This window comes from Streptomyces sp. NPDC094448 (genome assembly GCF_044763775.1).
In the GTDB taxonomy this organism is placed as follows: domain Bacteria; phylum Actinomycetota; class Actinomycetes; order Streptomycetales; family Streptomycetaceae; genus Streptomyces.
The window spans coordinates 1-57,671 of the sequence record NZ_JBIWGU010000006.1 but is presented as its reverse complement, the minus strand read 5'-3'; the positions used below and the strand labels follow the sequence as shown (position 1 = coordinate 57,671).

The 57,671-nt window shown below is 73.7% G+C and carries 45 protein-coding genes (1 of these 45 running past the window's edge); 26 read left to right on the top strand and 19 right to left on the bottom strand.

All coding sequences use genetic code 11. The annotated features are described in order from the left end of the window. The 5 genes from ACIQ9E_RS13235 to ACIQ9E_RS13215 all read left to right on the top strand — a co-directional run. Positions 1-436, top strand: the final stretch of a protein-coding gene (locus ACIQ9E_RS13235) for a bifunctional 3,4-dihydroxy-2-butanone-4-phosphate synthase/GTP cyclohydrolase II (RefSeq protein WP_403706328.1). It extends 857 nt beyond the left edge of the window; the window shows 436 of its 1,293 coding nt (coding positions 858-1,293); its start codon lies beyond the left edge, outside the window; it ends in the stop codon at positions 434-436. 178 nt (positions 437-614) lie between these two features. After that, positions 615-1,100: a 6,7-dimethyl-8-ribityllumazine synthase gene (gene ribH / locus ACIQ9E_RS13230; RefSeq protein ID WP_403706326.1), complete on the top strand. Its 486-nt coding sequence runs from the start codon at positions 615-617 to the stop codon at positions 1,098-1,100. A gap of 33 nt (positions 1,101-1,133) precedes the next feature. After that, the gene (locus ACIQ9E_RS13225; RefSeq protein WP_006350385.1) at positions 1,134-1,415 is read left to right on the top strand and encodes a phosphoribosyl-ATP diphosphatase; all 282 of its coding nucleotides are present in this window, start codon (positions 1,134-1,136) and stop codon (positions 1,413-1,415) included. Between the two features lie 106 nt (positions 1,416-1,521). Beyond that, positions 1,522-2,370: an ATP phosphoribosyltransferase gene (hisG, locus tag ACIQ9E_RS13220; protein ID WP_403706324.1), complete on the top strand. Its 849-nt coding sequence runs from the start codon at positions 1,522-1,524 to the stop codon at positions 2,368-2,370. Between the two features lie 14 nt (positions 2,371-2,384). Beyond that, positions 2,385-2,843: a PH domain-containing protein gene (locus ACIQ9E_RS13215; protein WP_403706322.1), complete on the top strand. Its 459-nt coding sequence runs from the start codon at positions 2,385-2,387 to the stop codon at positions 2,841-2,843. Between the two features lie 80 nt (positions 2,844-2,923). Here ACIQ9E_RS13215 and ACIQ9E_RS13210 read toward each other — a convergent pair whose 3' ends face one another. Together ACIQ9E_RS13210 and ACIQ9E_RS13205 are read right to left on the bottom strand one after the other, a co-directional pair. Continuing rightward, a complete protein-coding gene (locus tag ACIQ9E_RS13210) occupies positions 2,924-4,837 on the bottom strand; it encodes an AAA family ATPase (RefSeq protein WP_403706321.1) in 1,914 nt (637 codons plus the stop codon). 370 nt (positions 4,838-5,207) lie between these two features. Beyond that, a complete protein-coding gene (locus ACIQ9E_RS13205; RefSeq protein ID WP_403706319.1) occupies positions 5,208-5,843 on the bottom strand; it encodes a uridine kinase in 636 nt (211 codons plus the stop codon). Between the two features lie 254 nt (positions 5,844-6,097). On the opposite strand from ACIQ9E_RS13205, the gene ACIQ9E_RS13200 reads away from it, so the two are divergent. After that, on the top strand, positions 6,098-7,471 hold the full coding sequence (locus ACIQ9E_RS13200) for a peptidase C39 family protein (RefSeq protein WP_403706317.1): 1,374 nt from the start codon (positions 6,098-6,100) through the stop codon (positions 7,469-7,471). 147 nt (positions 7,472-7,618) lie between these two features. Here the strand turns inward: ACIQ9E_RS13200 and ACIQ9E_RS13195 are convergent, their stop codons facing one another. Then, complete coding sequence (locus ACIQ9E_RS13195) at positions 7,619-8,314, bottom strand: type 1 glutamine amidotransferase domain-containing protein (RefSeq protein ID WP_403706315.1); 696 nt, start codon at positions 8,312-8,314, stop codon at positions 7,619-7,621. A 243-nt stretch (positions 8,315-8,557) separates the two neighbouring features. On the opposite strand from ACIQ9E_RS13195, the gene ACIQ9E_RS13190 reads away from it, so the two are divergent. Together ACIQ9E_RS13190 and ACIQ9E_RS13185 are read left to right on the top strand one after the other, a co-directional pair. After that, positions 8,558-8,962, top strand: a complete 405-nt coding sequence (locus tag ACIQ9E_RS13190) for a nuclear transport factor 2 family protein (RefSeq protein ID WP_403706313.1) — start codon at positions 8,558-8,560, stop codon at positions 8,960-8,962. Between the two features lie 385 nt (positions 8,963-9,347). Continuing rightward, positions 9,348-10,526: an acyl-CoA dehydrogenase family protein gene (locus tag ACIQ9E_RS13185; RefSeq protein ID WP_403706311.1), complete on the top strand. Its 1,179-nt coding sequence runs from the start codon at positions 9,348-9,350 to the stop codon at positions 10,524-10,526. A 148-nt stretch (positions 10,527-10,674) separates the two neighbouring features. Here ACIQ9E_RS13185 and ACIQ9E_RS13180 read toward each other — a convergent pair whose 3' ends face one another. Continuing rightward, positions 10,675-11,094 carry a hypothetical protein gene (locus ACIQ9E_RS13180; protein WP_403706309.1) on the bottom strand — a complete coding sequence of 140 codons (420 nt, stop codon included), beginning with the start codon at positions 11,092-11,094 and terminating at the stop codon, positions 10,675-10,677. A gap of 204 nt (positions 11,095-11,298) precedes the next feature. On the opposite strand from ACIQ9E_RS13180, the gene ACIQ9E_RS13175 reads away from it, so the two are divergent. The 4 genes from ACIQ9E_RS13175 (at position 11,299) to fxsA (ending at position 16,035) form a co-directional block, all read left to right on the top strand. Beyond that, positions 11,299-11,739: an Lrp/AsnC family transcriptional regulator gene (locus tag ACIQ9E_RS13175; protein WP_006350404.1), complete on the top strand. Its 441-nt coding sequence runs from the start codon at positions 11,299-11,301 to the stop codon at positions 11,737-11,739. Between the two features lie 212 nt (positions 11,740-11,951). Continuing rightward, positions 11,952-13,610 carry an amidohydrolase gene (locus ACIQ9E_RS13170; RefSeq protein WP_403706307.1) on the top strand — a complete coding sequence of 553 codons (1,659 nt, stop codon included), beginning with the start codon at positions 11,952-11,954 and terminating at the stop codon, positions 13,608-13,610. Positions 13,611-14,295: 685 nt separating this feature from the next. Then, complete coding sequence (locus ACIQ9E_RS13165; RefSeq protein ID WP_403706305.1) at positions 14,296-15,078, top strand: polyprenol monophosphomannose synthase; 783 nt, start codon at positions 14,296-14,298, stop codon at positions 15,076-15,078. 339 nt (positions 15,079-15,417) lie between these two features. After that, complete coding sequence (gene fxsA, locus ACIQ9E_RS13160) at positions 15,418-16,035, top strand: FxsA family membrane protein (protein ID WP_403706304.1); 618 nt, start codon at positions 15,418-15,420, stop codon at positions 16,033-16,035. A 350-nt stretch (positions 16,036-16,385) separates the two neighbouring features. On the opposite strand, the gene ACIQ9E_RS13155 is transcribed toward fxsA, so the two are convergent. The 4 genes from ACIQ9E_RS13155 to ACIQ9E_RS13140 form a co-directional block, all read right to left on the bottom strand. Further along, positions 16,386-16,760, bottom strand: coding sequence for an RNA polymerase-binding protein RbpA (locus ACIQ9E_RS13155; RefSeq protein WP_003959706.1), 375 nt, complete (start codon positions 16,758-16,760; stop codon positions 16,386-16,388). Positions 16,761-17,026: 266 nt separating this feature from the next. After that, positions 17,027-18,436, bottom strand: coding sequence for an MFS transporter (locus tag ACIQ9E_RS13150; protein WP_403706303.1), 1,410 nt, complete (start codon positions 18,434-18,436; stop codon positions 17,027-17,029). 47 nt (positions 18,437-18,483) lie between these two features. Then, on the bottom strand, positions 18,484-19,260 hold the full coding sequence (locus tag ACIQ9E_RS13145) for a glycerophosphodiester phosphodiesterase family protein (RefSeq protein ID WP_403706302.1): 777 nt from the start codon (positions 19,258-19,260) through the stop codon (positions 18,484-18,486). After that, the gene (locus ACIQ9E_RS13140; protein ID WP_403706301.1) at positions 19,257-19,976 is read right to left on the bottom strand and encodes a YitT family protein; all 720 of its coding nucleotides are present in this window, start codon (positions 19,974-19,976) and stop codon (positions 19,257-19,259) included. Before ACIQ9E_RS13140 ends, ACIQ9E_RS13145 begins: the two co-directional genes overlap by 4 nt. A gap of 101 nt (positions 19,977-20,077) precedes the next feature. Here ACIQ9E_RS13140 and ACIQ9E_RS13135 point away from each other — a divergent pair, with 101 nt between their 5' ends. Further along, positions 20,078-21,577, top strand: coding sequence for a PLP-dependent aminotransferase family protein (locus tag ACIQ9E_RS13135; protein ID WP_403706299.1), 1,500 nt, complete (start codon positions 20,078-20,080; stop codon positions 21,575-21,577). A gap of 127 nt (positions 21,578-21,704) precedes the next feature. On the opposite strand, the gene ACIQ9E_RS13130 is transcribed toward ACIQ9E_RS13135, so the two are convergent. Further along, positions 21,705-23,333 (bottom strand): hypothetical protein, encoded by a 1,629-nt coding sequence (locus tag ACIQ9E_RS13130; protein ID WP_403706297.1) that lies wholly within the window; start codon positions 23,331-23,333, stop codon positions 21,705-21,707. Positions 23,334-23,382: 49 nt separating this feature from the next. Then, positions 23,383-23,577 (bottom strand): hypothetical protein, encoded by a 195-nt coding sequence (locus tag ACIQ9E_RS13125; protein WP_006350415.1) that lies wholly within the window; start codon positions 23,575-23,577, stop codon positions 23,383-23,385. 387 nt (positions 23,578-23,964) lie between these two features. Between ACIQ9E_RS13125 and ACIQ9E_RS13120 the strand changes: the two genes are divergently transcribed. The 3 genes from ACIQ9E_RS13120 to ACIQ9E_RS13110 all read left to right on the top strand — a co-directional run bounded on the left by ACIQ9E_RS13120 (position 23,965) and on the right by ACIQ9E_RS13110 (position 30,314). Further along, positions 23,965-24,366, top strand: coding sequence for an ankyrin repeat domain-containing protein (locus ACIQ9E_RS13120; RefSeq protein ID WP_403706295.1), 402 nt, complete (start codon positions 23,965-23,967; stop codon positions 24,364-24,366). Between the two features lie 329 nt (positions 24,367-24,695). Then, the gene (locus ACIQ9E_RS13115) at positions 24,696-26,114 is read left to right on the top strand and encodes a HEAT repeat domain-containing protein (RefSeq protein ID WP_403706293.1); all 1,419 of its coding nucleotides are present in this window, start codon (positions 24,696-24,698) and stop codon (positions 26,112-26,114) included. 372 nt (positions 26,115-26,486) lie between these two features. Beyond that, the gene (locus ACIQ9E_RS13110) at positions 26,487-30,314 is read left to right on the top strand and encodes a hydantoinase B/oxoprolinase family protein (protein WP_403706291.1); all 3,828 of its coding nucleotides are present in this window, start codon (positions 26,487-26,489) and stop codon (positions 30,312-30,314) included. Here the strand turns inward: ACIQ9E_RS13110 and ACIQ9E_RS13105 are convergent. From ACIQ9E_RS13105 to ACIQ9E_RS13095, 3 genes are read right to left on the bottom strand one after another with little or no spacing between them, the layout of a single operon-like run. Then, positions 30,301-31,167, bottom strand: coding sequence for a biotin-dependent carboxyltransferase family protein (locus ACIQ9E_RS13105; protein ID WP_403706289.1), 867 nt, complete (start codon positions 31,165-31,167; stop codon positions 30,301-30,303). The two genes, ACIQ9E_RS13110 and ACIQ9E_RS13105, sit on opposite strands and share 14 nt — an antisense overlap. Beyond that, positions 31,164-31,781: a 5-oxoprolinase subunit PxpB gene (pxpB, locus tag ACIQ9E_RS13100; RefSeq protein WP_403706288.1), complete on the bottom strand. Its 618-nt coding sequence runs from the start codon at positions 31,779-31,781 to the stop codon at positions 31,164-31,166. Before pxpB ends, ACIQ9E_RS13105 begins: the two co-directional genes overlap by 4 nt. Further along, positions 31,778-32,542, bottom strand: coding sequence for a LamB/YcsF family protein (locus ACIQ9E_RS13095; RefSeq protein ID WP_403706286.1), 765 nt, complete (start codon positions 32,540-32,542; stop codon positions 31,778-31,780). Before ACIQ9E_RS13095 ends, pxpB begins: the two co-directional genes overlap by 4 nt. A gap of 414 nt (positions 32,543-32,956) precedes the next feature. Here ACIQ9E_RS13095 and ACIQ9E_RS13090 point away from each other — a divergent pair, with 414 nt between their 5' ends. From ACIQ9E_RS13090 to ACIQ9E_RS13080, 3 genes are all read left to right on the top strand, one after another. Beyond that, complete coding sequence (locus tag ACIQ9E_RS13090) at positions 32,957-34,483, top strand: hypothetical protein (protein WP_403706284.1); 1,527 nt, start codon at positions 32,957-32,959, stop codon at positions 34,481-34,483. Positions 34,484-34,808: 325 nt separating this feature from the next. Then, positions 34,809-35,723: a hypothetical protein gene (locus ACIQ9E_RS13085; RefSeq protein ID WP_403706283.1), complete on the top strand. Its 915-nt coding sequence runs from the start codon at positions 34,809-34,811 to the stop codon at positions 35,721-35,723. 87 nt (positions 35,724-35,810) lie between these two features. Further along, positions 35,811-40,610 carry a hypothetical protein gene (locus ACIQ9E_RS13080; RefSeq protein ID WP_403706281.1) on the top strand — a complete coding sequence of 1,600 codons (4,800 nt, stop codon included), beginning with the start codon at positions 35,811-35,813 and terminating at the stop codon, positions 40,608-40,610. A 117-nt stretch (positions 40,611-40,727) separates the two neighbouring features. Here ACIQ9E_RS13080 and ACIQ9E_RS13075 read toward each other — a convergent pair whose 3' ends face one another. Beyond that, a complete protein-coding gene (locus tag ACIQ9E_RS13075) occupies positions 40,728-41,189 on the bottom strand; it encodes a hypothetical protein (protein ID WP_403706811.1) in 462 nt (153 codons plus the stop codon). A 575-nt stretch (positions 41,190-41,764) separates the two neighbouring features. Here ACIQ9E_RS13075 and ACIQ9E_RS13070 point away from each other — a divergent pair. The 4 genes from ACIQ9E_RS13070 to ACIQ9E_RS13055 all read left to right on the top strand — a co-directional run bounded on the left by ACIQ9E_RS13070 (position 41,765) and on the right by ACIQ9E_RS13055 (position 46,527). Next, the gene (locus ACIQ9E_RS13070) at positions 41,765-44,707 is read left to right on the top strand and encodes a nitrate- and nitrite sensing domain-containing protein (protein ID WP_403706279.1); all 2,943 of its coding nucleotides are present in this window, start codon (positions 41,765-41,767) and stop codon (positions 44,705-44,707) included. Further along, entirely contained in the window at positions 44,704-45,162 is a 459-nt protein-coding gene (locus tag ACIQ9E_RS13065) for a roadblock/LC7 domain-containing protein (RefSeq protein ID WP_403706277.1), read from the top strand. Before ACIQ9E_RS13070 ends, ACIQ9E_RS13065 begins: the two co-directional genes overlap by 4 nt. 329 nt (positions 45,163-45,491) lie before the next feature. After that, a complete protein-coding gene (locus ACIQ9E_RS13060; RefSeq protein ID WP_403706809.1) occupies positions 45,492-45,944 on the top strand; it encodes a DUF742 domain-containing protein in 453 nt (150 codons plus the stop codon). Then, the gene (locus ACIQ9E_RS13055) at positions 45,925-46,527 is read left to right on the top strand and encodes a GTP-binding protein (RefSeq protein WP_403706275.1); all 603 of its coding nucleotides are present in this window, start codon (positions 45,925-45,927) and stop codon (positions 46,525-46,527) included. The genes ACIQ9E_RS13060 and ACIQ9E_RS13055 overlap by 20 nt, the downstream gene beginning before the upstream one ends. A 52-nt stretch (positions 46,528-46,579) precedes the next feature. On the opposite strand, the gene ACIQ9E_RS13050 is transcribed toward ACIQ9E_RS13055, so the two are convergent. Together ACIQ9E_RS13050 and ACIQ9E_RS13045 are read right to left on the bottom strand one after the other, a co-directional pair. Continuing rightward, positions 46,580-47,779, bottom strand: coding sequence for a lipid-transfer protein (locus ACIQ9E_RS13050; protein ID WP_403706273.1), 1,200 nt, complete (start codon positions 47,777-47,779; stop codon positions 46,580-46,582). After that, positions 47,776-48,207, bottom strand: a complete 432-nt coding sequence (locus ACIQ9E_RS13045; protein ID WP_403706271.1) for a Zn-ribbon domain-containing OB-fold protein — start codon at positions 48,205-48,207, stop codon at positions 47,776-47,778. Before ACIQ9E_RS13045 ends, ACIQ9E_RS13050 begins: the two co-directional genes overlap by 4 nt. A gap of 293 nt (positions 48,208-48,500) precedes the next feature. On the opposite strand from ACIQ9E_RS13045, the gene ACIQ9E_RS13040 reads away from it, so the two are divergent. After that, positions 48,501-49,007, top strand: coding sequence for an NUDIX domain-containing protein (locus tag ACIQ9E_RS13040; RefSeq protein ID WP_403706269.1), 507 nt, complete (start codon positions 48,501-48,503; stop codon positions 49,005-49,007). Here the strand turns inward: ACIQ9E_RS13040 and ACIQ9E_RS13035 are convergent. Then, positions 48,998-51,409, bottom strand: coding sequence for a glycoside hydrolase family 31 protein (locus ACIQ9E_RS13035; RefSeq protein WP_403706267.1), 2,412 nt, complete (start codon positions 51,407-51,409; stop codon positions 48,998-49,000). The genes ACIQ9E_RS13040 and ACIQ9E_RS13035 overlap by 10 nt on opposite strands. A gap of 260 nt (positions 51,410-51,669) precedes the next feature. Between ACIQ9E_RS13035 and ACIQ9E_RS13030 the strand changes: the two genes are divergently transcribed. Together ACIQ9E_RS13030 and ACIQ9E_RS13025 are read left to right on the top strand one after the other, a co-directional pair. After that, on the top strand, positions 51,670-53,733 hold the full coding sequence (locus ACIQ9E_RS13030) for an acetoacetate--CoA ligase (protein WP_403706265.1): 2,064 nt from the start codon (positions 51,670-51,672) through the stop codon (positions 53,731-53,733). A 148-nt stretch (positions 53,734-53,881) separates the two neighbouring features. Further along, a complete protein-coding gene (locus ACIQ9E_RS13025) occupies positions 53,882-54,853 on the top strand; it encodes a hypothetical protein (protein WP_403706263.1) in 972 nt (323 codons plus the stop codon). A gap of 74 nt (positions 54,854-54,927) precedes the next feature. Here ACIQ9E_RS13025 and ptsP read toward each other — a convergent pair whose 3' ends face one another. Together ptsP and ACIQ9E_RS13015 are read right to left on the bottom strand one after the other, a co-directional pair. Then, a complete protein-coding gene (gene ptsP, locus ACIQ9E_RS13020) occupies positions 54,928-56,598 on the bottom strand; it encodes a phosphoenolpyruvate--protein phosphotransferase (RefSeq protein ID WP_403706261.1) in 1,671 nt (556 codons plus the stop codon). A gap of 72 nt (positions 56,599-56,670) precedes the next feature. Then, the gene (locus ACIQ9E_RS13015; RefSeq protein WP_403706260.1) at positions 56,671-57,120 is read right to left on the bottom strand and encodes a PTS glucose transporter subunit IIA; all 450 of its coding nucleotides are present in this window, start codon (positions 57,118-57,120) and stop codon (positions 56,671-56,673) included. Positions 57,121-57,671: the final 551 nt, after the last annotated feature.

Genomic DNA, 57,671 nt, shown 5'->3' with positions numbered 1-57,671 from the left:
CGACTGCGGCCCCCAGCTCCAGGAGTCCCTGCGGCGGATCGCAGCCGAGGGCCGGGGCGTCGTGGTCTATCTGCGCGGGCACGAGGGCCGCGGTATCGGACTGCTGCCCAAGCTCCGCGCGTACGAACTCCAGGAACGCGGCGTGGACACCCTCGACGCCAATCTCGAACTCGGCCTGCCCGCCGACGCCCGGGACTACGCCGCCGGGGCCGAGATCCTGGCGGACCTCGGGGTCCGCGGAGTCCGGCTGATGACCAACAACCCCGACAAGATCAGCGCCCTCACCGATCTGGGGCTCACCGTCCACGGCCGTGAGCCGATGCCGGTCCAGGCGGGCGAGCACAATCTGCGCTATCTGCGGACCAAACGGGACCGGATGGGCCACGATCTGCCGTGGCTGGACCCCTCCGCCGTCTCGACCTGCGGCAACCAGTAGCGCCACGGCCACCGTCCGGGCGACGATCGTCCCGGCGCACCGGCCGTCCACGGGCCCGCCGCCCCGGCCCTGCCCCCCACCCCCGAATCCCCACCCCATCCCCCCGCCCCCATCCTGACCTCCATCCCACCCCACCCCATCCCCCCATCCCCATTCCGATTCCATTCCGAGGAGAAGCGTGAGCGGCAAGGGCGCACCCGAACTGTCCGTACGGAACTGCAGTGACCTGCGGGTCGCGGTGATCGCGGCCCAGTGGCACGAGAAGGTGATGGACGGGCTCGTCGACGGCGCCCTGCGCGCCCTGCGCGAACTCGGCATCGACGAGCCGACCCTGCTGCGGGTCCCCGGCAGCTTCGAACTCCCCGTCGTCGCCAAGGTCCTCGCGGGCCGCGGCTACGACGCGGTCGTCGCCCTGGGCGTCGTGATCCGCGGCGGCACCCCGCACTTCGAGTACGTGTGCCAGGGCGTCGCCCACGGTCTGACCCAGGTATCCGTGGACACCGGAGTGCCCATCGGCTTCGGCGTCCTGACCTGCGACACCGAGGAGCAGGCCCTCGACCGGGCCGGGCTGCCGGGCTCCCGCGAGGACAAGGGCCACGAGGCGGTCACCGCCGCCGTCGCCACCGCGGCGACGCTGCGCTCGGTGAGCGAACCCTGGCGCTGAGCGGCACCCCGGACCCTTTACCCTGAGAGCATCATGGCGAACACGACCCGCAAAAGTTTCGAAGAGCTCTTCGCCGAGCTCCGGCTCAAGGCGGAGACCGGCGACCCCGCCACCTCCCGCACCGCCGAACTGGTGGACAAGGGCGTCCATGCCATCGGCAAGAAGGTCGTCGAGGAGGCCGCCGAGGTGTGGATGGCCGCCGAGTACGAGAGCAAGGAAGCGGCCGCCGAGGAGATCTCCCAGCTCCTCTACCACGTCCAGGTGATGATGGTGGCCCGCGGAATCTCCCTCGACGACGTCTACGCCCATCTCTGACGGGCCCAGGCCCCCCGGCCGACCCTGTCGTCTCCGTCGTCTCTGTCTGCTCCGCCTGTTCCGCCCGTTCCGTTCCGCCGTACCGTCACGTTAGGAAGCCGATCCCATGCTGCGCATCGCCGTCCCCAACAAGGGCTCACTGTCCGGACCCGCGGCGGCGATGCTCCATGAGGCCGGTTACCAGCAGCGCAAGGAGTCCAAGGAGCTGGTGCTCGTGGACCCCGTCAACGAGGTCGAGTTCTTCTACCTCCGGCCCCGCGATATCGCCATCTACGTCAGCTCCGGCCGGCTGGACATCGGTATCACCGGCCGTGATCTGCTGCTGGACTCCGGAGCCGACGCCGAGGAGATCCTCGAACTCGGCTTCGCCCGCTCCACCTTCCGCTACGCCACCCGGCCCGGCACCGCCCGCGGTGTCGAGGACTTCGGCGGGATGACGGTCGCCACCTCCTACGAGGGGATCGTCGCCCAGCACCTTGCGGAGAACGGCATCGACGCCGCCGTGGTCCACCTCGACGGCGCCGTCGAGACCGCCATCGAACTCGGTGTCGCCCAGATCATCGCCGATGTCGTCGAGACCGGCACCTCCCTGCGGAACGCGGGACTGGAGGTCGTCGGCGAGCCCATCATGACCTCCGAGGCGGTCGTCGTCCGCCGCAAGGGCGCGGACCGCGACGAGCCCAAGGTGCAGCAGTTCCTCCGCCGTCTCCAGGGCGTCCTGGTCGCCAGGGCGTACGTGATGATGGACTACGACTGCCGGGTCGAGCACCTGGAGCAGGCCGTCGCCCTCACCCCCGGCCTGGAGTCCCCGACGGTCTCCCCCCTCCACCACGAGGGCTGGGTCGCCGTCCGCTCCATGGTCGCCGCCAAGGAGGCCCAGCGGATCATGGACGATCTGTACGAGCTGGGCGCCCGGGCCATTCTCACCACCGCCATCCACGCCTGCCGGCTCTGAGGAACCCCGTCACCATGTCTGCCGCCCCCGCCGCTTCGGCCCCCGCTCTTCCGGTCACCTTCCGCCCGCATCGCACCCGGATCGTCCTTCTCTCGGTCGGCGCGGTGATGTTCACCGTGATCGCGGGGACCGGGCTCGTCCTGGACCGGCTGAGCCTGGGGGAGCGGATCAGCTTCGTCACCACCGCGACCGGCTTCCTCTTCGTCCTGTGGCTGCTGGCCCGGCCCAAGGTGGTCGCGGACGAGGACGGCGTCACCGTCGTCAACTTCACCCGTAGCCGCAGGCTGGCCTGGGCCGAGATCCTCCGGGTCAATCTGCGGCGGGGCGACCCCTGGGTCTTCCTCGACCTCAGCGACGGCACCAGCCTGCCCGCGCTCGGCATCCAGCCCGGTATCGCCAAGGAGAAGGCCGTCGCGGACGCCCGCGCCCTGCGCGCCCTCGCCGAATCGCGCGCCGCCGCCGAGGCCCGCTGAGACGAACCCGCGAGCGGTCCGGCCCCGGGTACGGGACCGGACCGCGGCCTACGAGCCCGGCGGGATCCGAGAGGGACGGCCTAACCCAGGGGATCCCCCGGCCCGCGCTCCAGCGGCCCGCGGCCCGACAGCACCTCTCCGTACGCCTGCATCAGATCCGGCAGCCTCAGCGTCGACAGGTCCTCCCGGGTCGGGGTGCCCGGATAGCCGGAGAGCCGCAGATCCCGGTAGGCGCAGCTCTTCTCGTACAGCGTCCGCAGAAAGCGCCCGTTGCCCAGTTCGTCGATCCACCGCTGGTCGACCACATGGCCGCAGATGGACCGCAGCTCCTCCACCGCCTCCTGGTCCCAGCAGTCGCCGTTCTCGGCGGCGAGCACCTCTCCGATCCGTGTCAGCTCCAGCGGACGGTACGAGGGGAAGTCGACCCGGGTGGTGAAACGGGACGTGAGCCCGGGATTGGCGGCCAGCAGCCGGTCCATCCCCTCGGGATAGCCGGCCAGGATGACCACCAGATGGTCGCGGTTGTCCTCGGCCCGCTTCAGCAGTACCTGGAGCGCCTCGTCGCCGTAGGCGTCCCCCTTCGCGTAACCGGAGTTGGAGAGGCTGTACGCCTCGTCCACGAACAGCACCCCGCCGAGCGCCGAGTCGATGAGTTCGTTGGCCTTCACCGCCGTCTGGCCGAGGAACTCGCCCACCAGATCGGACCGCTGGGCCTCCACGAGATGGTCGCCGCCGAGCAGCCCCAGCGCGTAGAAGACCCGGCCGAGTATCCGGGCGACGGTGGTCTTGCCGGTGCCCGACGGGCCCGAGAAGACGAAATGCCGCTTCGGCGGCTGGACCGGCAGCCCCTGGCCCGCCCGGAGCCGGGCCATCTCCAACTGGGCCGAGAGCGCCTTCACCTGCCGTTTCACCGGCTCCATCCCGACCATGCGCTCCAGCTCGGCCAGCGCATCCGCCAGCAGCAGCGGATCCGTGGGGCCCGCGGGGAACGGCGCGCCGGGTCCTCTGCCGTCCGGCGCGTCCCTGCTGCGCCCGAAGTCGGCGGGGACCGGGGCGACCGTGCCCGGCGGCCGGTCGGCGGGCTCGCCGCCCGCGCGGGGCCCGTCCGGCGGCGGCATCCCGTCCTCCGCCTCCACGGTCTCCTGCCCCGGCCCGTAGCCGGCCAGGGAGACCGCGAGCCCGGCCCCGGCCGGATCGTCGTGGTACGAACCGGTCTCCACCGGATCCGTACCGTCGTACTCGGCGATGGCGGCCAGCCGGGCCGAGGTGTCCATGAACCCCGGGTCGACCCGGTGCACCGCCCGGTACAGCGGCAGGGCCGCGGCGGTCCTGCCGGTGCCCTCGTGGGCCCGCGCCAGCCAGTACCGCAGCTCCTTGCGCTGCGGCTGCTCGCTGCGGCAGCGCATCAGGGCCGCCGAGAGCAGCGGTTCCGCCTGCCCGTACATCTCCAGCCGCACCCGCGCCATCCCGGCGAACAGCCCCGCCTCGATACCCAGGAGCGCGTCACCGACCAGCGGCTCCGTGTGCCGGACGAGCTGCTCCCAGTCCTTGACCAGATAGGCGCGGCAGGAGTGCAGGAACCGTACCTGCGGATCGGTGTCGACCGGCGGCAGCCCGGCCAGCGCCCGGTCCAGCTCGGGGACATGGCGCCCGTCCAGCCAGTGGGACGCGTGCGCCAGCAGCAGATCGCGCGGGCTCTCCAGCACCGGCTGCACCCACCAGCCCAGCCAGTACCAGGAGTTGAGCGCCCGGCGGTGCCGGGCCCGCTGCTCGCCGAACCGGTCCCGGGCGCGGTACATCCGCAGCAGAGCGTTGGTGGTGTCGACCCGCAGGGCGTGCAGCCCGAGCCAGCCGTCGGCCATTCCGGGATCGAGGCGTACCGCGGTACGGAACTCCTCCTCGGCCTGCGGATAGGCCCCCATCGTGTAGGCGTCCACACCCCGCGCCCAGGCGAGATCGGCCGGGGCCGGAGCGCCCTGCGTGCCGAGGTCCATCAGGTCCCCCATAAGTACACCGACTGAACCGCCTTGATGCGGACGGGAAGTGCCCCCACGGGAGGGCATCGTACCTGCGCAGGGGGGTGCGGCTTAAGGGCGGCGAGGTGATACGGCTGTGGTGACCGAGGGTGAGGGGGCGAGGTCGGCGTGGCCCGGGACCGAGCCCGGGAGAGGACAGAACGAAGCCCCCGATCACGGGGGAACAACCGGGGGCTTCGCGTCTGCGGCGGCCTCAAAAGCCGCACATTGAGAACGTAAGACCTGTACACCCCCCGGGTCAAGCGGAGTTCGGGCACTCATGAGGCGGATTCCCGACACCTCTGTGCGACCGACAGGAGTAGTCACTCTATGTGATGATCTGATGCATTCATACGGTCGTGGGGTGTCCCGGGAGCAACTCGTATCCCTCATTGCGCTCCCTCACCAGAATGTCGGCGTACGGACGCGAAGGATCGGCCAGGAAATGACGGGTCTCGGCCACGGTCCAGCCGTCCCAGAAGGCCGAAAGCCCGATGCCGTCGCGCTGCCGGCCGCGCGGCCACGACTCGTCGGGTGTCCGCTCCAGCCAGAGCAGCCGGGTCAGATGGGGGCGGACCGCGGCCCGTCCGGCACCGACCCCTTCGATCAGGACCACGGGGGCGGCGGGCAGGGCGCGCGGCGCCGTGAAGCGGCGTGTGTTCCAGTCGTACGGCTCGTAGTGCGCCGTCACGCCCCGGGCCAGCGGATCGACCACCTGGTCGAGCAGGCGCCCGGTCCAGCCGAACAGGGCCTCGTGGCTCGCGAGGTCGTCGAGATGGAGTACCGGGACCTCGCCGCCCGGCACCCGGGGGGCGAGCGCGGCCGCGAGCCGGGCGGTGAAGGTCGTCTTGCCCGACCCGGCGTGACCGTCGACCGCGATCAGCCGCACCGGACCGCAGGACGGGTCCGCGGCGGACAGTTCACCGGCCAGCGGGTCCAGCCCGTGGCGCGCGGCTCCTGCCGGGCTCCCCGGCTCGTGCTCCATGGGCCCAGCCTATGCCGGTACGCGACGGCCGCCCGGCCTCCGCCCGGGCGGGAGGCGCCGGAGGCCCGGGACCACTGCCATTGGTCGGACCAATATTGATGGACGGCGCGGGCCGTGAACGCTGGCACCGGGGACGGGCCGCGGGTGATAGTGGCGTGCGCCGTCCGGTCCGGACCCGCGGCTCCGGCGCGGCGGCCGAGTCCGTTCCGTCCGCAGCGCTGCCCGCGGCAGCGCGACCGATCCTGGGGGTCGTCATGGCCAGAGCCACCACGCGCAGGACCCTGCTGGGCGCCGCGATCGCGGCTGCCGGTACGGGGGCGCTCACCACCACCACAGCCGCCCGCGCCGCGGCGCCGCCCGCCGCACCCGTACCGCCCACCGCCCCCGTGAGGACCGCCCGGCTCGTGGACAACCGTTTCTGGACCTCCTACACCGACTGGCGCTGCGGCAGCGCCGACGGCACCCGGGCCGTCGCGGGCCGCCGCCCCGGCGTGGTCATCGGCCGGTCCGCCGGGGTCACCGACTACACCGATCCGCACACCGGGCGCACCGAACCGTGGGAGTACGCCGTCTGGGTTTCGGCCGAGCACCGGCCCGCGGTCCCCGCGACGGAGGTGATCGCCTCCTGGAACGCCCACACCCCGGCCGGCACCTGGCTCCAGGCCGAGCTGAGCGGCACCTACTCGGACGGCACCGCCACCCCCTGGTTCGTCATGGGCCGCTGGGCCTCGGGCGACGGCGACATCCGGCGCACCTCGGTCGACGGCCAGACGGACGGCCGTGCGAGCATCTGGACCGACACCTTCTCCGTCGACGACGCGGCGAGCGGGCTGCGGCTCGCCGCGTACCGGCTCCGGCTCACCCTCTACCGCAGGCCCGGCAGCGGGCTCACCCCCACCGTATGGCGGCTCGGCGCCATGGCCTCGGACGTTCCGGACCGCTTCACCGTGCCCGCGACCACCCCCGCGCCCGCCCGTGAACTGGCCGTGCCGCGCTACTCGCAGAACATCCATATCGGGCGCTATCCCGAGTACGACAACGGCGGCGAGGCCTGGTGCAGCCCCACCTCCGCCCAGATGATCATCGAGTACTGGGGGCGCAAGCCCACCGCCGGCGAACTGTCCTGGGTGGATCCCGCGTACGACGACCCCCAGGTCTGCCACGCGGCCCGGTTCACCTACGACTACCAGTACCAGGGCTGCGGGAACTGGCCCTTCAGCACGGCCTACGCCGCGAGCTACCCGGGGATGAACGCCGTGGTGACCCGGCTGGGCTCGCTCACCGAACTGGAGCGTCTGGTCCGGGCCGGCATCCCCGCCATAACGTCGCAGTCCTTCCGCAAGGAGGAGCTGACGGGCGCGGGCTACGGGACGGCGGGCCATCTGATGACCGTCGTCGGCTTCACCCCGGACGGCGATGTGATCGCCAACGACCCGGCCTCCGAAAGCAATGCCGCCGTCCGCCGCGTCTATCTGCGCCGTGAGTGGGAGAACATCTGGCTCCGCACCAAGCGCTACGACGCGAACGGCAGGGTCAGAAGTGGTACGGGCGGGGTCTGCTACCTCATCTGGCCGGTCCACCCGGTTCCGAGCCAGTACCGGGTGCTGAAGTCACTCGGCCTGCTGTGAGCAGACGGGCCGCCCGCTCCCGGTCCGCCCGCCCGCGCCCGGATCGGCCGGACCGTCGTTGAAGGCGAGCACGTGCGAGTCATCGGACTGCGGCCCGGAACAGCATGGGACGGGCGGGTGACGGTCCCGGTACGCCCCGGGACGGGATCACTTGAGGATTTCCAGCATCCGCTCTCCCATGACCGGGGCCGAAGCCGGGTTCTGCCCGGTGACCAGGTTGCGGTCCTGGACGAGGTAGGGCTCCCACTTCGGGCCGCGGCTGAAGTTGACCCCGACCCTCTCCCGGACCTCGGTTTCCAGCAGCCACGTCACCCTGGAGGCCAGTCCGACGCCCTCTTCCTCCTCGTTGGTGAAACAGGTGATGTTGTAGCCCTTGAACGGCGACTCGCCGTGGATCCTGGTGGCCAGCAAGGAGGCGGGGCCGTGGCAGACGATGAACAGCGGGTTGCCCGAGGCCAGCTGCCGGGTCAGCAGCCGCCCCATGTCGGCGTCGAAGGCCAGGTCCGACATCGGACCGTGCCCGCCCGGTACGTACACCGCGTCGTAGTCCTCCAGGCGCACGTCCGAGAGCTGCAGCGGGCGGCGCAGCGCCTCCGCGGAACGGATGATCGCCTCCAGCTCCAGGGCGTTGTCGTTGCCGCCGACCATCTCGGGGCGCAGACTCATCATGTCGACGGTCGGGATGACGCCGTCCGGCGTCGCGACCGTGACCTCGTGACCGGCGTCCGTGAGGATCTTGTACGGGTGCGCGAACTCCTCGGCCCAGTATCCCGTCGCGTACCTCGTGCCGTCCTTCAGTACCCAGTAGGCGGCACCGCTGACGACGAACAGTACTTTCGCCATGGCAAGGAACTCCTCTCGGATACGCGCGAGGGTTCGGCGGGACAACCCGTGAAACCGGTCCGCTCCGCCGGTCTCCCCCTTCCGGGACCATATGCACGTCTGCCGGCGGGCGCACCCGGACGCCCTCTCCGCCACGGTCGCCCGCCTCGCGGGAACACCTTCGAGGGAACACCCTCGCGGGAACACCCGAGGAGACACCAACGGCGCGGAGCGGCGGACTCTCCGCCATGAAGGGAGAAGACAATGGATCCCGACAGCCGGACCAGGGCCGCGGTCGAGGAACACTGGCGGGCATCGGAACGCGGGGACACCGAAGCCGAGCACACCATTTACGCCGAGGACGCGATCCTCGACTACCCGCAGTCAGGTGAGAGGTTCCGAGGCCGCGGGACGATCGCGGCGCAACGTGCCGGACACCCTGCCGGCCGGCACTTCACCGTCCTCCGGATCGTCGGCGGCGGGGATCTCTGGGTGAGTCAGTGCGTCATCACCTACGACGGGCTGCCCAGCTACTCGGTGAGCATGATGGAGTTCGCGCACGGGCAGGTGGTACACGAGACGCAGTACTTCGCCGGCCCCTTCGGTGCACCCGAATGGCGGACCGCACTCGCGGAGCCGATGCCGGGCAGGGATATCGCCAGGGCTTGACCCCGGGCCGGGTCGCAGAGCGCACGTCTGCGCCTGCCGGTCTGCTCCGGGGCGGATCCGGGCCCGATGCCGGTGCCGCAGCGGAAGGGTCCGCCCGTCCGCGCCCGCACCGCCTGCCGCCCGCACCATCCCCGGGGCCCTCGGCGGCGATGGGCACGAGTTCCGCCCCATTCGGCCGGATCCGGTCCCCGGCAGCCCGTCCGGGTCCGGATTTCCCCTGGTGACGGCCGTGCGGTGATCGGGCATACTCAACGCGCCGACAGCCGCCGTGAGGCCCTTCCGCGATCCGGAGGGGCAGCATCGGCACGGCAGCAGAGCGGTGGTACGCGTCCCCACCCCGAGGGCGCGTGACACCCCAGCGCCCGACAGGGAGGAGAGCGCCGCAATGTCCGACCGCGCCACGCAATGGGTGGAACGCACCTTGCCTACCGAGGAGGCCGGGGAACTGATCGCCCTGGTGCGGGAGATCGCCCAGCGGGAGATCGCCCCCCGGACGGCCGAGGAGGAGGACGCGGGGCACTTCCCGCGCGACACCTTCACCCTGCTCTCCGAATCCGGGCTGCTCGGCCTCCCCTACGACACCGAGTACGGGGGAGGGGACCAGCCGTACGAGGTCTACCTCCAGGTGCTGGAGGAACTGGCCGCCGCCCGGCTCACCGTGGGTCTGGGCGTCAGCGTTCATTCGCTCGCCTGCCACGCGCTCGCCGGATACGGCACCAAGGAACAGCGGACCGAGTATCTGCCCGCCATGCTGGGCGGCGGTCTGCTGGGCGCGTACTGCCTCTCGGAACCGTCCTCCGGGTCCGACGCGGCCTCCCTGCGGACCCGGGCCGTGCGCGACGGCGACCACTGGGTGATCACCGGCACCAAGGCGTGGATCACCCATGGCGGTATCGCCGACTTCCACACCGTTTTCGCCCGTACCGGCGGTGAGGGGGCCCGGGGCATCACCGCCTTCCTGGTGCCCGGCGGCGCCGAGGGGCTGGTTCCGGCCGTGCCCGAGCGGAAGATGGGGATGAAAGGGTCACCGACCGCGCAGCTCAGCTTTGACGGCGTACGGGTCCCCGACGGCCGCCGGATCGGTGAGGAGGGGCAGGGGTTCGCGATCGCCCTGGCCGCGCTGGACGCGGGCCGCCTCGGCATCTCGGCCTGCGCGATCGGTGTGGCCCAGGCCGCCCTCGACGAGGCTCTGTCGTACGCCGCCGGACGCCGTCAGTTCGGCCGGCCGATCGCCGACTTCCAGGGGCTGCGGTTCATGCTCGCCGATATGGGGACCCGGGTCGAGGCGGGCCGGGCGCTCTATCTGGCCGCCGCCCGGCTCCGGGACGCGGGCCGGCCGTACTCCCGCGAGGCCGCCATGGCGAAGCTGTTCTGTACGGACGCGGCGATGAGCGTCACCACCGATGCCGTACAGGTACTCGGCGGATACGGCTACACGGCCGACTTCCCCGTCGAACGGCTGATGCGGGAGGCCAAGGTGCTGCAGATCGTCGAGGGCACCAACCAGATTCAGCGGATGGTGATCGCCCGCCATCTGCTCGGCCCGGAGACCGGCAGGGGCTGAGGGCTCCCGCCGCGGAGGGTGTCCGGGCGGCTTCCGGCCCGGCGGGCCGCTGTCCGCCCGGCCGGTGCGGGGATCTTCTCCGGGGCACCCCGTCCGCGGCGGGCCTTGGACGGGGTCGGTGAAGGCGATGCGGTGACGGAACCGCGGTTCAGGCCGCGCGCTCGCGCATCGCGGGCAGTCGGCGCAGCGGGCGCGAGCCCGGACCGCCGACGTGCGAGAAGGGCTGCATCCGCCAGTCCAGCCCCTGGGGCAGGGTCAGCAGCAGACCCATCTCCTGCTCCTGGGGCTCCGGGGTGTCGTCGGCCGGCCGCGCCTGCGAAGCCGGCCTGCCGGTGCCCGTGCACACCGTCAGCCCGAAGGGGTTCCACGGGGTGGGGCACAGGGCGTGCTCGGGGAGTACGTCCTCGTCGGCGAGCAGCGCGATGGGCTGCGCGCAGTCCGGGCAGACGACCCGGTACATCTCGAAGGTGTCGTATACGTTCAGCTCGTCCAACTCGGCAGACCTCGCAGACTCCGCCGGATCAACAGGCTCCGGTTCGGTACGGCGGATGTTCCTGACACTCTGCATGGAGATTCTCCCCCTCGGGTGGGCCAACCGGGCTCATGTGGCCTCGACCACACCAAGCACTTCCCATCCCGACCCCCGGATAACCATCCGGTCACGGTCAAGACCATTCCCATGCTGTGGCGTTCATCACATAGTGGTGGTGGCGCGCCGGTCGAACGGCCGAGCGGTGTGCCGGAACCCGTGCGGGCAATTAAGTTGATGCTCATGGAGGACCTGGATCGTCAGATCGTCGAGCTGCTCGTCAAAGACGGGCGGATGAGCTACACCGACCTCGGCAAGGCCACCGGCCTGTCGACCTCGGCGGTGCATCAGCGGGTCCGCCGCCTGGAGCAGCGGGGTGTTATCCGCGGGTACGCGGCCGTGGTCGACCCGGAGGCGGTGGGGCTGCCGATGACCGCGTTCATCTCGGTCAAGCCCTTCGACCCCAGCGCCCCGGACGATATCGCCGAACGCCTCGCGGGCGTCCGCGAGATCGAGGCCTGCCACAGCGTCGCGGGCGACGAGAACTACATCCTCAAGGTCCGCGTATCGACCCCGGTCGAGCTGGAGAACCTGCTCACCCGTATCCGTACCCTCGCCGGTGTCTCCACCCGGACGACCGTGGTGCTCTCCACCCCCTACGAGGCCCGTCCGCCGAGCATCTGACCTGCCCTCGGCCCCGCTGCCGCGGCGCCCGAGGCGCGCCGGTCCGGCCGCACGCCCCGCCCGGCCGGGGCTGCTTCCGGAGGCCCGGTCCGCAAGGGCGCGGGCTCCGCCGTACGGGTTTCCCCGGGTCCGTCCGGGACCGTTTCAGGGGGTACGGGCTCCGCCGTCCGGGCGGTCGCCCCGGGCCTTCGGGCACGGCCTACGCTGGTGCCATGAGTGATCGCACCGCCCCCGCCCCCGGCGCCTCCACCGGCGGCGACAGCCGCACGGTCCTGCTGCGCGGCGGAGAAGTCCACAGCCCCGCCGACCCCTTCGCCACCGCCATGGTCGTCGAGCGGGGGCATATCGCCTGGGTGGGCTCCGAAGGGGCGGCCGACGCGTTCACCGACGGGGTCGACGAGACCATCGACCTCGCCGGCGCCCTCGTCACCCCCGCGTTCACCGACGCACATGTGCACACCACCGCCACCGGACTCGCGCTCACCGGCCTCGACCTCTCCGGCGCCACCGGTCTCACGGACGCGCTCGCGCTCGTCCGGAAGTACGCCGCCGGCCGCCCCGGCGACGCCGTACTGCTCGGCGGCGGCTGGGATGCGGCCCGCTGGCCCGAGCGGCGGCCGCCGTCCCGGGCCGAACTCGACGAGGCGACCGGCGGCCGACCCCTCTACCTGCCCCGTATCGACGTCCACTCGGCCGTGGTCACCACCGCCCTGCTGGACCTGGTGCCGGGTGTCGCCGGGCTGCCGGGCTACCACCCCGAGGCGCCCCTCACGGCCGCGGCCCACCACGCCGTACGGGCGGCCGCTTACGGCGCCGTCACCCCTGCCCAGCGCACGGCGGCCCAGCGCGCCGCCCTGGACCGCGCCGTGTCGCTCGGGATCGGGACCGTCCACGAATGCGCCGGCCCCGAGATCTCCGACGAGGCGGACTTCACGGGGCTGCTCGGCCTCGCCGCCGAGGGGCCGGGCCCCCGTGTCGTCGGCTACTGGGCCGAACGCATCGCAGACGCGAAGGGTGCCGAACGGATCCGGCGGCTGGGCGCCCTCGGCGCCGCGGGCGATCTGTTCGCCGACGGCTCCCTCGGCTCCCACACCGCCTGTCTGCACACCCCCTATGCCGACGCGGACCACACCGGCACCCTCCACCTCGACGCGGACGCCGTCGCCGCCCATGTCGCCGCCTGCACCGAGGCCGGCCTGCAGGCCGGTTTCCACGCCATCGGCGATGCCGCGCTCAGCGCCGTCGTCGAGGGGGTGCGAGCCGCCGCCGAACGCGTGGGTACGGCCCGGATCCGCGCCGCCCGCCACCGCGTCGAACACGCCGAACTGCTCACCCCCGAACACATCGCCGCCTTCGCCGAGTTCGGGCTGACCGCATCCGTACAGCCCGCTTTCGACGCCGCCTGGGGCGGCGCCGACGGCATGTACGCCGAACGGCTCGGCGCCGAACGGGCCCGCGCCCTCAACCCGTACGCCGCCCTGCTCCGCGCCGGGGTGCCCCTCGCCCTGGGCTCGGACAGCCCCGTGACCCCGCTCGACCCCTGGGGCACCGTCCGGGCCGCCGCCTTCCACCGCACCCCCGGACACCGGATCTCCGTCCGGGCCGCCTTCACCGCCCACACCCGCGGCGGCTGGCGGGCGATCGGCCGGGACGACGCGGGGATCCTGGTCCCCGGCGCCCCCGCGGACTATGCGCTCTGGCAGACGGGGGCGCTCGTCGTCCAGGCCCCCGACGACCGGGTGGCGCGCTGGTCCACCGACCCGCGCTCCGGCACCCCCGGCCTGCCGGATCTGACCCCCGGCGCCGAACTGCCGCTCTGTCTGCGCACGGTGGTCGCCGGACGCACCGTCTTCGATCGTCTGAACGGGTGACGTCCGGATATTTCGCTCCATAGGCCAGGGTGTTCGGGGTATCCGCCGCTACCTGCGGATCTTTGGTGCTGGTCGGGCGAATTGGGCAAACCGCGCAGATCGCACCACTGTTGACATGGAGCGCCCACGGGCCGGTAGGTTCGGCCCCGTCCACCACGGGACGTCCGACCGGCAGGGCTTTTCCTCGCATCCCGACCGCCGCTGGGTCATGGGGCAGTGCACCGCACCGGGGCACTGCCACTGGGAGCCAGGTCCAGCGCCCGCGCTTCGGGAGCGAGGGAAGGTTTCGGCCGGTCGGCAGGTGTGACCCGGATAGGGGTCCGGCGTTCAGTAGACAACGGCTCTCGGTCGACCCGCAGCCGGCGGGTCCCAGGTCGGCCCGAAGGACGCCGGTCCCCGATCCGTACCTCCGCACCTCCCTCTTTTACCTCCGCACCTCCCTCTCCGCCCGTGCGCCGAGCCCGCGCCGGCACCGCGCCCGCCGGGCCGGACCGCCCGCCGGGACCGCCCGGAACCCGCCCCCGCCCCTTCCGGAGCGCAGCACTCCGCCGCCTCCGCGCGCCGCCGGAACCTGCCCTTCACCCGGTCCGGCGGCCGGTTCCCGACACCCCCGGACCGAGCCGCCGCGGTCCGCCGTCCGGCGATCGCTAAGGTGGGTCCCTGTGCACGACATGAAGGGGCAGCAGTGAACGAGGGCGCTAAGGGCCGCGAAGCCCAGAGGCGGTACGGCCCGCTCGGCCGGGCCTTGGTGATCATTCCGACCTTTAACGAGGCGGAGAACATCAAGAAGATCGTCTCCCGGGTCCGTACCGCGGTGCCGGACGCGGACGTGCTGGTCGCCGACGACAACAGCCCCGACGGCACGGGAAAGCTCGCCGACGAGCTGGTCGCGGAGGACGAGCAGGTCCATGTGCTGCACCGCAAGGGCAAGGAGGGCCTCGGCGCGGCCTATCTCGCGGGCTTCGCCTGGGGTCTGGAGCGCGAGTACGGCGTACTGATCGAAATGGACGCCGACGGCTCCCACCAGCCCGAGGAACTGCCCCGGCTGCTCACCGCGCTCAAGGGCGCCGATCTCGTCCTGGGCTCGCGCTGGGTCCCCGGCGGCCGGGTGGTGAACTGGCCGAAGTACCGGGAGTTCCTCTCCCGCGGCGGCAGCACCTACTCCCGTCTGCTCCTCGGCATCGGAATCCGGGACGTCACCGGCGGCTACCGGGCCTTCCGGGCGGAGACCCTGCGCGGGCTCGGGCTCTCCGAGGTCGCCTCCCAGGGCTACTGCTTCCAGGTCGACCTGGCGCGCCGGGCGGTGGCCGTGGGCTATCACGTGGTGGAGGTGCCGATCACCTTCGTCGAGCGGGAGCTGGGCGACTCCAAGATGAACCGCGATATCGCCGTCGAGGCGCTGTGGCGGGTCGCGGGCTGGGGCCTGTCGGACCGGGCGAACCGTTTCCGGGGCCGCTCGACCCCCTGAGGCCCCCGCCCCCGCCGTGCCGTGTCGCCGCAGGGGCGGGCCCCCGCGGGCCTGCCGCGGCGCGGAGGCTCCTCCGGACCCCGGTATGCCGCCCGGTCCGTCCCGCGGGCCCGGGAAGCCGGTACCGGCGTTACGGCTGCACCCGGCGGCGGCCTCGCGGCGTGCGGCCCGCCGGGCCTCCCGGGGCGTCCCGCGGCCTCCCGGGCGCGGAGCACGGCCCCCGGGGCCGGGACCGAGTCCCCGGTCCTCCACGGCCCGACCGGGCCGTCCCCCGGGCCCTCCGATGGAAATGATCACCCGGCTGTCCCGTTGCGCCGCCCACCCAGGCACACTGGGGTCATGACGACCGGCCCTGTGCCCCCGAGGGCACCCCAGCGCTCCCGCGCCCGCCTGTTCATCCTGCTCGGCTCCGCCGCCTGGTTCGCTCTGGAGATCTGGCTGCTGGTCCTGGTCGGCGGCGCGATCGGCACGCTCCCCGTACTGGCGCTGCTGATCGCGCAGGCGGTCGGCGGGGCGGCGATCGTGAAGCAGGCCGGCCGCAACGCCTTCCGGAACCTCACGGAGACCCTCCAGCGCCAGCAGCAGCCGGAGGCGCCGGGCGCCGCCCCCGACTCCTCGGGCAACGGCTTCCTGATGCTGGGCGGAGTTCTGATCATGGTCCCGGGCTTCGCCTCGGACGTCCTGGGGCTGGCACTGCTCGTGCCCCCGGTCCGCAAGTGGCTCAGCCGCTTCACCCAGCGGTCCCTGGAGCGCCGGGTACGCGCCGCGGCTCCCGGTACCCTCGGGGACGCTTTCAATCAGGCCAGGATGCACCGCCCCGACGGCAAGGTCGTCCCCGGCGAGGTCATCCACCCGGACCCGGCGGCTGCCCCGTCCCCCGGCCCGGACCGCACGGACCAGCCGCCGAGGGTCATCGAGGGCCGGGTCATCCGCCCCGACGCCGACGACAGGCCGTAGCCGTTCCGCCCAGGACGTGTCCGCAAGGTAGCGCCGTCCGCCCGGAGGGCGGGGCTTGCGCCTCCTCCGGAGACCCTCGTACACCCTCGCCCATGCCCCGCCGTCCGAGGCCGGGCGCCGGAGCCCGGCCGGCTCCAGCGCCTCCACCTCTCCCTGCACCGGGCGGGCGGGGACGACCCGGCTCCCGGGGGTGCGGCCGCACCGGGGACGTCCGCACCCCCGGGCCGTACCGGTAGAAACGCCCGTGGGCCGGGACACATGATCTGTGTCCCGGCCCACGGGCGTTCTTCGCTTGCAGGGTTCGGCCGACCTGCTCCGTCCGTACCGTCAGGCGGTCCGGACGGACGGCATCACGCGGACTTGCGGCTGTCCCGCGGATGAACCGCGATGTTCATCGCGCCGGAGCGCAGCACCGCCAGACGCTCGGCCAGTACCTCTTCCAGCTCTTCGCGAGTACGCCGCTCCATGAGCATGTCCCAGTGCGTCCTCGCGGGCTTGCCCTTCTTCTCCTCGGGGCCGTCGCCGTCCACCAGGAGTGCCTGGGCGCCGCACGCCTTGCACTCCCACTCCGGCGGAATCTCCGCCTCCACCGAGAACGGCATCTCAAACCGATGTCCGTTCTGGCATGCGTACTCCACCGCCTGGCGCGGGGCCAGGTCGATGCCACGGTCCGTCTCGTAGCTGGTCACCACGAGCCGCGTGCCGCGGAGAGCTCGCTCACTCATGAATCGTGCCTCCCGGGCTTGTCGCCCACAGGACAGGTGTCGCTGTCGTCGTCATCCGGTCAACGTCCGGTCGGCCGTAAAGATTCCCGTTCCGGGTCATGCGTCGCCCGTCGTGCCGCTGCTTTCCCCTGTGTTGGGGTACCCACCGGCGCCCGGTTTGTCACATCTGGCAGAAAGTGTCACCCAGTGATGTCGCTTCCACAGTGCGCAGTAACGGTCCGCCTGGCAGGCCAAACGCGTACACTACCGGCCTTTTACTTCAACGTCTAAATCCGGTCCGGTACAGGATTTCCCGCGGCGGCCACCGCCCGGCCCATCGGGACCCGCGCCAGCAGGACGAACCCGAGCGCGAAGAAGATCACCAGCGAGAGGATCGCGTCCCGGTAACTGCCGGTGATCTGGTACGCCAGTCCGAAGACCAGCGGCCCGAGCCAGCTCAGCCCCCGGTCGCTCAGTTCGTACGCGGCGAAGTACTCGGCCTCCTTGCCGCGCGGCACCAGATGGGAGAAGAGCGACCGGGACAGGGCCTGGCTGCCGCCGAGGACCAGCCCGATCGCCGCCGCCAGCGCGAAGAACCAGACCGGGGCCCGGGCGGGCAGGAGGTAGCCGGCCGTCAGGATCAGGGTCCAGACGGCGAGCGACGCGAGGACGGTGCGCCGGGCGCCGTACGTCCTGGCCAGCCGTCCCATGCTCAGTGCCCCGGCCACGGCCAGCACCTGGACCAGCAGGACCGCCACGATCAGCGTGGTCTGGCCGAGGCCCAGCTCCTCCTTGCCGTAGACGGAGGCCTGGGAGATCACCGTCTGGATCCCGTCGTTGTAGACGAGGTACGCCAGCAGGAACGACAGCGTCAGCGGATGGCGCCGCATGTCCTTCAGTACGGCCAGCAGCTGGCGCGGCCCCGACAGGGCGGCCGCGCGCTCCGCGGCCGGGATCCTGCGGTCCCGGAGCCTGCGCAGCGGGATCAGGGTGAACGCGCCCCACCACAGCCCGGCCGAGGCCAGGCAGATCCGTACCGCCTCCGACTCCGACAGGCCGAACCGCTCGTGGCCGCCGTACAGGATCAGATTGAGCACCAGGACCAGCGCCCCGGAGGTGTAGCCGAAGGCCCAGCCCCGGGAGGAGACGGCGTCCCGCTCGGCCGGCCCGGCGATCTCGGGCAGATAGGCGTTGTAGAGGACCATGGAGACCGCGAGGGACGCGTTCGCCACGATCAGCAGGAACGCGCCCAGCAGATAGCGGTCGCCGTCCAGCAGGAACAGGGCGGCGGTGGCCCCGGCGCCCGTGTAGGCGGAGGCCGCCAGCAGGGGTTTCTTCCGGCCGGTACGGTCCGCCCAGGCGCCCGCCAGCGGCATCAGCACCACCGCCACCACCAGGGAGGCGGAAACGGAGTACGCGTAGACCGACCCAGCCCGCAGGGGGATGCCCAGCGGGTGGACGTAGCCGTCGCCGTCCGCGGCCGCCTTCGCCACCTCGGTGAGGTAGGGGCCGAGGAAGACGGTGATCACCGTGGTCGAGTAGACCGAGCAGGCGAAATCGTAGAAGTACCAGCCGTGGCGCTGCCGCCGGAGCCCGGCCTCGTCCTGCCCGGCCTCGTTCCGCCCGGAGGCGTCACCGTCCTGCGCCGCCGGGCGCGGTCCTGGTCCGTCCGCCGGTTCCGTGGTCCCTGCGGCCATACCGCGCCCCCAGTCGTCTCTTGTGGCTCGCGGCGCGGACGCGCGGGTCAGACCCAGGCTCCCCGTTCGGTCAGTACCGTGCGCAGCGTCTCCGGATGATCGGTCATGATGCCATCCACCCCCAGGTCGAGGAGGGCCCGCATCCGGTCCGCCTCGTTGACCGTCCAGACGTGGACCTGGAGCCCCCTGCGATGGGCCGCCCGCACGAACCGCCGGTCCACCACCCGGACCCCGCCGTGGAACTCGGGCACCTGGGCGCAGACCGCGCCCGTGCGCAGCGGCGCCGGAATCCCGAGGGAGCGCATCCTCAGCGCCACCACGCCCCCCGTGCCGTACGAGGTCGCCAGCCGGGGCCCGGCCGTCCGGGCCGCACGGGCGACCCGGGCCTCCGAGAACGACCCCACGCACACCCGGTCCCACAGGTCCGCCCGGCGGATCAGCCCGAGCAGCGGCTCCAGCGCCGACTCCGCCTTGACGTCGACGTTCCAGCGGGCCTCGGGGAACTCCTCCACCAGCTCCTCGAAGAGCGGCAGCGGCTCCGTGCCGCCCACCCGGGCCCGCCGCACCTCGCTCCAGGGCCGCTCCGCGATCCGGCCCCGGGCGTCGGTGACCCGGTCCAGCGAAGCGTCGTGGAAGGCGACGAGGCGTCCGTCGGCCGTGGTGTGCACATCGGTCTCGAACCAGCGGTAGCCGAGGGCCGCGGCGCGCCGGAAGGCGGCCGCGGTGTTCTCCAGCCCGTCCGCCGCGCCGCCGCGATGGGCGAACGGCAGGACCGAGGGGTGGTCCAGATACGGATGGGGCGCGGGGCCGGAAACGCTGGTCACCGCCGCAGTATCACCCGGCCGGGGGTGCCGCGGGCCACCACCGTGCCGCCGCCCGGCTGCTCCGGGAGGGCGAAGAAGCGCAGAAAGAACTGGGCCAGCGGCCCGATCGCCAGGGTGTAGGCGATGGTCGCGGCACCCACCGAGCCGCCCAGCAGGAAGCCGCTGGTGACGACCGTCACCTCGACGACGGTCCGCACCAGCCGGATGGAGAGCCCGGTCGCCCGGTGCAGACCGGTCATGATGCCGTCCCGGGGCCCCGGTCCGAACCGGGCCGCGATGTAGAGGCCCGTCGCCACCCCGTTGAGCACGATCCCGGCGGCCGTCACCGGGATCCGTACGGCCAGTCCGTCCGGCTCCGGGAGGACGAGGAGGGCCGCGTCCATGGCGAACCCGATCACGACGACGTTGGAGACCGTGCCCAGACCGGGCCGCTGCTTGAACGGGATCCACAGGAGCAGCACCAGGGCGCCGACCGTGGTCATCACCACCCCCATCGACAGACCGGTCAGCTCGGACAGCCCCTGGTGGAGGACGTTCCACGGTTCCAGGCCGAGACCGCCGCGGAGGATCAGCGCACAGCTCAGTCCGTAGAGCAGCAGCCCCGCGTAGAGCTGGATCAGCCGCCGCGCGAGCTGCCGGTCCCGGCGGGCCTGCGGTGTTCCGGGCGCTACGGCAGCGGGCCGGCCGGGCCCTTCGGGAGCCTGCTCTGTGGACACGGTTTCCACCCCTCCTGGTGACACTGGACTGACTCATGACACCCTGTGGCCATGGCGCAGATGCCATCCATGGCCAATTCGCGGAAGGTGGACTGATTTCCTTGTCTCGGTGGACCTCTGCAGTGGGCGCGGCCCAGTTGGCCCGTCAGCTCGCCGCCCAGCAGCCCCGGCCGGCCGGGCCCGGCACCCGTAAGCCCCCCGCCTACCGTGCGCTCGCCGACGGCATCCGGGTGCTGGTGCTGGAGGGGCGGGTGCCGGTCGGGACCAGGCTGCCCGCCGAACGGGAACTGGCACTGGCGCTGGCCGTCAGCCGGACGACGGTGGCCGCCGCCTACGAGGCGCTGCGCACGGAGGGCTTCCTCGAATCCCGTCGCGGAGCGGGGAGCTGGACCGCTGTCCCGGCCGGGAACCCGCTGCCCGCGCGCGGCCTGGAACCGCTGCCGCCCGAATCCCTCGGCTCCATGATCGACCTGGGCTGTGCGGCTCTGCCCGCGCCCGAGCCGTGGCTGACCCGGGCGGTCCAGGGGGCCCTGGAGGAGCTGCCGCCGTACGCCCACACCCACGGCGACTATCCGGCGGGCATTCCGGTCCTGCGGCAGATGCTCGCCGACCGGTACACGGCCCGCGGTATTCCCACCATGCCCGAGCAGATCATGGTCACCACGGGTGCGATGGGCGCGATGGACGCCCTCTGCCATCTGTTCGCCGGGCGCGGTGAGCGGATCGCCGTGGAGTCGCCGTCGTACGCCAACATCCTCCAGCTGATGCGCGAGGCCGGGGCCCGCCTGGTGCCCGTCGCCATGCAGGAGGGGCTCGGCGGCTGGGATCTGGACCGCTGGCGGCAGGTGTTGCGGGAGGCGGCGCCCCGGCTGGCGTACGTCGTCGCGGACTTCCACAATCCGACCGGCGCGCTGGCGGACGATCACCGGCGCCGCGCCCTGGTGGAGGCGGCCCGCTCCGCGGGCACCGTGCTGGTCGTCGACGAGACGATGTCCGAACTCCATCTCGACGAGGGCCTCGACCTGCCCCGGCCGGTCTGCTCCTTCGATCCGGCGGGCAGCACGGTGGTGACGGTCGGCTCCGCGAGCAAGGCGTTCTGGGCCGGGATGCGGATCGGCTGGGTCCGGGCCGCCCCCGATGTGATCCGCTCCCTGGTCTCCGCCCGCGCCTACGCCGATCTGGGGACGCCCGTGCTGGAGCAGCTCGGCGTCAACTGGCTGATGGGCACCGGGGGCTGGGAGGAGGCGGTCGCCGTGCGGCGGTCGCAGGCGCGGGAGAACCGTGACGCGCTGGTCGCCGCCGTCCGCCGGGAGCTTCCGGAGTGGGAGTTCACCGTGCCCGGCGGCGGGCTGACCCTGTGGGTGCGGACCGGTGGTCTCTCGGGCTCCCGGATCGCCGAGGCCGGTGAGCGGGTCGGGGTCCGGGTGCCGTCGGGACCGCGGTTCGGGGTCGACGGGGCCTTCGAAGGGTTCGTACGGCTGCCGTTCACGGTCTCCGGCCCGGTCGCGGAGGAGGCGGCGGTACGGCTGGCGGCGGCGGCACGCCTGGTGGAGAAGGGCGGTACGACGGGCGCGGAGGGACCCCGTACCTTCGTCGCCTGACGGGCGCGGGCCGCCGGGACCCGCGTGGCGCGGAAGGCCCCGGCGTACCGAGTGAACCGGCGGGCGGTGCCCGGGGTACGCGCGGGGCGCTCCGTGGCCGTGGCGGGCCCGGTCCCCGCGCTGTTCCTCAGCCCTCCGCGGGGACCGGGCCCGGTGCCCCGGCCGGCGCCGTCCGCCCGGCCGTGAGCTCCACGGGTTCGGCGGCGGCCGGTACCTGCGGCAGCTCGTCGTGGCGCTCCGGAAGCAGTTCCAGTACGGCTTCGCGCAGGCCCTCCGAGGTCGCGTCGTCGTAGGGGTCCGGGACCGCCGGGACCTGGAGCCGGAGGACCGGTCCGGTGCCGAGCCGGGCATAGCCGCGGCCCGGTGGGGTGTGCGGCAGGGGTGTGGTCGGCGGCGGACCGCCGAGGACCGCTTCGACCTGCTCCGCGCGCAGCGGCCCCAGTACCACCCGGGCCCGGGTGTGGGTCCGTACGGCCTCGGTCAGATCGTCGAGGCAGTCCGTCTGCTCGGCCACCACCACGACCACCCCGGCCGCCCGGCCGTGCCGCAGCGGGATCCGGAGCAGCTCCTGCGGATCGGGCCGGCCGTCCGCCGCGGCCAGATGTCCGAGGGCGGACGGCCGGTCCACCAGGATCCACAGCGGCCGCCGGGTGTCCGGGGGCGCGGGCAGTCCGGCCTGGCGGGCCCGGTTCGCCGCGATCAGCCGCCGCTCGGTCTCCCGGGACGCCCACTCCAGCGCGGAGACCGCCCCGGCGAGGGAGGACTCGACGGCCGGTACCCCGACCCGGCCCGCCAGACAGGCGTGGTCGCCGGTGCCGCCGCCCTCCACGACCACGACATCGCCGTGGGGGAGGGCCTGGAGGGCGATCGACCGCAGCAGGGTCGAGGTGCCGCTGCCGGGCTCGCCCGCCACCAGCAGATGGGGTTCGGCCGAGCGGGGCCCGGTCCGCCAGATCACCGGGGTGGCGTCCCTCGGTGTTCCGCCGTCCGGGTGGCCGGCCGGTTCCGTGTCCAGGACCGGGAGGGTCCGGGGGACCGCGCCCTCGTCGGTGAAGCCGAGGACGGTCTCGCCGGGGGCGGTGACGAAGCGCTGGGCGGCGACCGTGGCGGGCAGCGCGGGCAGCACGGTCATGAAGAGTTCGTTCGCCTCCTCGTCCCAGACGAAGCGGTACTCCCGGCCGCGGCCCGATTTGGCGTGCAGCACCTGCTCGACCCGGGCCCGGGCCGCCGGTTCGCCGTCGGTGAAGTACGCCGGATACGTGATGCGCAGCGCGGTCGGGCGCCCCGCGCCGTCGAAGGCGGGGTCGTGCAGGGCGGACTGCCACTGTCCGCCGTGCGCGAAGAGCGGAGCCGGGTCCTCGGGAACCGAGAAGTACGGCACCAGGGCCTCGTAGACGGCCTGGAGCCGCGCGGTCGCGGCCTCGTCGGGCCCGGTGTCCACGGGCGGCCGCGCCCGCCCCTTCCAGGCGGCCGCGGCCATCACCGTGATCAGGGCCGTGAGGGGCCCGTACGGGATGAACGCGACCGCCAGGACTCCGGCCCCCGTGAAGAAGAGCGTGGGACCGCGCTTCTCCTTCGGGGTGTCGGCCCATTTCCGCCGGGCCAGTCCGGTCAGCTCCCGCAGCCCCCGGGAGAGGGTGATCAGCGGGTGGAGGACGTCCGCGGCACCGTCGGCGGCCGACCGCGCGAACTCCCGGCTCCGGGCGAGCTGCGCGGTTCCGCTGCTCAGAATGCGGGGGAGTGGTCGCCGGGCCACGTCGTACTCCTCGGGGGTTCGGGGCGGGATGAGCGGGACGGGGCGGCCGTCAGAACTTGATCCCGCCCAGGAGGCCGGCGAGGCTCTCGCTGCCGGCCGTGATGCTGGGGGCGATCGCGGTGCCCGCCAGGAAGAAGCCGAAGAGCGCGCAGACGAGGGCGTGGGACGCCTTGAGTCCGTCCTTCTTGAAGAAGAGGAAGACGATGATCGCGAGCAGGACCACGCCGGAGATGGAGAGGATCATGATGTTCTCCTGGGTGAGGGGACAGTCACCTTGAGTACTTCCAGCCTCACAGGAAGTGCATATGTGATTAAAGGTGCAAAAGGGTGAAAAGTTGTGCATTTCACTGCACTGGGGGATGGTGTCGTGCCGCCGGGGCCCCGATGGGGCCGCCCGGCACCCCCCGGAGCGGCCGCGCCGCCGGGGGAGTGCTGCGCGCCGGGCCGGACCGGACGGCGTGGCAAATGTCCCCGTCCGTGTCCCGCCGTGGGGTGGATCCCGGCGGGAACGGGCGGTGGCGGCACGCCGCGCGGGCAGTACGCTGTCCGTCGCTCGTACGGCCGTTCCCGCCGTACTCCCAGGTCGGATGGCCGGAAACGGAGCGAATCCCAGTGAAAGGCGGTCCCCGAGATGAGTGAGTCCCCCGACCGGGACGTGGTCGAACTGGCCACCAAGGTCTTCGACCTGGCGCGCCGGGGGGAGACCGAGGCGCTCGCCGCGTACATCGACGCCGGAGTGCCCGCGAACCTCACCAACGACCGCGGCGACACCCTGGTGATGCTGGCGGCCTACCACGGCCACGCGCCGGCGGTCGAAGCCCTCCTCGCCCGCGGCGCCGCCGCGGACCGGGCCAACGACCGAGGCCAGACGCCCCTCGCCGGCGCCGTCTTCAAGGGCGAGGACGAGGTCGTCCGGGTCCTGCTGGCGCACGGCGCCGATCCCGCGGCCGGAACCCCGTCCGCCGTGGATACCGCGCGAATGTTTGGGAAGACAGAGCTTCTGGAGCTGTTCGGGGAACCCGGCGACCGCTGACCCCCGACCCGGCCCGCGCCGTTCGTCACGGAGAGTTTCCGGCGCCCTCCCCGGGGGCCTCGCGCGCGCTGCGCGAGGCCCCCGGGGAGGGGCGTCGTAAATGTGGTCGCGGTGGCGATATGGGTGGGTCATCATGACGACGGGTCCTGCCCCGGACATCACCGGGATTTCCCCTGGGACCCACCGACGAGAGGCGAGGAAGATGGTCGATACCCAGCAGAGGGCGCGGACGACGCACCACCCGGTGAGGAACTGCTCCTCGGGCCGCTGCGCGGCCTGACCGTCTTCGTTCCCCGGTTGCGTCGAGAGCTTGATGTGAGGCTTTCCCCATGTTCGAACCAGTCATAGCGCCGAGCGGTACGCTGCTCGGCCTGCTGCAGAGGGGCCGCGGAGACGGCACCCTGCACGCGCTGGCCGCCCCCCGCGGCGAGGCGCTGGCCGCCCTCAACCACTGTGTGCTCAACGACCCCCGCCACGACTGGCAGGTCGAGAACCGCTCCCTGTACTACGCCCGGCTCTACCTCGACCTCCACGGGGGCCTGGACGAGATCCGGCGGCACCTGGGCGGTGCCGAGGACGCCGTGGACGACGACGAGAGCAGGACCGGCCTCGCGCTCGCCGTCCTCGGACACCTCGCCTCGTACGGCAGGCGGGACGCCCTCGCACTGCTCCGCGACTACGCGGCCCGCGGCGCCAACTGGCAGTGGGCCCTCGACGAGCTTGCGCTCCGTGACGACGACGCGGGACTGCGCGCCCTCGCCGAACCCGTCCTCGCCCGGTTCCCCGCCACGCCCGAGGGCGAAGCGGAACTGGCCGTCGCCGTCCGCGACGCCTACGAACCCCGGCCGTGGCGGCTCTGGGAGGAGGACCCCCGGGCCGCCGTCGGCGGCCGCGTCCGCGCGGCCAGGGAAGCCGGCTCCTTCGACCGCTGGCAGCGCCAGCTGCGCCCGACCGGCCCCCGGCCCGGCTGGAGCGTGCAGGCCGTCTTCGACTGGGCCGACCAGGGTCTGGAGCGCGGCACCCCGCTGCATGTGCCCGCCGCCCGCTGCCTGGCGGCCGTCGCCGTCGACGCCGACCGGCCCGCCATCGTCGTGGCCGCCCGCGACGGCGCCGACGGCGCACGCTGCGCCGCCCTGCACTACCTCGCCGAACGCCAGGACCCCGTACTCCTCGACCTCGTCGAGTACGCCGTCGCCACCGGCTCCCGTACGGTCGCCGAGGCCGCCGTCGCCGCCTTCGAGCGCATGTGCGGCGAAGCCGCGGTCGACCGGGCCCGGAGCTGGGTCCACCGGCCCGACGCCCTCGGGGCCTCGGCCGCCGGTGTGCTCGCCTGCCGGGGCGGGGCCGGTGACAGCATGCTCGTCCTCGGCGCCCTCCGGGAGACCGTCCGGGCCGACGGCCCCGATGCCCCCTTGTTGTGGACCCTCGTCGACGGCACCGGCCGGCTCGGCATCACCTGCGCCGCGCCCGTCCTGCGCCATGTCTACCGGGAGACGGCCTCCTCCGGGCTCCGCGGCCGCGCCGCCAGGGCCCTGGCCGCGACCGACCCCACCTTCGTCACCGGCTTCGCCGTCGAATGCCTGTGGGACTGCGAGGAGACCACCAGGGAAGTGGCCGCCCGGCACGCCGAGACCGGTGATCTGCGCGTCGCGGAGAGACTGCGCCGACTGGCCGCCGATCCGGCGGAGGAGGCCGAGGTCCAGACCGCGGTCCGCAGCAGAATGGTCCCGGAGGCCCCTTCGCACTGATCGCCCGCCGGTGTCCGGGGCGCCCGGCACCCCGGACACCACCGGCCCTCCGCACGATGCCGCCGGGCAGGCGCCCCGCTGCCCGGAACGGCCCGGGGGCCCGGCGGCCCGCAGGCCCCCCGGCCCACCCCGCGACGCCGCAGGACCCCGGGCCCGATGCCGCCGGGCGTGCCCGAGCCGTACCGCTCCCGGCAGCCGCGGTTGCCGCAGAGGCAGCGCTGCCCCGGGCGGCCCGCGCGATCCCGTGCCGCGCCCCGGGTGTCCCCGTACCGCGGCGGCAGGCATCCGCGCCCAGGGTGTTTCCGTACCCCGGCGGCAGCGTCCGCACCCCGTGCACGGGCCCGCCGCCCCGCCCCGCGCCACAATGAAGGCATGACGACCGGACGCTGGGAGTTCTGGATCGACCGGGGCGGCACCTTCACCGATATCGTCGGGCGGCGGCCCGACGGACGGCTCGTCACCCGCAAACTCCTCTCCCACGACCCCGGTCGCTACCGCGATGCCGCCGTCGCCGGAATCCGGCTGCTCCTCGGCATCGGACCCGGTGAGCCCGTACCCGCCGAACGGGTCTCCGCCGTCCGTATGGGCACCACCGTCGCCACCAACGCCCTGCTGGAACGGTGCGGCGAACCCACCGTCCTGCTGATCACCGAAGGCTTCGGCGACGCCCTCTCCATCGCCTACCAGAACCGGCCCCGGATCTTCGACCGCCGGATCGAACTGCCGCCACCGGTGTACGAACGCGTCGTCGAGGTCCCCGAACGCGTCGACGCGCACGGCGGTATCGTCCGCCCTCTCGACCTGGCCGCCGTCACCGAACGGCTCGCCGCCTGCCGCGACGACGGACTGCGGGCCGCGGCCGTCGTCCTGCTCCACGGCTACCGCCACCCCGGCCACGAGACCCTCGTCGCCCGCGCCGCCCGCGACCTCGGCTTCACCCAGATCAGCTGCTCGCACGAGGTCAGCCCCCTGATCAAACTGGTGCCCCGCGGCGATACGACCGTCGTTGACGCCTATCTCTCGCCGATCCTGCGGCGGTACGTCGACGAGGTCGCCGCCGAACTGCCCGGCATCCGGCTGATGTTCCTCCAGTCCAACGGGGGACTGAGGGAAGCCGCCCACTTCCGCGGCAAGGACGCCGTGCTGTCCGGCCCGGCGGGCGGCGTCGTCGGCATGGCCCGTACCGCCGCACAGGCCGGATTCGAGCGGGTCGTCGGCTTCGATATGGGAGGTACGTCGACGGACGTCTCGCACTATGCGGGCGAGTTCGAACGGGCGCAGGGCACCCTCGTCGCCGGGGTCCGGATGCGTGCCCCCATGATGAACATCCACACCGTCGCGGCAGGCGGCGGCTCCGTCCTCCACTTCGACGGCCGCCGCTACCGCGTCGGGCCCGACTCCGCGGGCGCCGACCCCGGCCCGGCCTGCTACCGGCGCGGCGGCCCGCTGACCGTCACCGACGCCAATGTGATGCTGGGCCGGATCCAGCCCGCCCACTTCCCGGCCGTCTTCGGCCGGAGCGGGGACCGGCCGCTCGACGCCGGCACCGTCCGGGAGCGGTTCACCGCACTGGCCGCCCGCGTCCGGCGCGACACCGGCACCGCCCGCACCCCGGAGCAGGTCGCCGCCGGCTTCCTGGAGATCGCCGTACTCAATATGGCGAATGCCGTGAAGAAGATCTCCGTACAGCGCGGCTACGACATCACCCGCTACGCACTCAACTCCTTCGGCGGCGCCGGGGGCCAGCACGCCTGCGCCGTGGCGGACGCCCTCGGCGTCGGCACCGTGATCGTTCCGCCGCTCGCCGGGGTGCTCTCCGCCTACGGCATCGGCCTCGCCGACGCCACGGCCCTGCGGGAGGAGTCCGTGGAGGCCGCCCTCGCCGACGCCACCATCGAACGGGTCCGCGAACGGTCCGGACGGCTCGCGGACCGGACCCGCGCCGAACTCCGCGCCGACGGGGTGCCCGACGCTTCGATCACCACCCGCGCCCGGGTGGTCGTCCGGTACGCGGGCACCGACGCGGGGCTGCCCGTGCCCCTGGACACCGCCTCCGCCGTACGGGAGGCCTTCGAAACCGTCCACCGCGCCCGCTACGGCTTCGTGATGGACAAGCCCCTGGTCGTCGAATCCGTATCGGTGGAGGCCACCGGCACGGCGGCAGGGGAGTACGGCTCCGGGCAGCCCGCGCCCCCGCCCGCCGACCGGCCCGCCGCTGACGGGCCCGCCGACCGGCGGACGGCGGACCGCGATGCCGCCGGCCCCCGGACGGCGGACCGCGATGCCGCCGGCCGGCCGATCGCCGGCGGCCGGGACCGGGACCAGCCGCCCGCCGACCGGCCCGCGCGCGGTACCGGAGCCCGTACCGCCGCCGGGACCGGCGCTCCGGACCACCCCGCGCCCCGGGACCACGTCCCCCTGTTCCTGTCCGGAGCCCACCGCTCCGTACCGCTGTACCGGCGTGACGACCTGCACCCCGGGGACACCGTCACCGGACCCGCGATCCTCGCCGAGGACGACGCCACCACCGTCGTCGACCCCGGCTGGCGGGCCGCGGCCGCCACCGGCGGACACCTGCTGCTCACCCGCGCGACCCCCCGCCCCGCCCGGACGGCCGCCGGAACCGCCGCCGACCCCGTCCTGCTGGAGGTCTTCAACAACCTCTTCATGTCCGTCGCCGAACAGATGGGCGTCCGGCTGGAGAACACCGCCCACTCCGTCAACATCAAGGAGCGGCTCGACTTCTCCTGCGCCCTCTTCGACGCCGAAGGCAACCTCATCGCCAACGCCCCGCACATCCCGGTCCACCTCGGGTCCATGGGCGACTCCATCAAGGAGGTGCTGCGGCGCAACCGGTCGGGAGAGGGGCCCGGAATGCGGCCCGGCGATGTGTACGCCATCAACGACCCGTACCACGGCGGCACCCATCTGCCCGATGTCACGGTGGTCACCCCGGTCTTCGGCGGACCGGACGGCGACCTGCTGTTCCTGGTGGCGTCCCGCGGCCACCACGCGGAGATCGGCGGGATCACCCCCGGCTCCATGCCCGCCTTCAGCACCACCGTCGACGAGGAGGGCGTCCTCTTCGACAACTGGCTTCTGGTACGGGACGGGCGGCTGCGCGAGAAGGAGACCCGGGCCCTGCTCACCGGCGCCCGATACCCCTCCCGGGCCCCCGACGCCAATATCGCCGATCTGCGCGCCCAGATCGCCGCCAACGAGAAGGGCGTCGCGGAACTCCGGCGGATGGCCGACCAGTTCGGCCTCGACGTCGTCCACGCCTATATGCGGCACGTCCGCGACAACGCCGAGGAGTCGGTCCGCCGGATCGTGGCCCGGCTCGGTGACGGATCGTACGCGTACGAGACCGACGCCGGGGCCGTGATCCGGGTCGCCGTACGCGTCGACCGGCAGCGCCGGAGCGCGGTGATCGACTTCACCGGCACCTCGGCCCAGCAGCCGGGCAACACCAATGCGCCGACGTCCGTGGTCACCGCCGCCGTGCTCTATGTCTTCCGTACCCTCGTCGCCGAGGACATCCCCCTCAACAGCGGTTGTCTGGAACCGCTGGAGATCCGGGTGCCGCCCGGTTCGATGCTCGCTCCCCGGCCGCCCGCGGCGACCGTCGCGGGCAATGTGGAGACCTCCCAGGCCGTGACCGGCGCCCTCTACGCGGCCCTCGGAGTCCAGGCGGAGGGCTCCGGCACCATGAACAACGTGACCTTCGGCAACGACCGGGTCCAGTACTACGAGACCGTGGCGAGCGGTTCGGGAGCGGGCGACGGCTTCGACGGCGCGGACGCCGTCCAGACCCATATGACCAACTCCCGGCTCACGGACCCCGAGATCCTCGAATGGCGCTATCCGGTACGGGTCGACTCCTTCTCCGTACGGCGCGGCAGCGGCGGCCGGGGCCGCAGGCACGGCGGGAACGGAGCCGTACGCCGTATCCGCTTCCTCGAACCGATGACCGTCGCCCTGCTCACCGGCCACCGCCGGATCGCCCCCTACGGCATGGCGGGCGGCGGCCCCGGCGCCCTCGGCGAGAACTCCGTCGAACGCGCCGACGGAACCGTGACCCCGCTCTCCGGCACCGACACCACGGAGGTCGCCCCGGACGACGTCCTGGTCGTGAAGACCCCCGGCGGCGGGGGCTACGGCCCCGAACCGGCGGGCGGCCGGGACCTCAGCGCGCGGTGACGAAGCGGACCGGGGTGCCCGGCACGGCCTGGGCCGCCCCGGGGAGATCACGGGCGTCGACGACCGCCACCACCGGATAGCCGCCGGTCGTCGGATGGTCGGCGAGGAACACCACCGGCCTTCCGTCCGGCGGGACCTGCACCGCGCCCAGCACCATCCCCTCACTCGGCAGCTCCTCCGGCCGGGTCCGCCGCAGCACCGGGCCCTCCGTACGCATCCCGATCCGGTTGCTCGCCGCCGCCACCCGGTGTCCGCCCGACAGCAGCACCCGCAGGGCGTCCGGGCCGAACCAGTCGTCACGGGGACCCGGCCGGACCCGCAGCACCAGTTCGGCGGGCGGACCGGCCCAGGGCATCACCCCGCCGGTCACGGCCGGCGGCCCGGCCGGAACCCCCAGCGGCAGCTCCATGCCCTCCGCCGCCACCGGAGGCCCCAGACCCGACAGGAGATCGGTGGAGCGGCTGCCGAGGACGGGCTCCACCGCGATACCGCCCGCGAACGCGGCGTACGTCCGCACCCCGCGGACCGCCCGCCCGATGTCCAGCACCGCCCCGGCGGGCACCCGCACGGGCGCCCCCCAGGCCACCGGACGGCCGTCCACCCGCACCGCGCAGGGCGCACCTCCGACGGCCACCGTGACCGTCCGGCGCGGCCGCACCGCGCAGCCGCCGACCGTGGTCTCCAGCACGGCGGCCCCTTCCGCATTGCCCACCAGCCGGTTCACCCAGCGGGCCGCGGGCGCGTCCAGGGCTCCCGAACGGGGCACCCCGAGATGGGCCCGGCCCGGCCGGCCGAGATCCTGCACCGTGGTCAGCGGGCCGGCCCGGACCACCACGACCACCCGGTCCTTCACGGCCCCTCCACGACGAACCGCACCCGCGCCCCCGGCGACAGCAGCGCCGCCGGATCCCGGCCCGGATCCCACAGCGTCAGCTCCGTCCGGCCGATCAGCTGCCAGCCGCCGGGCGAGGAACGGGGATAGACACCGGTGTACGGGCCGGCCAGCCCCAGCGCACCCGCGGGCACCGAGGTCCGCGGGGTGGCCCGGCGGGGCACCGCGTACCGCTCCGGCAGCCCGGTCAGATAGCCGAAGCCGGGGGCGAACCCGCAGAACGCCACCCGGAATCCGGCCGCCGAGTGGATCGCGGCGACCTCCTCCTCCGCCACCCCCCACAGCGCCGCCACCCGCGGCAGATCGGGCCCGTCGTAACGGACCGGCACCTCGACCACCGCCTCCGCCCGCGCCCCGGCCGGCCCGAAGGTCCATCCGGCCAGCTCCGCCGCGAGCCGCCGGGGATCCGCGACCCCGTCGAGCAGCACGGTCCGGGCCGCCGGAACGATCTCCGTCACCGGCGGCAGTCCGCCCGCGGCCCGCCGCCGCAGCACCTCGGCGTGGAACGCCCCGACCTCCTCCCCGTCCGCGAGTTCGACCAGCAGCGCCCGGTCGCCCGCCGGCAGTACCCTCATCCGAACGCCTCGACCCGTATCCCGGCCTCCTCCAGACCCGCCCGCACCCGGCGCGCCAGCGCCACGGCCCCGGGGGTGTCCCCGTGGACGCACAGGGACCGGGGCCGTACCGCGACGGTCCGCCCGCAGCGGGCCCCGACCACCCCGGACCGCGCCATGCTCACCGACCGCTCCACCACGGCCGCCGGGTCCGACAGCACCGCCCCCGCCTCGCCGCGCGGCACCAGCGTGCCCTCCGCGGTGTACGCCCGGTCCGCGAACCCCTCGGTGACCACCGGCAGTCCGGCCTTCTCCGCCAGGGAGTGCAGCGCGGAGCCCGGCAGCGAGAGCAGCGGCAGCCGTCCGCCCGCCAGCCCCACCCCCTCCACCACGGCCGCCGCCTGCTCCTCGTCGCGCACCACGCGGTTGTACAGGGCGCCGTGCGGTTTGACGTACGACACCCGGGACCCGGCCGCGCGGGCGAAGACCTCCAGAGCGCCGATCTGGTAGGCGACCTCGGCCGCCAGCTCGGCCGGCGGCACCTCCATCGCCCGCCGCCCGAAACCGGCGAGATCCCGGTATGCCACCTGGGCGCCGATCCGTACCGACCGCTCGGCCGCGATCCGGCACACTTCCCGCATGGTCGCCGCGTCTCCCGCATGGAAGCCGCAGGCGACATTGGCGCTGGTCACCACCGACAGCAGCTGCTCGTCGTCGGTGAGCCGCCAGCGGCCGAACCCCTCGCCCAGATCGGCGTTGAGGTCGATGGACGCCTCAGTCATCCGTCTCCTCCTGTCCCTGCAACGGTCACGGCGGTCACAGCCTTTACTGCGGTCACAGCTTTCACTGTGGTCACGGCCTTGACTGCGGTCACAGCTCTCACTGCGGTACGGCGCTCACCGCGGCCGCGACACCCGCGGCCCGCACCGCGCTCACAGCGGTCGTACCGGAGTGATATCGCGGCACCCGCCCGGTGCCGGCGGTGACGCCCGCACGCGTACGGAAGTCCTCGGCCGCGGATCTCCGGCCGTCCCGGGGCAGGCACCGCAGGCCGGGCCGACCGTACCGGCACGGCCCGGAAGAGCCGTGACAGCCGGACCGTAGCCCACGGTCTGCGGCACCGACACCCCGCATGGGACAAGCCGGACGATTCGCCGTTTCGACCGTTGTCACTGTGAGGACCTAATCTGTGCACCGTGACTTCGCCTGCCTCGACGGACTCCGTTCCGCCCCAGCTCAGCGCGGGGCCGCGGCCCGCGCAGGGCCCGGCCGCCGACGAGGGGCTGGCGCGGCGGCTGCGCGCCCTCGCCTGCACCGCCCCGCTGCACGATCTGGACACGCGCAAGGCGAACCTCGCGGGCGAGTACTCGGTCTACGCGATGGCGGAGGTCGCCCTCGCGGCCATCGACCTGGTCACCCTCCACATGGACTTCGACACCGGCGCCGACCACGACCAGATAGTCGCCAGACTGCTGCCCCGGATCGCCGCCCAGGCCCCCGGGCGCCCCGCCGCCGAGCACGAACGCGTCGCCCGCTGGGTGCTGGAGAACCTGATCAACGTCGGCAGTGTCGACCGCGGCTTCCGCGCGGTGTACGGGACCTTCGGCGCCGACGGCGTCTACACCCGCCGCGACTACGACTTCAAACTCGTCGAGGAGGTCCCCGGCTACGGCGGTGCGGTCTATCTGCGCACCACCGACGAGGCGGTCAACGTCCTCGTCGGCGCCCTCGACACCGATGTGACCAGCGCCCAGATCGCCGCCGAGGTCAAGCTGGAGGTCCTGATCAGCCGCGGCAGGCTGGCCGATGCCCAGCTCGCCGCCGAACAGGCCCGCTACCGCACCGTGCAGTACTCGGAGACCCTCCGCCGCACCCTGGAGGCCACCCGGCGCAACGTCCGCGCCGTCGACTGGCTGAACACGGTCCCCGACATGATCGCGGAAGCCCTCGACCACGTCGCCGACCGCTACCGCCACGAGAACGCCATCCTGACGAATATCCGCCGGGCGCGTGACGAGGCCGAGGAGCCCGAGAACAAGCGCCGCGCCGCCGAACTCGTCGATATCGTCAAGGACTGCATCCGCCGCCACACCCAGCTCCAGTCCCGGCTGCTGGAGGCCGGTCCCCTCTTCCGCGCGGAACAGGACCGGCAGGCCTTCGCCCGCCCCACCACCCGCACCGGCCTCGACCTCTACGGACAGCTCCTCGCCCCCGTCCTGCCGCTGCCCCTGGAAGGGGCCATCAAGGTCACGGACGCCTTCTTCGCCCACGGCACCGGACTACGCACCCCGTCCTCGGTCCGCGTCGGCGATCTCGTCGAACTGCTGCTGACGCCCCCCGTCGAACGGGAGCACCTCGGTGCCGAGATGCCCGAGCCGGATCTGATCGCCACCCCCGACGACAGCCGGTTCAGCGAAGAGCAGCTGGCTCGGGCGATGGAACTGCTCGACCTGGAACACGACGCGCCCCGCCGGCTCTCCGGACTGCTGGCCGACGCCCGCCGCCGCGACCCCGAACTGCCCTATCTGGTGGCCCTCCTCGCGGTCCACGCGGCCAGCCCCCCGGTCGGCACCGCCTACCGCCAGGGCGAGGAGAAGCTGCTGTTCGCCGTCGACGACGGCACCCGGCTGGACGACCCCGAATTCGGCGGCGCCGACCTCATCGTGGGTACGGCGCTGCTCGATGCCGCCGGAATGGCCGCCGACCGTACGGAGGCGGTATGACACCCGCCCGGTACCGCGGCCGCGCCCGGCGCCACCGCCCCGCCCGGCACCGCGGTGGCGCATCCGGACCGGGCCGGGCGACCGTCGGCCCCGCCGCCCGGGGCGCCCGAGCGGTGTCCCGTCCGCCCGGTGTCCGGCCATCCGCCGGTTCCGGTCCGCCGGTCCGCCGCCGGGTACCGGTCACCCGGCGCCCCGGCCCGCGGTGGCACGCCGAAGCACCGTACCCGCACCACCGGGGACCGGACCCCGGCCGCCGTACCGCAGCGGCGTCCCCCTGCCCACCCTGCCCGCCGTGTTCACCCTGTCCGCACGAGGAGCCCGCCCAGTGACCGCATCGCAGACCGAGCGCGAACCGGCCCAGGAGACCGAGGCACCCGCTCTCGCCGCGGACCGGCCGGCGGCGCCCGCCGCGGTATCCGCCGTCACCCCGGCCGACGCCGCCGACGCCGCCCGCCTGGTCGCCTTCGGACTCCAGCCCAAACTCCTCCCCGCCCGCGACGCGGAGTACGCCGAACTGCTCCGCCGCTACCGGGACGACAGCGCCTTCGCCCGCCTCGCCGACGCCGTCGCCACCGGCCTCGGACTCGTCGTCCTGGAGGTCTCCGCCCGCGCGGGCATGGCCGTCACCGCGGACGAGGACTCCGTCTTCGCGGTCCGCATGGGCGACTACGCCCGCCGGGCCGCCGCCGACTCCGCCGACCGCTTCCTCCACGGACTGGCGCACCTCTCCGTCGCCACCATGGCCTTCCCCCGGCCCGAAGACCTCGCCGACGACGGCTACATCGGCCGGGTCACCGTCAACGGCGTGGACGCCTTCGTCCGGCAGGCCTGCCGCCGCCTCGAAGAGCGCGCCGGCGAACAGGGCGAGAACAGCGATCCCGCCACCGGAGCCCCCGGGCTGGAGTCCGCCTGGCGGATCTGGGCCCGCCGCAGCGCCACCGGAGCCACCAAGGACGCCCGCCGCCTCGCCGGATCGACCACCGGCATCGTCGGCAAGGCCGTCGCCTTCCTCACCGACTCCGGATTCCTCCAGCGCACCGGTGACGATTCCGGCGGCACCTACCGCACCACCGCCCGCTACCAGCTCCAGGTCCGCGATCTCGCCGGCACCGCCGCCATGGCCGAACTGCTCGACCTGGGCGTCGTCCCGGTCAGCGACGGCGCCGCCACCCTGCTCCCCCCGCCCGAAGGCGACGATCTGGAACTGGCCGCCGACGCCGGCCTCCCCTTCCACGCCTGAGCCCCGCCCCGGCCGGGCGGCACCCGCCGCCCCGCCCCCCCCGGCAACCCGGTATTCCGACCAGTCGACCTCTGAGAGTCCGCCGCCATGTACGAGCTGTCCCGCGTTCGCCTCTACTCCATCGGGCCGGCCGGCGCGCGCTACGCCGACACCGTGCTGGACCTGCGCGGAGTCGGCGAGCCGGTGCCCGACCCCGCGCCCGCCCAGGCGGAGTTCTTCGAGGAGGAGCCGGTCGGCCCGCCGCGCCGCCCCGCCCCCGCGGGCGTGCTCTTCCTGGAGAACGGCGGCGGCAAGTCCGTCCTGCTCAAGCTGATCTTCTCGGTGATGCTGCCCGGCCACCGCAACACCCTCGGCGGCGCCAGCTCCGGCGTCCTGCGCAAATTCCTGCTCGCCGACGACTGCGGCCATGTCGCCCTGGAGTGGCAGCACACCCTCACCGGTGAACTCGTCGTCGTCGGCAAGGTCAGCGAATGGCGCGGCCGCCAGGTCTCCAACGACCCCCGGAAGTTCGCGGAGGCCTGGTACTCCTTCCGGCCGGGACCCGGACTCGGCCTCGACTCCCTCCCGGTCGCCGAGGCCACCTCCGTACGACCGCCGGCCGAAGGCGTCTCCGGAGCCCGCGGCCGCCGCCGCACCATGAAGGGCTTCCGGGACGCCCTCACCGACGCCGGCAAGGCCTACCCCCATCTCGACGTCCACTGGGAGGAGATCCACGACCGCTGGAACGAACACCTCGGCGATCTCGGCCTCGACCCCGAACTCTTCCGCTACCAGCGCGAGATGAACGCCGACGAGGGCGAGGCCGCCGGACTCTTCGCGGTCAAGAAGGACTCCGACTTCACCGATCTGCTGCTGCGGGCCGTCACCGACACCCGCGACACCGACGGCCTCGCCGATCTCGTCAGCGGCTTCGGCAACAAGATCGGCCGACGGGCCGAACTGACCGCCGAACGCGACTTCACCGCGGGCTCCGTCGACCTCCTGACCCGGATCGTCGAAGCCGCCGGAGCCCGCGCCAGCGCCCGGGAGATCCACACCGCCGCCGAACGCCGCACCCGCACCCTCAGCCGCCGGCTGCTGGCCCGCGCCGCCGCCGAACGCGCCCGCGCCGCCGAACTGGCCCAGCAGACCACCGCCGCCGCCCACACCGTCACCGAGGCCGAAGGCGCCCGCGGCCGCAGCTCCCTCGTCGCCGCCGAACTGGCCTACCGGCACGCCTCCCTCGCCCTGACCGCGGCCGAGAAGGGCGCCGCCGGCCGGCGGCGCGAACTGACCGACGCCCGCACCCTCCACTCCGCCTGGCAGGCCGCCGAAGCCGTACTGCGCCACCGGGCCGCGGCCGACCGGTCCGCCAGGGTCGCCGCCGCGATCCGCGAGGCCGAACGGGACGCGGCCCCTGCCCTGGCCGCCCGCGCCCACGCCGCCGCCGACCTGGTCCGTGCCCTGCACGCGGCCGCCGGGGAAGGCGAACGGCTCGCCAACGAACACGAGGAGCGGTCCAGCGCCCTCCAGGAGGCGGGGGAAGCGGCCCACCGGGACGCCACCGCCGCCGCGACCGAGGCCCAGCGCGCCCGCAGCGAGATCGGCCACCTCCGCCAGCGGCTCGCCGAGGTCGAACAGGAGACCGCCGAAGCGGTACGGGCCGGCTGGCTGGACGACACCGCGCCCGACGCCGACCCGGCCAGGGCCGCCCTCGCCGCCAGCGACGCCGAGAAGACCGCCGTCGCCGCCTGGGACACCGCCCGCGAGACCGGCCGGACCACCGCCGACCGGGCCAAGGAGGCCGCCGCCGCGGAGTCCCGCGCCGAACTGGCCGCCGCCCGCGCCGCCGACGCCGCCGCGGCCGCCGAACACTCCTACACCGCGGAACACCGGGCAGCCGCCGCCATCGCCGAGGACACCCGGCTCGCCGAACTCCTCAGCCTCCCCTCCGCCGGTACGGCCGCGGGCGGCAGCGCCCCCGCCCGCGCCACGGACACCCCGCTCTCCGCCGAGGAGCTGGACCGCTGGGCCGACGATCTGCGCGAACTCCTCGACCAGTACGTCACCGAAGCCGAACGCCGCCTCTTCGACCTGCGGACCGCCGCCGCCGACGACGCCCGCATCCTCGGCGCCCTCGGCGACGGCGGACTGCTGCCCCCGGGCCCCGACGTCCTCGCCACCGTCGAGTACCTCGCGGAACACGGCATCCCCGCCCTGCCCGGCTGGCGCTACCTCGCCCAGGCCGTCGACCCAGCCGACCACGCCGCCGTACTCGCCGCCCGCCCCGAACTCGTCGACGGCGTCGTCATCACCGACCCCGCTTCCCACCTCCGCGCCCGGGAGGTCCTGGGCGCCGCGGCCCTGCTGCCCCGCTCCGCCGTCGCGGTCGGCACCGCCGCGGCCCTCCTCGCCCCCGTACCACCGCCCGGTACGGACCCGGCGGGCAACGGCGATTCCGGTGTCTTCCTCGTACCGCCCAACCCCGCCATGCACGACGAGGGCGCCGCCGACGAGGAGCGGCAGGCCCTGCGCGCCCGGGCCGCCGCCCGGGACGAGGAGATCCGCGCCCTCGCCGCCCGCCTGGCCGGGGACCGGGCCCTCGCCGCCCGTATCGCCTCCTGGCGCGCCGACTGCCCGCCCGGCATGCTCACCGAACTCGCCCACGGCACCGCCGCCGCCCGCGAGACGGCCGAAGCGGCCCGGGACGAGCTGGTCCGGGCCCGCGCCGTACGGAACGAAGCCGACGAAGCCGCCGCCGAGGCCGCCCGGATCCGCGAGGACCGCCAGGAAACCGCCCAGCGGGCCCGCCGCGCCGCCGACGCCCTCGCCGGACTCGCCTACCGCCTGCGGGAACGGGCCGGCTGGCAGGTCAAACTGCGGGAGCTGGCCGACGACGCCGTCGAGGCGGAGGCCCGCGCCACCACCTCCTGGGAGCGGGCCAAGGCCGCCGACGAGGACCGCCGCGCCGCCCAGCGCGCCGGCGACGACGCCCGCCGCACCGCCCGCGCCCTGCGCGCCGAACGCGCCGAGATCGCCGGAGCCCCGGAGAACGCTCCCGGCGACGGCATGGACGGCGTGGACGGCATGGACGGCGTGGACGGCGTGGACCGTGAGGACCCGACCGGTACCCGAGCCGACGCGCCGCGCCCCGCACTGCCCGCGCTGCGCGAGGCCTACCGCGCCGCGTCACAGCTCTACGAGAAGGTCGGCGTCGGCGCCGATCTCCGGGCCGAACAGGCCCGCGCCGAGAGCGACGAAAGCGCCGCCCTCGCCGAACTGGACCGCCTCACCAACAAGGTCCGCACCCGCGCCGCCCAGTTGCTGGAGAGCACCGACGGCGCCGACGGGCCCTCCCGCCAGGCCGCGGCCGCCCGCGCCGAGTCCCTGGTCCAGATGCTGGAGTCACGGGCGTCCGAGGCCAGCGAGAAGCTCGGCCGGCTGCGCGGCGAGGCCGAGCGGCTCGCCCCCGCCGACGGCACCGCCCATACCGAACTCCCCGCCGAACTGGCCCCCGGCGACGCGGACCACGCCCAGCTCCTGCTCCGTACCGCCACCACCGAGCTGGCCGCCCGCACCGACGCCCTGGACACCGCCCGCGCGGCCCACAGCACCCTGCTCGACGCCCACCGCACCGCCGAGGACGGCGCCACCGGATTCGACGAGACCGCCGTCCAACTGCGCGATCTGCTCCGCGACCACCCGGACCAGCAGACCCCCGAAACCGGACAGCGGGAGCAGCCCGAGGCCTATCCCGACGGGCTCGCCGAGGCCCGCCGGTCCGCCGCCGAGGCCCGCCGCTCCCTGCGCGGCTGCGCCGGTGAGCTGTCCGCGGCGGAAGCAGCCGTACGGGAAGCCTCCGACATCCTCGTACGGCACGCCAACTCCACCCGCTACGAACAGGTCCGCACCCCGGCCCGCCAGCAGATCCGGGAACTGCCCGCCGGTGCGCTGCCCGAGCACGCGGCCGCCTGGGCCGAGGCCTTCGCCCCCCGGCTGCGGGTACTCACCGACGAGCTGGAACAGCTGGAACGCAACCGCGACACCATCGTCGACCGGCTCCGCGGACTGGTCGAATCGGCGCTGGCGACACTCCGCTCGGCCCAGCGGCTGTCCCGGCTGCCCGAGGGTCTGGGGGAGTGGTCGGGTCAGGAGTTCCTGCGGATCCGCTTCGAGGAGCCGGACCAGGCGGCCCTGGCGGAGCGGCTGGGCGAGGTCATCGACGAGGCGACCCGCTCCGCGCTGCGCAAGAACGCCTCCGTGGCGTACGGAGAGGGCCGCAGGGACGGTATGTCGCTGCTGCTCCGGGGCGTGCAGGCGGCGCTCCAGCCCAAGGGCATCGCCGTGGAGATCCTCAAGCCGGATGCGGTACTGCGGGCCGAACGGGTCCCCGTCGGACAGATGGGCGACGTCTTCTCCGGCGGCCAGCTGCTGACCGCCGCCATCGCGCTCTACTGCACGATGGCCGCGCTCCGCAGCAATGACCGGGGCCGCGACCGGCACCGCCACGCGGGAACCCTCTTCCTCGACAACCCCATCGGCCGGGCCAACGCCACCTATCTGCTGGAACTCCAGCGGGCGGTCTCCGACGCCCTCGGCGTCCAGCTCCTCTACACCACGGGACTCTTCGACACCACCGCCCTCGCGGAGTTCCCGCTGGTCATCCGGCTGCGGAACGATGCGGATCTGCGGGCGGGGCTGAAGTACATCAGCGTGGAGGAGCATCTGCGGCCGGGACTGCCCCAGCCGGAGAGCACGGGCGAGCAGATCCACGGCGAGATCACCGCCACCCGGATGTTCCGCAGGTCCCACGGCGATATCCCCCCGCTCCCGGCCCAGGCAAGCCCGCCCGCGCCCGAACAGCGAACCCGGCCCGTCCCGTCCCCCGGCGGCGCATCCCCGGCCTGACCCACCCGCCCCGGGCACGGCACACCCCCGCATGCACACCGCCCCCGCTCCGAACTCCGGGCTACCGGCTACGGAACGGGGGCGGGCGCACAACGGTCTGCCCTGAACCGGGTCGGATCAGACCTCGGCCTCCGCCACCCGGCGGCCACCGCTCTCCTGCCGCTCCCGGCGCCCTGTCCGTGTCTCCGCACGAGCCGCGGACCGGGCCGCCCGCCGCGCCCTGCGCCGCTCCCGGCGCAACTGCCGCGCGCTGCTGCTGGGCCCGGAGACCACTCCGTACCGCTGCTTCCACACCTGGCGCGTCACCCAGACGTCCAGCACGGACCATGTCGCCACGATGGTGCTGGCGACACTGCTGAGCACCATCGGGAACGCCAGCCAGGATCCGGCGAGCGTGCACAGGAACGCCACCATCGCCTGAATCAGCGTCAACGACACAATGAGAACCGCCCGCACGGCCGATGTGCGCACCGGGTCCGCCATCCGCACCCGGGCCTCGGGCTCCTCGACCCAGAGCTGACGCGGCACCGGCGCACCCTCGCCGCGCACCGACCCTTCACGACGCCCGCCCGTCTCCATGGTCCTGCTCACTCCCCACATCCCCCATGTCCGTCCCTACACTTTCGGCTGCCCGGAAATCCCGGCCGCTACTCCCGTCCGGCGAGGACCCGCCGCCCCTGTCCGGATGCGTCGCGCTCCCCTTGCCGGAGCCGTCGGAGCTGCCGGAGCTGCCGGAGTCCCGCACCGGGAAGCCGTGGCGGAACCCGGAAAGCAAATGGCACCCCGGCCCTTCCGATACCGACAGTGCGGGCGAAACTCGCACTACCGGTCGCTAACGGCAGGTTCCCAGCAGCCCCGTACATATAGACGCCCGAGAACCCCGTTCTGTTCCGCCCTGCGCCCAACGGATCGTAGGAATCCGGCCATCTCCTCGCCGCCCCCTGCCGAGGCCCGGCCCGCCCCCCCTGCAACACGCCCGGGAATCCCAACACGTTGAATACCGGAAGCAACTCCGCCGCGCCGCCGTCCGGACGGCCGAAAATCGCCCGGGTGACCCGTCGAGCCGATGGTGTGACAGTAGTAGGCTCGCGCCGTTTGCTGACCGGAGAGCACGGAGGAGCGCCGCCCGCCGGGCGGACCGTCAGGGGGAGGCCATGCGCTTTCGCGGGAAGTCCATCCGCCGGAAGATCGTGGCGCTGCTGCTGGTACCCCTGCTGTCGCTCACCGCGCTCTGGGGCTTCACGACCTTCCTCACCGGCCGTGAGGCGGCCCGGCTGCTGGAGGTCGGTTCGGTCGTCGACGACCTCGGCGGACCGGTCGCCGCCGCCGTCCGGGCCCTCCAGCAGGAGCGCCACCACACCCTGGTCCACCTCGCCGACCGCCGCGCGGCGGGACCGTTCGCCGCGTTACGCGGGCAGCGCACCGCCGTGGACCGGGCCCTGGTGGCCGTCCGGTCCGAGGCCGACGACGAAGCCGTCCGCGACACCCTGCGGTCCGACGGGGAACGGAAACTGTCCGAATTCGCCGAAGGCTTCGACGGACTCGCCTCCCTCCGTGCCTCCGTCGACAGCGGCACCGTCCCCCGGACCCGGGCCATGGACTACTACAACGGCCTGATCGACCCCGCCTTCAGCTTCCTCAGCGACCTCCACACCCTGAGCGACGTCGGCATGGACCGCCAGGGCCGGGCCATCGTCGGCCTCGGCCGCGCCGCCGAGGCGCTCTCCCGCGAGGACGCCCTGATCGCCTCCGCCCTGACGGCGGGTCAGCTCACCGCGGCCGAGCAGCGCGACATCACCGGACTGGTCGCCCGGCGCGAACTCCTCTACGAGATCAACCTGGAACTGCTCCCGGCCCGCGACCGCGAGATCTACCGGACCCTCTGGACCGGCCCCGGCACCGAACCGCTGCGTGCCGGCGAACACCGCCTGGTCATGGACGGACCTGTCACCCGCGCCACGCCCGCGGACGTGGCCCAGTGGCGGCAGGCGGTCACCCCCGTGCTCGACCGGCTCCACCTGGAGGCCACCGCCTCCGAGGAGCGCCACCAGAGGCGGGTCGACCCCGCCGCGTACGACGTCGTCCTGAAAGCGGGCATCGCCGGTGCCCTCGGCTTCCTGGCCCTGCTGGTCTCCGTCTTCGTCTCCGTACGCGTCGGCCGGGACCTGGTCCGGGACCTCTCGCGGCTGCGCCGCGAGGCCCACGAGGTCTCGGGCGTCCGGCTGCCCGGGGTGATGCGCCGGCTCGCCGCGGGCGAACACGTCGACGTCGAGACGGAGGCGCCCCGCCTGGAGTACGAGAAGGACGAGATCGGTCAGGCGGGGCAGGCCCTCAACACCCTCCAGCGGGCCGCCGTCGAGGCCGCGGTCCGCCAGGCCGAGATGCGCCGCGGGGTCTCCGAGGTCTTCGTCAACCTCGCCCGGCGCAACCAGGTACTCCTCCACCGCCAGCTCACCCTCCTCGACGCCATGGAGCGCCGCACCGAGGACGCGGAGGAGCTGGCCGACCTCTTCCGGCTGGACCATCTCACCACCCGGATGCGCCGTCACGCCGAGGGGCTGGTGATCCTCTCCGGCGCCGCCCCCTCCCGCCAGTGGCGCAAGCCGGTCCAGCTGATGGACGTGGTCCGGGCGGCGGTCGCCGAGGTGGAGGACTACGAACGCATCGAGGTGCGGCGGCTGCCGCGGATCGGTGCGGGCGGCCAGGCGGTGGCCGACCTGACCCATCTGATCGCCGAACTGCTGGAGAACGCCACCGTGTTCTCGCCCCCGCACACCGCCGTGGAGGTGCACGGCGAGCGGGTGGCCAACGGTTTCACCCTGGAGATCCACGACCGGGGGCTCGGCATGGCGCCGGAGGTGCTCCTGGAGGCCAATCTGCGGCTCGCGGAGACCCCCGAGTTCGAACTGTCGGACACCGACCGCCTCGGACTCTTCGTCATCAGCCGGCTCGCCCAGCGCCAGAGCGTCCGCGTCTCGCTCCAGCCGTCCCCGTACGGCGGGACCACGGCGGTGGTCTTCCTGCCCGCCGCCCTGTTGACCGACGCCCCGGAGGAGACGGAGTCCGCGGCCCTGCCCGACCGTACGGTCCGGACCGGGGCGCCGGGCCGCCGCCCGGCCCCGGTGGCCGGCCCCTTCGCCCGGCCCGGTGCGGACGACGAGCCTCCCGGGGCGGCCCTGCCGCCGTTTCCCGGCCGCCCCGTTCTGCCCGCCGGGCCCCGACGGCCGGGCGCGGACGCCCGCGGTCCCGCCCGGCCGGCCGAGGACCCGGCCCCCGACCCCTACGGCGGCGCGGACCCCTTCCACCGCCCGGATCCGCACGCTGCTCCCGACCCGCACGCTTCTTCCGGCGCATACGACCCGTACCGCGCATCCGGCTCTCCCGATCCCCACGGCGTCCCCGGTCCGTACCGCTCCCCGGGCGACTACGGCTTCCCCGACCCGTACGGCTCCCCGTATCCGTACCGTTCCCCGGGCGACTACGGCTTCACCGTCCCGCCCGGCCCGCATCCGGCGGCCGACGAGGAGCACGAGCAGGCCGGAGACCCCGCCCCCGGACAGCCCCCGGGAATCGTCCCGCTGCCCCGCCGCCCCAAGCACCCCGACCCGTCGACCGGCCGCCGCCACCCCGCCCCCTTCCCCGAGCCTGCCGGGCCTTCCGGGCCCGTCGGCCGCCGAGGGAAGGGTGCGGCTCCTTCCGGTGTCCCGGCTCCTTCCGGCGTCCCGGCCGAACCCCCCACCGGGGGCCACCGCAGGGCCTCCGACCCGGTCTCGCCCCACCAGCCGCCGGGGTCGGTCGACGGGCTGCCGCGCCGGGTGCGCCAGGCCAGCCTCGCGCCCCAGCTGCGGGACCTTCCGGCGCCGCCCCGCGCCCGCGGACGCAACCCCGAAGCCGCCCCGGGCACGGACGGCGACGCCGAGGCACTGCGCGACGCCGAGGCCGTACGGGCCCGGATGGCCTCCATGCAGCGCGGCTGGCAACGGGGCCGCCGTCAGAACGCGGACGAAACCGGCCCGGCAGCCGTCCGGAGCACCGGCACCGGCACCGGGCCCGGCCGTCCGGCACCACGAACGACATCGGAGGGGAACGGTCCATGACCGCACCGCACGCCGCAGCAGACGCCACCGGCGGACGCCCGCTCGACCGGAGCGGCGCGGGCACGCTCGACTGGCTGCTCGACGAGCTGGTCGAGCGGGTCGGCAGCATCCGCCGGGCGCTCGTGCTCTCCAGCGACGGGCTGGCGACCGGCACCTCGCGCGAGCTGAGCCGGGAGGACGCGGAGCATCTCGCGGCCGTGGCCTCCGGATTCCACTCCCTCGCCAAGGGGGTGGGGCGGCACTTCGACGCCGGGCAGGTCCGGCAGACCGTGGTGGAGCTGGACGAGGCGTTCCTCTTTGTGACGGCGGCCGGCGACGGGAGCTGTCTCGCGGTCCTCGCCGACGCGGATTCGGACGTCGGACAGATCGCCTACGAGATGACGCTCATGGTCAAGCGGGTCGGCGTCCATCTCTCCACGGCTCCCCGGACCGATCGATCCGCAGCCGGGGGGTGATGTCCGGTATGCGTGACGGCGCCAGGGAGGGAGCCGACGACGGCCGGGAGGACGGGCCGGAGGAGTATCCGGTCCGGCCGTCCGGCAGATCGGGGCGGCTACGCCGATTCCGGCAGAAGTCCGCACCCCAACCGCCCCCGGAGCCCCGGAGCCCTTCCCCGCCGCCGTTCCGGCAGCAACCCCCTGGCCCCCCGCAGCCCCATAGGTCCCAGGGTCCTCCAGGGACCCACAGTCCGCCCGGTGCTCACGACATCCCCGGCACCCACGAACCCCCTGCACCTCACAGTGCCCGCAACCCCCTCAGTTCCGCCGACGCACACCAGCCCCTGATCTCACCGGAGCCCCGGAAGGCTCCGCAGGAACAGCCGCCCGACCACAGCCGTCAGTTCCGCCGCCCCCGCCCGCCGCGGCAGTTCGTCGATGCCGAGGCGGGCCCCGTGGTCCGCCCGTACGCGATGACCCGGGGCCGTACCAGCAGCACCTCCCAGCACCACCGGCTCGACCTCATCGCGCTCGTCGTCCCCGAACCCACGGCCGGATCCGGCGGCCACGGACACCATCTCTCCCCGGAGCACGTCGATATCGTCGAGCGGTGCGAGCGCAGCCCGCAGTCGATCGCCGAGCTGGCCGCCGGTCTCGATCTCCCCGTCGGGGTGATCCGCGTCCTGGTCGGCGATCTCGTCGAGGACGAACTCGTGCAGGTAACCCGTCCCGTTCCGCCGGCCGAGCTGCCGGACGTCAACATTCTCCGCGAGGTGATCAATGGTCTCCGGGCGCTCTAGTACGGCGCGGCGCAGGGCGCCGCTGGCTCTGAAGATCCTGGTCGCCGGTGGATTCGGGGTCGGCAAGACGACCCTGGTCGGCGCGGTCAGCGAGATCCGTCCGCTGCGCACCGAGGAGGATCTGAGCGAAGTCGGCCGTCCGGTGGACGACACCGGCGGCGTCGAGGCCAAGACGACCACCACGGTCGCCATGGACTTCGGCCGGATCACCCTCCGCGAGGATCTGGTCCTCTATCTCTTCGGCACCCCCGGGCAGGATCGTTTCTGGTTCCTCTGGGACGAACTGGCCCAGGGTTCGCTGGGTGCCGTGGTACTGGCCGACACCCGCCGGCTGGCGGACTCCTTCGCCGCGGTCGACTACTTCGAGCGCAGGGGAATTCCGTTCACCGTCGCCGTCAACTGCTTCGAGGGTACGGAACGGTTCCCCGCGACCTCCGTACGCGCGGCGCTGGACCTCGACGCCGCGGTACCGCTCCTGCTGTGCGACGCACGGGAGCGCGAATCGGTGAAGACGGTCCTCGTCACGGTGGTCGAGCACGCACTCGACCTGGTGGATCCGGGGCACCGGCACGCGACGACCTGACGGCCGCCGGCCGGGACGCCCCGCTCCCCGGCCGGCGCGCCGCCGGGCCGCTTCAGCGGACCGCCACCACCGCCGATCCGTGTCCGAACAGCCCCTGGTTCGCGGTGACCCCCACCCGTGCCCCGGGCACCTGCCGCGCCCCCGCTTCCCCCCGCAGCTGCCGGGTCAGCTCGCAGACCTGTGCGATCGCCTGCGCCGGTACGGCCTCCCCGAAGGACGCGAGCCCCCCGCTCGGATTGACCGGTACGCGCCCGCCGAGCGCCGTTGCGCCCTCCCGCAGCAGCTTGGTGGCCTCGCCCGCCGCGCACAGCCCGAGGTCCTCGTACCACTCCAGTTCGAGGGCGGTCGAGAGGTCGTACACCTCGGCCAGGGACAGCTCCTCCGGCCCGATGCCCGCCTCCTCGTACGCGGCCCGTGCGATGGACGCCCGGAAGGACTCCGCCGGGGGCGGGACCGCGGCCGCCGAGTCCGTCGCGATATCCGGCAGGTCGAGTACGGTCCGCGGATAGACGGGCGTGACGGTGGAGACGGCGCGGATCCGCACCGGATCGGTCACTCCGCGGCTGCGGGCGAAGTCCGGGCTCGACAGCACCAGCGCCGCGCCCCCGTCCGAGGTCGCGCAGATGTCCAGCAGCCGCAGCGGATCGGCGACCACGGGGGAGGCGGCTACCTCTTCGGCGGTCACCGGGGTCCGGTAGCGGGCGTACGGATTGAGCGCCCCGGCCGCCGCGTTCTTCACCTTGACCAGCGCGAAGTCCTCCGGCGTCTCGCCGTGGACGGCCATGCGCCGGCGGGCGAACAGCCCGAAGTACACCGGATTCACCGCCCCGAGCAGCCGGAACCGCAGCCAGTCCGGATCGTCCGGACGGTCGCCGCCCGCCGGGGCGAAGAAACCCTTCGGGGCCGCGTCGGCGCCGACCACCAGGACGGCGTCCGCCAGCCCGGCGAGGATCTGCGCCCGTGCGGTCGCGATCGCCTGGGCCCCCGAGGCGCAGGCCGCGTACACACTGGTCACCCGTGCCCCCTGCCAGCCCAGGGCCCGGGCGAAGGAGGCACCCGCGACATATCCGGGATAGCCGCCGCGTACGGTGCAGGCGCCGACCACCGACCCGATGTCCCGCCAGTCGAGACCCGCGTCGGCGAGCGCGGCCCGGGCGGCGACCCTGCCGTAGTGGAGGAAGCCGCGGCCCTCCTTGCCCCACGGGTGCATTCCCGCCCCCAGGACCGCGATATCCCCCGCGGTCCCGCTCATCGCGCCGCCCCCACGGGCCGCCAGTGCCAGACGGCGGCCCCGTCACCGAGCGCGCCCGGCACCACCTCGACCTCGGCGCCGACCCGGAGATCGTTGAGCGCCACCCCCGGCGCGGCCTGCCCCAGGACCACCATCCGCTCGGCCGCCAGCTCGACCGCGACCACGATGTACGGCTCCCACGGCGCGTCCGGGTCGCCGGCCCACGGCGGCGGCGGGCGGTAGCGGCCGTCGGTGTACGACCAGACCGTGCCGCGCCGGGAGAGCGCGACCTCCACGAGCGTCCCGCCCCCGCAGGCCGGATTGCGGCAGCAGCCGTCCTCGCGGGGGAAGAAGACGGCGGAACAGGCGGCGCAACGGGTGCCCAGCAGTGCGAAGCCGTCCTCGCCGCCGTCCCGGAACCAGCCGTCCACCACGGATATGCGCGTCAAAGGGTCCTCCCCGGAAACCGCGGTCCGATGCCCGTCCTCCGACACACATATCTGACAGTACGTCAGAATGCCAGAGGGGCATGTCCGGTGGTCCGAAGACTCCGCGCCCGCCCGTCCCGGCGGTTCCGCGAAGACCTCCGCCGGGCGGGTCCGCACCGCCCCGGCCCGCCGTACCTCCCCGCACCGCGGCCACGGCGAACGCCCCACCCCACCGGCCCGTTCCCGCCCGGCCCCGCAGCGCGCGGGCCACCCGCCCACCCGCACCCCCGTACCCCGTCCGCTACAGTCCGCGGGTGCCCGAGAACTCCCACTGCGGCAACTGCGGCGCCCCCTACGGGCCCGCCGCCCGCGACTGGCCGCGTACCTGCCCCGCCTGCGGGACCACCGCCTACCGCAACCCGCTTCCGGTCGCCGTCGCCCTTCAGCCGGCCCATGACGCACACGGCACCGGGCTCGTCGTCATCACCCGCGCCATCGAACCCGCGAAGGGCGGCACCGCCCTGCCCGGAGGCTTCGTGGACCACCGGGAAACCTGGCAGGAGGCCGCCGTCCGCGAACTGTACGAGGAGACCCGGATCGAGGCCCGTGCCGCCGATGTCCGCCTCGCCGACGCCATCAGCGCCGACACCGGCCACCTCCTCCTCGTCGCCCTGCTGCCCGCCCTCCCGGCCGCCGACCTGCCCGCCCCCGCCCCCACCCCCGAAACCTTGGGCCGACATCTGCTCCGGGCCCCCGGGCCCCTCGCCTTCCCCACCCACACCGAAGCCGTCGCCCACTGGTTCGCAGGCCGCTACCGCTGATCCGCCCCGTCCGCCGAACCCCGCACCCGCACCGGCCGCACCGGCGCCACCACTCCGTCGCCCCGCACCTGCTTCACCACCACCCGGCCGTCCGCCGACCTCACCGCGTACCGCTCGACCTCCGCCCGCGCCCAGCCGTCCCCCGGATCGGGCACCACCAGACCACCCCCCTTCCGCCCCGTGGACGGCGCCCACACCTCCAACTCCACCCCACCGTCCGCGCCCCGCACCGGAACCACCGAACCCGCGCGCGCCAGCACCGGTATCCGCTCCGGCGGCGCCTCCACCACCACCCGGCCCGGCCCCTCGTACGCCCGGCCCGTCACCGTGTCGTACCAGCGCCCGCGCGGCAGCCGTACCGCCCGCCGCACCACCCCCGGCTCCAGCACCGGCGCCACCAGCAGCGCGTCGCCCAGCAGAAACGCGTCCCCGCAGTCCCGCAACGCCCGGTCCTCCGGCGCCCCCCACCACACCGGCCGCACCCAGGGCGACCCGGTCAGCCGCGCCACATGCGCCAGCGTCACCAGATACGGCCGCAGCCGCTCCCGCTCCCGCAGCACCGCCCGCGCCCCGTCCAGCACCTCCGGACCGAACTCCCACGGCTCCCGCCCGCCCCCGGTCAGGAACAACGGCAGATACGCCCCCAGCTGCAACCGGCGCAGACACCACTCCGGCGACGCCCGCCCCTCCGCACGCCCGCCCGCGCCCCCACCCGCACCGGCGAACGGCACCCCGCACAGACCGAGCCCCAGCACCAGCGACAACACCGTCCGCAACCCCGGCCAGTCGTCGCCCGCCCCGCCCGGCCGTCCGTCCTCCGCCCGGCTCGGCCGTCCGTCGCCCGCCCAGCCCAGCCGTTCGTCCCCCACCCAGCCCGCCCAAGCACCCCCGTACCGCTGCATCCCCACCCAGCCCGCCCGCGACAGCAGAAACGGCCGCTCCCCGGGACGGAGCCGCCGCAGCCCCTCGTACCCGGCCCGCGCCGCCGCCGCCCCGTACACCTGGCGGGCCCCACCGTGATCCCCACCCCGGCCCGCCGGCACCTGCCGCGCCGACCGGGGCAGCACCGGCTCCCCTGACGGCCCACCCCCGGCAGGCCCGTTCCCCGCCAGCACCACCCCCGCGGAACCGGCCCCCGACCGCTCCGCGCAGACCCCGCCCCACCACCGCCGCACCGCGGGATCGGTGACATCGGGATACACGTACTCCCCGGACCACGGCCCGCCCCGCACCTCCCGACCGCGCCCGTCCCGGACGAACGCCCCCAGCCGCCGCCCCTCCTCGTACACCGGATCCCCCCGCTCCGCCCGGACCGCCGGATCCACCACCGGCACCAGCCGCACCCCCGCTCCCGCCACCACCTCCCGTACCACCGCCCCGCCTCGGCCGGTCAGATGCACCGCCGACAACGGCAGCCCCCGCTCCCGGTACCCCGCCACCACCCTCCGTACCGCTGCCCCGTCCCCGCCCGCATGCTGCACCCCCAGCGCCCACGACGGCGGCACCGCGGCCGGCCCCGCCAGCCGCGACCAGCGCGCCAGCACCCGCGCCGGAGTGCCGACCACCACCCAGCAGCGCAGCGGACCCCCCTCCATCCGCAGCGCGGCCGTCCCCGGCCGGTCGTGCCCCGAACCCCCGCCCTCCGCACCCTCCCGCAGCGCCACCCGCCCGTCCCACGTCGTGTCGTGGAACACCAGATGCGTTCCCGCGTCGGCCACCACCATCTGCACGGGCATCGTCACCGGCGACGGCCCGCCCGCCCCGCCCGCGGCCCCCGGACCCGTGTTCCCGATGCGGTACGTGCCGTCGCGCAGCCGCGGCCCCGACCCCCGGCCGCCGACCCCGAAGAACCGGGCGTCCGCCGCCACCTCCGTCCGCAGCAGCCAGCGCGCCGGACCACCCCCCACCGGCTCCCACCACCGCGGCGGCAGATCCCGCCGCAGCACCACACCACCAGGGGTACGCACCTCCACCGCCCCGTACCGCGACACCGCCACCGTCACCCGCCGCGACACCACCCGCCAGCCACCGTCCGTATCCGGCTCCAGACCGGCCCGCGGATCCGCCTCCGGCACCGGACCCCCCAGCCCGTACGACGGCTCGGGCCCCGCCCCGTCCCACCCCCAGAACACCGCACCCCCCGCCGCGATCCGGATCCGCAGCGCGGAACGGGCGAACCGGACCACCCCACCGCCCGGCAGCGCCTCCGCCCCGGACACCGGACCCGGCACCCGGGCCCGTTCGGCCCCCCGCGGCGCCGGCCCCCAGGCGTCCGTACGGCGCCGGCGCCACACCCGGCGGACCGCCCGCAGCGCCCGCCGCGCACCGAACCCCCGCAGCCGCCCCAGACCGCGCAGCCACCGCAGACTCCGTACCGAACACACCAGCTCACAACCGTCCATACGGCTCAGCCTGCCACCGCCCACCCCGCCCGGGACCGGGTTCAGCACCCGTTCACCCACCGCTTCCCGGCCCGTCGCCACCCCGCGCGTACGGCACCCGGCCGTGCCCTGGTGCGAAAGACGATCACATGGCATCGTCCGTACCAGCCGTACGGCGTGCACACACCGGCACCCGCACGGCCCCGCAGCCAGCGCAGCGTCCCCGGGGGGCCTTCGACCAGGACCCCGCGGGACGACCAGAGCCATCCGGAGCCCGCATCGTGACGTCAGCGAATCCAGCGAACCCGGCGAGTCCCGCGAACGAAGCGACCCCGGACCCGGACCCTCTGTGGCAGCCCGGCGCCGCCCGGATCGCCGGCGCCCGGATCACCCACTTCCAGCGCTGGGCCGCCGAACACCACGGAGCCCCCGCCGACGGCGGATACCCCGCGCTCCACGCCTGGTCCGTCGCATCCCTCAGCACCTTCTGGCGCGCGATCGCCGAATACTTCGACGTACGGTTCACCACCCCCTACGACGAAGTCCTGGCCGACCCCGGCATGCCCGGCGCCGCCTGGTTCACCAACGGCACCCTCAACTACGCCGAACACGCCCTGCGCGCCGCCGACACCCGACCCGACGAACCCGCCCTCGTCCAGGCCGACGAAGGCCACGAACCCACCGAGACCAGCTGGGCCGAACTGCGCCGCCAGGTCCAGGCGCTCGCCGGCCGGCTGCGCGAACTCGGCGTCACCCCCGGCGACCGGGTCTGCGCCTACGTCCCCAACATCCCCCAGGCCGTCACCGCCTTCCTCGCCGCGGCCGCCGTCGGCGCCGTCTGGACCTCCTGCGCCCCCGACTTCGGCGCCCGCGCCGTCCTCGACCGCTTCCAGCAGGTGGAACCCGTCGTCCTGTTCACCGTCGACGGCTACCGCTACGGCGGCAAGGAACACGACCGCACCGACACCGTCACCGAACTCCGCGCCGGACTCCCGAGCCTGCGGGCCGTGGTCCACATCCCCCTCCTCGGCACCGGCACCCCCGACGGCGCCCTCGACTGGTCCGCCGCCACCGAGCCCCCCGCCGACACCGTCGGCCCCCCCGCCCTCGCCTCCTATGCGCAGCTCCCCTTCGACCACCCGCTGTGGATCCTCTACTCCTCCGGCACCACCGGACTGCCCAAGGCCATCGTCCAGTCCCAGGGCGGCATCCTCCTCGAACACCTCAAACAACTGGGCCTCCACTGCGACCTCGGCCCCGGCGACCGCTTCTTCTGGTACACCTCCACCGGCTGGATGATGTGGAACTACCTCGTCTCCGGCCTGCTCACCGGAACCACGGTGGTCCTGTACGACGGCAGCCCCGGCTACCCGGAGACCGGAGCCCAGTGGGCCGTCGCCGAACGCACCGGCGCCACCTTCTTCGGCACCTCCGCCGCCTACGTCATGGCCTGCCGCAAAGCCGGGATCCACCCCGCACGCGACCACGACCTGTCCGGCATCGCCTGTGTCGCGACCACCGGATCCCCCCTCCCGCCCGACGGATTCCGTTGGCTCCACGACGAGTTCGCCGCCGCCGGAAGCGAACTGTGGATCGCCTCAGTCAGCGGCGGCACCGACGTCTGCAGCTGCTTCGCGGGCGCCGTCCCCACCCTCCCCGTTTATATCGGGGAGCTGCAGGCACCCTGCCTCGGCACCGATCTGCACGCCTGGGACGAGAACGGCCACGACCTGACCGGCGAAGTCGGCGAACTCGTCGTCACCCAGCCCATGCCCTCCATGCCCACCACCTTCTGGCACGACCCGGACCGGGCGCGCTACCGCTCCGCCTACTTCGAGATGTTCCCCGGCGTCTGGCGGCACGGCGACTGGATCACCGTCACCCGCCGCGGCACCGTCGTCGTCCACGGCCGCTCCGACTCCACCCTCAACCGCCAGGGCGTCCGGATGGGCTCCGCCGATATCTACGAGGCCGTCGAACGGCTCCCCGAAATCCGCGAAACCCTCGTCATCGGCGTCGAAGAACCGGACGGCGGCTACTGGATGCCCCTCTTCGTCCACCTCGCCGACGGCGCCGCCCTCGACGACGCCTTGCGCGCCCGGATCAGGACCACGCTCCGCGAGCAGCTCTCGCCCCGCCATGTCCCCGACGACATCATCGCCGTCCCCGCCGTGCCCCACACCCTCACCGGCAAACGCCTCGAAGTACCCGTCAAACGCCTCCTCCAGGGAGCCGATCCCGCCCACGCGGTCAACCCCGGCTCCGTGGACCGGCCCGAACTGCTCACCTTCTACGTCGAACTCGGCGCCGAACGGGAGCGGCTCCGCCGGGCACCCCGCGACTGACGCCCCTCCGCTCCGCCCGATACCCCCGCCCGGCAACGCTGCCCCTGGTGTGTCCGTGTCCGTGTCCGTGGCGGTGTCGGTGTCGCTGTCAGTGGCGACGGCTACGGTGAGTAATCATCGTTCGGCCGTACGCCACCCAGGGGGACCCATGAGCCACGAGACCACGCCCGGCGGGCCGACCCGCCGCACCACGAACGGCAGGCGTCCCGCCCGCGGCGGACCCGGCCCGGACCGCCCCCGCGGCCGGGCCGCCGTCCGCCGCGCCCTGCGCCGGGAAGTCCCCTGCACCGTGGGCGTCCTCGCCGACGCCCACGATTTCGCGGCGATGCGCGACTACCGCAGCTTCGCCTTCGACGACCACCCCGCCTACCTCCGCCATGTCGAGGATCTCCTCGGCTCCTTCGCCAAGGACCGGTTGCACACCACCGTCGTCCTCTTCGACCCCGAGGAGTACGCGCGCTACTGCACCGAAGAGGGCATCGACCCCGACAGCCCCCTCGGCCGCAGCCGCTACACCGCGGGCGCCGCCGCCCGCGGCGGCGCCCTCGTCTACACCGGCCAGCCCATCGACGACCTGCTGTCCCGGCTGATCGACCACACCGTCCGCCGGGCGACCTGGGAGTACGCGGCGACCCTCCTCGCCGGCACCGGCCCCTGCGCCGACTGCGGGCAGGACATCGGCAAGGCGTCCTTCGACCGCGCCGCCCATCTCGTCACCCGCCTCCTCGAAGCCGCCGGGCCCGGCGGCCACCACCTCGTATGCAGCGTCACCGCCCCCGAGGAACAGCTCTTCGTCACCCTCGCCGCCGACCACGACCCGGCCGGGCCCGCCGCCCGGCTCGACCCCGTCGCCTACGCGGAGTTCATCACCGTCCTCGCCGTCGCCGTCGCGCTCGACCGGCCCGCGGGAGTGGTGCTCCGCACCCGCACCCCCGGTGCCCCCGACCGGTTGTACGGCTGGACGGTCCGGCGGAGCAGCTTCGTCCCCCTCTCGGAGGCCGGCGTCTTCAGCGCCTACTGCACCGACGCCCGCACCGGCGAACCCGTCCCGCCGGAGCCCGGCACCGAGTACCACGCCGGCTTCCCCGTCCCCACCGACGAACCCGACCCCCACCACTGACCCCGGCACCCCCGGAAAACGGTGGAAGGGCCCCGCGACCGCGAGGCCCTTCCACCGCACACCGGCGGAGCCCACTACTCGCCGGACAGCACCGCCCGGGCGGCGGTCCGCGCCTCTTCGGCACTGTCCGCGGCCCGCGCGGCGGCGGCCGCGCGCTCGCACTGGGCGAGCGTGTGCTTCGCCAGCGCCGCCCGTACATAGGGAATCGACGCGGCGCCCATCGACAGCGACGTCACGCCCAGCCCCGTCAGCACACAGGCCAGCAGCGGATCGGAGGCCGCCTCACCGCATACCCCGCAGCTCTTGCCCTCCGCCTTCGCGGCCTCGGCCGACAGCGCGACCAGGTCCAGCAGCGCCGGCTGCCAAGGATCCTGCAACCGCGACACCGCGCCCACCTGACGGTCGGCCGCAAAGGTGTACTGCGCCAGGTCATTGGTGCCCAGCGAAAGGAACTCCACCTCCTGAAGGATCGACCGGGCCCGCAGCGCGGCCGACGGAATCTCCACCATCGCGCCGAACTTCGCCCGCAGCCCCGCCGCACGGCACGCGTCCGCGAACGCCTTGGCGTCCGCCCGGTCCGCCACCATCGGCGCCATGACTTCCAGATAGACCGGCAGCCCCTCCGACGCCTTCGCCAGCGCCGTCAGCTGGGTCCGCAGCACCTCGGGATGGTCGAGCAGCGTCCGCAGACCCCGCACCCCCAGCGCCGGATTCGGCTCGTCGGCCGGGGTGAGGAAGTCCAGTGGCTTGTCGGCGCCCGCGTCCAGGACCCGTACGACGACCCGCCCCTCCGGAAAGGCCTCCAGCACCTTGCGGTACGCCTCGACCTGCTTCTCCTCCGACGGCGCCTGCTTGCTGTCGTCGAGGAAGAGGAACTCGGTACGGAACAGCCCCACGCCCTCGGCACCGGCCTCCACCGCCGCCGGTACGTCACCGGGCCCGCCCACGTTCGCCAGCAGCGGCACCTTGTGCCCGTCCGAAGTGGCACCCGGCCCGCTCGACGCGGCGAGCGCGGCCTTGCGCTCCGCCGCCGCCCGTGACAGCTCCGCCCGCTTCTCCTCCGACGGCTGTACGAAGATCTCGCCCGTGCTGCCGTCGACCGCGACGAGCGTGCCCTCGGCCAGATCACCGGCCCCCGGCAGCGCCACCACGGCCGGTACCCCGAGCGCCCGCGCCAGGATCGCGCTGTGGCTGGTGGGCCCGCCCTCCTCGGTCACAAAGCCGAGCACCAGCGCGGGGTCCAGCAGCGCGGTGTCCGCGGGCGCGAGATCCCGTGCGATCAGTACATACGGCTCGTCGCTGTCCGGTACACCCGGCATGGGCACCCCGAGCAGCCGGGCCACGATCCGGTTCCGTACGTCGTCGAGATCCGCGACCCGGCCGGCCAGATACTCACCGGCACCCGCGAGCAGCGCCCGGTACGCGGCGAACGCGTCGTACACCGCGCGCTCCGCCGTGCTGCCGACGGCGATCCTGCGGTCCGCATCGGCGATCAGCTCGGGGTCCTGCGCCATCAGCGCCTGGGCCTCCAGCACCGCCTGGGCCTCGCCGCCGGCCAGATTGCCCCGGGCGATCAGATCGGCGGCAACGGCGTCCACCGCCTGCCGGGCGCGCCCCTGTTCGCGCTCGGTGTCCTGCGCGGGGTTCTGCTTGGCGGGCGGCTCCAGTACGGCCGTACCCATATGCCGGACCTCGCCGATCGCCACACCGTGGCTCACCCCGACGCCTCGCAGCGTTGTCTCCATGTCACCCGTTCCCGGTCGAGCGGCGGACCGTGCCACCGCGATGGTTGTCGGACGGCTTGTGCCGCTGAGCCGTCACTGCCAGGAGAAGAGCTGGTCCCCGGCCTTGACCTCGCCGTCCTCCCGGACGTCGCCCAGCGAGTCGGCGGTGGCCTCCAACGCGACGACCGGACAGACCGGCGACTTCCCGGCCTCCTCGACCGCGACCGGGTTCCAGCGGACCACGGCCTGACCGCGGCTGACGGTGTCGCCCTTGTTCACGAGCAGTTCGAAGCCCTCACCGTTGAGCTGCACGGTGTCGATCCCGAGATGGACCAGGACTCCGTGCCCTTCGGCGTCGACCACGACAAAGGCATGGGGATGGAGAGAGACGACGACACCGTCGACGGGCGAGACGGCCTCACCGGGTTCACGCACGGGGTCGATGGCGGTACCGGGGCCGACCATGGCGCCGGAGAAGACGGGGTCGGGTACGGCCGCGAGTCCGATGGCACGTCCGGCCAGCGGCGACGTCACTGTGGTCATGGATCCTCCCAGGGGCGGAGAAGACGTCGCCCGTCGTCCGGGGATGGCGCGGGGCGACGCACTGTTCAGAACTGTTCCGAGCGTATGTCAGGTGAAGTCCCGGTTCCGCCCGAAAGCGACCGGTTGACGGAGTCGGGACGCACCGGGGGCGATTTGCCTCGCCCTTCGGTGACCTGTACTGTCGTACCCCTGCCTGGCCCCAACGCGACTATGAGTCGGGGGTCGGCAGCGACCTTTCAAGCCGAGATCCTAACTGGTCTACACCTCTGCCTGTCTGTAGAGGAACGGACCGGGGTGGTGAACGGGCCGGAAAAAGCCTGATAAGGTTTGAAACGTCGAAAGGGCAAAGCCCGGAGGGCCTCGTGAAAAAGGCCTGAAGGAAGCGTCCGTTCCTTGAGAACTCAACAGCGTGCCAAAAATCAACGCCAGATTAGTTGATACCCCGTTCCCTTGCCTTTGTGGCTCGGGGATGAGGTTCCTTTGAAGAAACACATACAGCGAGGACGCTGTGAACGGTCGGATTATTCCTCCGGCTGTTCCGCTCTCGTGAT

Bases quoted from the DNA above. Each gene is read 5' to 3' on its own strand.
- ACIQ9E_RS13115 (WP_403706293.1), top strand. From the start codon at position 24,696: ATGTTCGAACCAGTCATAGCGCCGAGCGGTACGCTGCTCGGCCTGCTG.
- ACIQ9E_RS13155 (WP_003959706.1), bottom strand. From the start codon at position 16,760: ATGAGTGAGCGAGCTCTCCGCGGCACGCGGCTCGTGGTGACCAGCTAC.
- ACIQ9E_RS13225 (WP_006350385.1), top strand. From the start codon at position 1,134: ATGGCGAACACGACCCGCAAAAGTTTCGAAGAGCTCTTCGCCGAGCTC.
- ACIQ9E_RS13065 (WP_403706277.1), top strand. From the start codon at position 44,704: ATGACCGCACCGCACGCCGCAGCAGACGCCACCGGCGGACGCCCGCTC.
- ACIQ9E_RS13070 (WP_403706279.1), top strand. From the start codon at position 41,765: ATGCGCTTTCGCGGGAAGTCCATCCGCCGGAAGATCGTGGCGCTGCTG.
- ACIQ9E_RS13215 (WP_403706322.1), top strand. From the start codon at position 2,385: ATGTCTGCCGCCCCCGCCGCTTCGGCCCCCGCTCTTCCGGTCACCTTC.
- ACIQ9E_RS13170 (WP_403706307.1), top strand. From the start codon at position 11,952: ATGAGTGATCGCACCGCCCCCGCCCCCGGCGCCTCCACCGGCGGCGAC.
- ACIQ9E_RS13205 (WP_403706319.1), bottom strand. From the start codon at position 5,843: ATGGAGCACGAGCCGGGGAGCCCGGCAGGAGCCGCGCGCCACGGGCTG.
- ACIQ9E_RS13190 (WP_403706313.1), top strand. From the start codon at position 8,558: ATGGATCCCGACAGCCGGACCAGGGCCGCGGTCGAGGAACACTGGCGG.
- ACIQ9E_RS13015 (WP_403706260.1), bottom strand. From the start codon at position 57,120: ATGACCACAGTGACGTCGCCGCTGGCCGGACGTGCCATCGGACTCGCG.
- ACIQ9E_RS13075 (WP_403706811.1), bottom strand. From the start codon at position 41,189: ATGGAGACGGGCGGGCGTCGTGAAGGGTCGGTGCGCGGCGAGGGTGCG.
- ACIQ9E_RS13050 (WP_403706273.1), bottom strand. From the start codon at position 47,779: ATGAGCGGGACCGCGGGGGATATCGCGGTCCTGGGGGCGGGAATGCAC.
- ACIQ9E_RS13210 (WP_403706321.1), bottom strand. From the start codon at position 4,837: ATGGACCTCGGCACGCAGGGCGCTCCGGCCCCGGCCGATCTCGCCTGG.
- ACIQ9E_RS13125 (WP_006350415.1), bottom strand. From the start codon at position 23,577: ATGATCCTCTCCATCTCCGGCGTGGTCCTGCTCGCGATCATCGTCTTC.
- ptsP (WP_403706261.1), bottom strand. From the start codon at position 56,598: ATGGAGACAACGCTGCGAGGCGTCGGGGTGAGCCACGGTGTGGCGATC.
- ACIQ9E_RS13055 (WP_403706275.1), top strand. From the start codon at position 45,925: ATGGTCTCCGGGCGCTCTAGTACGGCGCGGCGCAGGGCGCCGCTGGCT.
- fxsA (WP_403706304.1), top strand. From the start codon at position 15,418: ATGACGACCGGCCCTGTGCCCCCGAGGGCACCCCAGCGCTCCCGCGCC.
- ACIQ9E_RS13095 (WP_403706286.1), bottom strand. From the start codon at position 32,542: ATGACTGAGGCGTCCATCGACCTCAACGCCGATCTGGGCGAGGGGTTC.
- pxpB (WP_403706288.1), bottom strand. From the start codon at position 31,781: ATGAGGGTACTGCCGGCGGGCGACCGGGCGCTGCTGGTCGAACTCGCG.
- ACIQ9E_RS13200 (WP_403706317.1), top strand. From the start codon at position 6,098: ATGGCCAGAGCCACCACGCGCAGGACCCTGCTGGGCGCCGCGATCGCG.
- ACIQ9E_RS13195 (WP_403706315.1), bottom strand. From the start codon at position 8,314: ATGGCGAAAGTACTGTTCGTCGTCAGCGGTGCCGCCTACTGGGTACTG.
- ACIQ9E_RS13150 (WP_403706303.1), bottom strand. From the start codon at position 18,436: ATGGCCGCAGGGACCACGGAACCGGCGGACGGACCAGGACCGCGCCCG.
- ACIQ9E_RS13080 (WP_403706281.1), top strand. From the start codon at position 35,811: ATGTACGAGCTGTCCCGCGTTCGCCTCTACTCCATCGGGCCGGCCGGC.
- ACIQ9E_RS13025 (WP_403706263.1), top strand. From the start codon at position 53,882: ATGAGCCACGAGACCACGCCCGGCGGGCCGACCCGCCGCACCACGAAC.
- ACIQ9E_RS13120 (WP_403706295.1), top strand. From the start codon at position 23,965: ATGAGTGAGTCCCCCGACCGGGACGTGGTCGAACTGGCCACCAAGGTC.
- ACIQ9E_RS13035 (WP_403706267.1), bottom strand. From the start codon at position 51,409: ATGGACGGTTGTGAGCTGGTGTGTTCGGTACGGAGTCTGCGGTGGCTG.
- ACIQ9E_RS13185 (WP_403706311.1), top strand. From the start codon at position 9,348: ATGTCCGACCGCGCCACGCAATGGGTGGAACGCACCTTGCCTACCGAG.
- ACIQ9E_RS13180 (WP_403706309.1), bottom strand. From the start codon at position 11,094: ATGCAGAGTGTCAGGAACATCCGCCGTACCGAACCGGAGCCTGTTGAT.
- ACIQ9E_RS13175 (WP_006350404.1), top strand. From the start codon at position 11,299: ATGGAGGACCTGGATCGTCAGATCGTCGAGCTGCTCGTCAAAGACGGG.
- hisG (WP_403706324.1), top strand. From the start codon at position 1,522: ATGCTGCGCATCGCCGTCCCCAACAAGGGCTCACTGTCCGGACCCGCG.
- ACIQ9E_RS13110 (WP_403706291.1), top strand. From the start codon at position 26,487: ATGACGACCGGACGCTGGGAGTTCTGGATCGACCGGGGCGGCACCTTC.